Below are 57,671 nucleotides of genomic sequence, written 5' to 3'. Positions count from 1 at the left end.
ATTACGTCGACGGCGTTGAACGACGCGAACTGCGGCTGTTCGGCTTCGAAAAGGCCGACAGGTTCGCCGAGCGTGCAAGCCGCGCCCGCGCCGCCGCGGAAATCTCGCAATGAAGTCGAACACCCGCATCGTGTTGGTGGCACTGGCGGCCGGCGTGATCGGCGCCGGGGTCGGCCTGTGGTTCAACGGCGCCGCACCACTGTTGCGCAGTGAAGTCGGCCAACGCGCGTTGCAGGACGTGCTCTCGGCTACCGCCCCGGCCGCACCCGCCGGGCTGGCGGTCGCCGAGCGCGGCCAGGTGATCCCGACCCTGCAGTTGCCGGACCTGGACGGGCAGCCGCTCGCATTGCCCGCCGCCCACCTCGGCCGCCCGCAACTGATCAACTTCTGGGCCAGCTGGTGCGGCCCCTGCATCGAGGAGATGCCCGAGCTGGACCGTTTTGCCGCCAGCCAGGACGGCAACGGCGTGCAGGTGGTCGGCATCGCGCTGGACGACGCCGACGCGGTGCGCGCCTTCCTGCAGCGGATCCCGGTCGATTACCCGATCCTGATCGACGCCGCCGGCCCGGCCGATTCCGGCGTGCAACTGGGCAACCTGAAAGGCGTGCTGCCTTATACGGTGCTGGTCGATGCGCAGGGGCGGCTGGTCAAACAGAAGATCGGCCCGTTCCAGCACGGCGAGATCGACGCGTGGGCCCGGCCCTGACACCACCCCGCAACTGCTGCCGGAGCGCACCGGGCGAATTTCAAACGGTCGTTTAAAACGCGATAACTTCGGCGAAACGACGCTTAAATTCTGGACAGCGGCGTCCCGCTCCGCCACACTCCCGAGCTTTCCACCGTTCCGGCACCCGCCGACACCCCATGGCAAAGCTGCTGGTCCTGCACGGTCCCAACCTCAATCTGCTGGGCGAACGCGAGCCGTCGATCTACGGCCGCACCACCCTGACCGAGATCGACGCGGCCCTGCGCGCCACCGCCACGGCGGCCGGCCACCAGCTCGACAGCCTGCAGTCCAATGCCGAGCACGAACTGGTCGAGCGGGTGCAGGCCGCCGGCGCCGACGGCACCGCACTGATCCTGCTCAACCCGGCCGCGTTCACCCACACCAGCGTGGCCCTGCGCGATGCGCTCGCGGCGGTCGCGCTACCGTTCTACGAGATCCACCTGTCCAATCCGCACACCCGCGAGCCGTTCCGCCACCACAGCTATTTCAGCGACCTGGCGGTCGGCGTGGTCGCCGGCTTCGGCGCCGACAGCTACCGTTACGCCCTGGATGCCGCCTTGGCACGCCTGGCCGCCACCGCGGCCTGAACCACCCCATCCTGCCGCCCCGTGCGGCTCCCTGGACCAACCGAGAGGCCCACCATGGACCTGCGAAAGATCAAGAAACTGATTGACCTGCTGGAAGAGTCCAACCTGTCCGAGATCGAGATCAAGGAAGGCGAAGAGTCCGTCCGCCTGGCCCGCACGCCGCGTGGCGGTGTCGCCGCGGCGGTCAACTACGCCGCCGCCCCGGCCGTGCCCCTGCAGCCGATGCCGATGGCCTCGCCGGTGGACGCCGCCACCGGCGGCGGCAAGCCGTCCATCGCCGCCGTCGCGGCCGGCAGCGACCTGCCCGATGGCCACGTCGTGCGCGCACCGATGGTCGGCACCTTCTACGCGTCTCCCGCGCCGGACAAGCCGCCCTTCGTCACCGTCGGCCAGACGGTCGCCGCCGGCGAGACCATCGGCATCATCGAGGCGATGAAGATGTTCAACCCGATCGAGGCCGACGCCTCCGGGACCATCCTCAAGGTCGTCGCCGAGAGCGGCCAGCCGGTCGAGTTCGACCAGCCCCTGTTCGTGATCGGCTGAGGCCGGGTCGATGCTGGATAAAGTCGTCATCGCCAACCGGGGCGAAATCGCGCTGCGCATCCTGCGCGCCTGCCACGCGCTGGGCATCCACACGGTCGCGGTGCATTCCACCGTCGACCGCAACCTCAAGCACGTCGCCATGGCCGACGAGTCGGTCTGCATCGGCCCGGCGCCGTCGACCGACAGCTATCTCAATATGGCCTCGCTGATCGCCGCGGCCGAAGTCACCGACGCCCAGGCGATCCATCCCGGCTACGGCTTCCTGGCCGAGAACGCGGACTTCGCCGAACGCGTGGAGGAGTCGGGCTTCATCTTCATCGGCCCCAAGGCCGAGACGATCCGCCTGATGGGCGACAAGGTCGAGGCGATCCGGGCCATGAAAGAAGCCGGCGTGCCCTGCGTGCCCGGCAGCGGCGGCCCGCTGGGGGACGACCCGCAGACCAACATCAAGATCGCCCGCGAGATCGGCTACCCGGTCATCGTGAAGGCCTCCGGCGGCGGCGGCGGACGCGGCATGCGCGTGGTCCACACCGAGGCCGCGCTGGTCACCGCGATCCAGACCACCAAGGCCGAGGCCAAGGCCGCGTTCGGCAACGACATGGTCTACATGGAGAAGTTCCTGGAGAACCCCCGCCACGTGGAGATCCAGGTCCTCGCCGACGGCCAGGGCGGCGCGATCCATCTGGGCGAGCGCGACTGCTCGATGCAGCGCCGCCACCAGAAAGTGGTCGAGGAAGCGCCGGCGCCCGGCATCAGCGACCAGCAGCGCGCCGACATCGGCCAGGTCTGCGTCGATGCCTGCATCCGCATCGGCTACCGCGGCGCGGGCACGTTCGAGTTCCTGTACGAGGACGGCCGGTTCTACTTCATCGAGATGAACACCCGCATCCAGGTCGAGCACCCGGTCACCGAGATGATCACCGGCATCGACCTGATCCGCGAACAGCTGATGATCGCCAGCGGCCAGAAGCTGCGGATCAGGCAGGAAGACATCGTGGTCAACGGCCACTCGATCGAGTGCCGGATCAACGCCGAGGACCCGGAAACCTTCATGCCCAGCCCCGGGCTGATCCAGGAGTTCCACGCCCCGGGCGGCCCGGGCGTGCGCGTGGACAGCCACATCTACGCCGGCTACCGCGTGCCGCCGAACTACGACTCGATGATCGGCAAGCTGATCGTGCACGGCCCCGACCGCGAAACCGCGATCGCCCGCATGCGCGTGGCGCTCAGCGAGATGGTGATCGACGGCATCAAGACCAACATCCCGCTGCACCAGCGCATCCTGGCCGACGTCGGCTTCCAGCAGGGCGGGCAGAACATCCACTACCTGGAAAAGCGGCTGAAGGAGCAGAAGGAGAAGTCGCTCTCGATCACCTGAGCCCGGGCCCCGCTCCCGCCTCCAATCCAGGGGCGGGGAATGCCACGTCCCGGACTTCCTCCATGCACCCACCCCGGACCCCACGATGCGCCTGTTGATCGCCCTGATCCTGCCCTGGCTGACCTTCTTCACCATCGGCCGCCCGATTGCCGGCCTGGTCTGCCTGTTGTTGCAGATCACCGTGCTGGGCTGGCTCCCGGCCACCCTCTGGGCGGTGTATGCGCTGAGCCAGTACACGACCGACCAGAAGATCGCGCGCGCGATGCAGCGCTGACCGCCATGCCCTTCCTCGAACTCACCCTGCCCTGCACCCAGGCCGACCAGCCGCGTTACGAGCGCGCACTGGAAGACGTCGGCGCGCTGGCGGTCACCCTGACCGACGCCCACGCCGATGCCGCCGACGAGCAGGCGATCTTCGAGCCCGGCGTCGGCGCGATGCCGCTGTGGGCCGAACTGACCCTGACGGCGCTGTTCCCCGGCGGCACCCTGCCGGAGTTGCTGCTGCACGCACTGGCGGCGGTCGACGAGGGCGTCGACTGGTCGCATGTGGAGTTCCGCGAGGTCGCCGACCAGGACTGGGAGCGCTCGTGGATGGACCAGTACGAGCCGCTGAAATTCGGCCAGCGCACCTGGATCGTGCCGTGGAACCACGACCTGCCCGAAGGCGCGGATGCACCCGACGCGGCCGTCGTGCGGCTCGACCCCGGCCTCGCGTTCGGCTCGGGCACCCACCAGACCACCGCGCTGTGCCTGCAGTGGCTCGACGGCCTCGCCGGCGAAGGGCTGCTGCGCGGTGCGACCGTGCTGGACTTCGGTTGCGGCTCCGGCATCCTCGCGTTGGCGGCCCTGAAGCTCGGCGCCGCCGGCGCGGTCGGGGTCGACAACGATCCGCAGGCGCTGACCGCCACCGCCGACAACGCCCAGCGCAACGATCTGGCCGCGCGCCTGGCGGTGTACCTGCCCGAAGACGAGCCCGCCGGCATCCGTTACCCGGTGGTGGTCGCCAACATCCTCGCCTCGGCCCTGGTCGCGCTGGCCGACGCGCTTGCCGCACGGGTCGCGCCGGGCGGGAGGATCGCGCTGTCGGGCATCCTCGCCGGGCAGGAGGACGAGGTGCTGGCGCGCTATGACGCCGACTTCGAGCAGTTGCAGGTCGCGCAGCTGGACGACTGGATCCGGATCAGCGGCGTGCGGCGCCGCTGACGGCAGCGTGGAATTGTGACAGGCGTCGCGAAAGCACGGTGCATCCCACCGCGCAGACCAGCGGGCGGCCTCGGCTAGACTGGCCCGATGTTCGTGCCCTGCCCCCACTGCGGTTTCCTGGTCGCCCTGATCATCGCCGCGGACGGCCCGCCGCAGCGCTGCCCGCGTTGCGACAACGAACTGCTGCGGGAGAACGACGGCGACGGCACCGGCGTCGCTCCTGCCGGCGAAACGCCGCTTGAAGCCACCAGCAACGAGCTGCCGTCGGCCGGGCCGGAAGCCTCCTCATCCGATATGCCGCCGGCTGCCCCCGTGGCATCGGTGCGCGACATCACCTCGTCGCAATCACGCCGCGACAAACGCCACGCGCCCAGCTTTGTACGCACCCTCCGGCGCCCCCGCAGCACCGGCCCACGCTGGCCAGGCCTGCTGGCCGTCGGCCTGTTGGCGGTCCTGCTGCTCGGCCAACTGCTGCTGGCACAGCGCAATGAACTCGCCGCCGATGCGCGCTGGCGGCCCACCATCGGCACCGTGTGCAAGGCAATGGCCTGCCGGCTGCCGCCCTGGCACGAGCCGGCCGCGTACACGATGCTCGCGCGCAGCGTGCAACCGGCCAGCGGCAAGCAAGGCGTCCTCAACGTGCAGGCCAGCTTCCGCAACGACGCGCGCTGGCCGCAGGCCTGGCCGGCGCTGCAGCTGAACCTGTCGGACATCAACGGACAAACCGTCGCCCGGCGGGTGTTCACGGCGCAGGACTACCGACCCGCCGATGCGGCCCTGTCGACGGAGCTCGCCCCCGGCCAGAGCGCCAGCGTGAACTTCGAGATCCTGGAACCGGCATCGCCGATCGTCGCCTTCACTTTCGATTTCCGCTGACACCCCGTCGCGGCCCCGCAACCGCACGGAACGAAATCCCGGCGAAACTCCGGCCAAACCGCGGTGGTAGACTTCCAGACCGCCGTCGCCTCGCGCACCACGGCGGGCATCATCAGCACACTCGCTCGACCGTCATCCGATGTCTGGGGGGACAGACTTGAACGCAGCCGCCAACCGCACCGACCCTGCCCGCCCCGGACCGCGCGTACCGCTGCGCGACCATGTCGCCACCTCGATCCGCCGCTACCTCGGCGACCTCGACGGCTCCGACAACGGCGACCTGTACGAGATCGCCCTGCGTGAACTGGAAATCCCGCTGTTCGCCGAAGTACTCGACCACTGCGAAGGCAACCAGAGCCGCGCGGCCACGATGCTGGGCATCCACCGCGCCACGCTGCGCAAGAAGCTGCGCGAGTACGGTCTGGCCTGAAGCACGTCAGGCTTGAAGCACGTCAGGCTTGATGCACGTCAGGCTTGAAGCACGCCAGGCCTGAAGCACGTCACGTTTGAATGGCCTCCGCTCCCGACTGCCCTACCCCGGTGCGCGGGTAGCCCATCACGCGTGACCCACCCGGCCTCGGCCCGGACCACCGCCGGTATAATCGGCGGCTTTCCCGCTCGAAGCTGCCGCCATGACCTCCGCTCCCGCCTCCAGCCCGGTGCACGACCGTCCGGTCAAGATCCGCCGCGCCCTGTTGTCCGTCTCCGACAAGACCGGCCTGATCGAACTGGCCACCGCGCTGGCCGGCCACGGCGTGCAGCTGCTGTCCACCGGCGGCACCGCGAAGGCGATCCGCGAGGCGGGTCTGGCGGTCATCGACGTATCGGAGGCAACAGGCTTTCCGGAAATGATGGACGGCCGGGTCAAGACCCTGCATCCCGTCGTGCACGGCGGTCTGCTCGGCCGCGCCGGCATCGACGAGGTGGTGATGGCGCAGCACGGCATCGACGCGATCGACCTGCTGGTGCTGAACCTGTACCCGTTCGAGAAGGTCTCCGCCGACCCCGACAGCTCGATGGAACAGATCATCGAGAACATCGACATCGGCGGCCCGGCGATGCTGCGCTCGGCGGCGAAGAACTTCGCCCGCGTCGCCGTCGCCACCGACCCGGCCCAGTACCCCGGACTGCTCGACGAACTGGCCGCCCATGACGGCGCGCTGTCGGCGAAGACGCGTTTCGCGCTCTCGGTCGCTGCCTTCAACCGCGTCGCCTTCTACGACGCCTGCATCAGCAATTACCTGTCGGCGATCAACGACGACGGCAGCCGCGCGCTGTTCCCGGCGCAGAACAACAGCAATTTCGTCAAGGTCATGGACCTGCGCTACGGCGAGAACCCGCACCAGGCCGGCGCGTTCTACCGCGACCTGTGGCCGGTGCCCGGCACCCTGGCCACGTTCACCCAATTGCAGGGCAAGGAGCTGAGCTACAACAACCTCGCCGATGCCGACGCCGCGTGGGAATGCGTGCGCCAGTTCGACGCCCCGGCCTGCGTGATCGTCAAGCACGCCAACCCCTGCGGTGTGGCGGTAGCCGCCAACAACAGCGACGCGTACGAGGCAGCCTTCGCCACCGACCCGACCTCGGCCTTCGGCGGCATCCTCGCGTTCAACCACACCCTCGACGAGGCGACCACGAAGTCGATCCTCGACCGCCAGTTCGTCGAAGTGCTGATCGCACCGGACTTCGATCCCGCCGCGCTGGACTACTGCACCAAAAAGGCCAACGTCCGCGTGCTGAAGATTCCGCACGGCGACGGCCGCAACAACTTCGACGTCAAGCGCGTCGGTTCGGGCCTGCTGATGCAGACCAGCGACATCCGCGAGGTGACCCGCGACGAGCTGGAAGTAGTCACCAAGCTGGCACCGACCGAGGCGCAGATGGCCGACCTGATGTTCGCCTGGCGGATCGCGAAGTTCGTGAAGTCCAACGCGATCGTCTACGCGAAAGACCAGCGCAGCATCGGCATCGGTGCCGGCCAGATGAGCCGCGTGGTGTCGGCGAAGATCGCCGGACTGAAGGCCGAGGAAGCCGGGCTCGTGGTGCCCGGTTCGGTGATGGCCAGCGACGCGTTCTTCCCGTTCCGCGACGGCATCGACGCCGCTGCAGCCGCCGGCATCAAGGCAGTGATCCAGCCCGGCGGCTCGATGCGCGACAAGGAAGTGATCGCCGCCGCCGACGAGCACGGCATCGCGATGGTGTTTACCGGGGTGCGGCACTTCCGGCATTGATGGATCGCGGCGGGCCGGCACGGTAGACAACCCCGGCAGCACCGTCCGCAGTCCTTGTGAACCTGCCGGCGATTGAATTCAGATCGCTCGCGGCCGCAGCCGGAGACTGCCGAGGATCCCGTCCCACACCTCAAGCGCCTCCTTGTCATCCACGAACGGCGCTTCCATCGTTTCGCCGTCCGGGCCGCTTTCGTCGGTGGTACTCATTCGCAGCGACAGGAACGGGTGCTCGATGGATGCGCGCTGACCCTGGCTTTCCCACAGGAACTCGTAGCTGCGCGTGCCGTCGCTGTCCCCGCGTACCAGCAACTCCTGCCCGCGGATCGGCCCGATGTGGCGCTCTCCACGCCGCAGCGTTTTCATTGCCGCCACTGCGCCCTCGTAGCCCGGTGGCACGCCGGAAACCCGCTGCAGGAGATCGACGTCCGGCTTGCCCGTCACATAGGCGGTGTAGCTCAGCATCAGCCCCGGCCGACCCGGAACGCGGATCGTCGCGGAGACCTCTTCCTGGTTCAGCGCACTGCGGGCCACCAGAACCGAATCGATGCAAAAACCCGGTACTGAAGGGATTTCAGCGGGGACGCGATCGCGCAGGCTCTGCGCAAGCGATGAAAAATACTGGAGCGTCTTGTCGTGCAGCTTGGCGCTGGATTCCCCCTCCACCACCACCAGAACCTGCGATTCTGGCAGCAGCGCATACAGCTCGGTCAGGTACATCCGGGTGCTGTTTGGACTGAGCCAGGAAGTGATCAACACCCGGTCGTCGGAAAACTCCCGCCGGTCGACAAACCGCTGGCCGGTCGGGGTGTGAGGCTGAGCCATCAGACTCGCTTCGCGGCCAGCGCGCAGATCGCCGAACTCCTCCCGCGATATGCCGCGCCGGGTACTGATTTTCGCCCCGCCCACCTTGAAGGTCGCATCCACTGTCGATCCAGTCGGAAGATCCAGCAGATGTCGTCCGAGGCAATGCATGACCGGTTGCCCGGAGTTTCCATACTTCATGACATCTCCTTCCTTCTGTATGGCCGCAGCAGCCATTGACGAGAGCAGCGCAAACACAAGAGCCACGGTCCAGCGATGAACATGGTTCATGCCCAATCCGCCCCGCGAGACAGCCTCACCACGCTATACAGCGTCGCCCATTGGCTGCGCACGTCGTTGTAGCTGTCCTGATGCTCGTAGCCTTTGTCCTTGCGTTTCCCATTTAACTTCACGTGCTCGCCCTCGCCTTCATCGCCCTGACGGAAACATGCCTGTACGGCAACCAAGCCGGGCGCAGCGCCCGACACAGTGGGAACCGTGCCGTCGCCCGGTTGGGTTGCGCTTCCGAAGCGCAACCGGAAGTCGGCTGAGCCATCGGTGACGCGCAACTTGCCGTTGCCGTCGTCATCTTCCAAGCGGATACGAGCCGGATCGACCACCTCGGGCCCTTGCCAGTGCACGTCGGTCCAGCCTTGCCTACGCGTATCGGCACCGTAATGGACATAAGCCGGCTCCGGGTACTTGCCGCTGATGGAACTGTGGAACGATTTGACGTCATCCACCTTCAGGTCAAAGCGGTCAAAAGGATCCACGCCAATACCTTCGACTCCCTCGATCCCGTTCAACCCGGCCGGATCCAGCATCTCCGCATTCACTTCCGGCACCAGCCCATACCATTCACGGCTCTGGTAAATCTCTACATATGGATCCGCGACCGGTAGCGCGTGGGAAGGCCGGTCCGCTGGGCCGCCCAGCTTCAGCCAGGCCCGGCCCTCGCCATAGTCGGTGCTGGGTAGAAGTTCGAGGGCACCGGGAGCATTGGCGACGATTGCGGTGACTTCCTTGGCATTGCGTCCAAGAATCAGTTGGGAGACGCCTTCGTATCCGCAACGGCAATGGTGATAGGTGGCGGGTGCGCCGGTGGCCGGCATGACACCGTGCACAACACCCAGCAATTTTCCGTAGTCGTGAAGCCTGGCGATAGACCGACCCACCAGACCACCCATCGAGTGGGTCACCAGGATGACCTTCTCGGCCGCTTCGCCCAGCGAGTGATGGTGGGCCAAGACTACGTCCTCGATGTAGTCGATCAGGTCCTGCCCGGAGTCCTCGTTGGACTGCAGCCAGTTGTATCCGCCTCCCCAGACCTCATAGCGGAAGGTCGCAGCATGCTTCAAATCGTCGACATCCAAGGCAGGATTAACTTTTTCGTCACCGTAATCGGCTGGCACTCTTTGCGCCTCCGCGTTCCACCATTCCAGCAGCTCACAGGACTCCATGATGTTGTTGAGCCTGCGTTGCATCTGGCTCATCACGGGGTGGTAGGCCGATCGCATCAACGCCCCCCAGCCACGATCCCTTGCGGCCTGCTTGTCGAGACTTCCTTCCGTGTCGATCGCGCCGCGACCATCCACCTGAACCGTTTCGGGATCGAGCATGCGCTGCCGGGTGGCCGGCCCCCGGAAGATATAGGCAAACATCTGCCCGATGGCACCGAGAACCGGAACGACGCCATCCGTGTTCGGCGGTCGCCACACCTTGGATCCGGTATCCGACATCAGGTTGGTGCCCATGATTCCAGGCAGAAAAACCACTGGTATCACGGCGGTTGGCTGGGCCAGGATGGCGCACTGGCGCACGTCGGCAGCCGGGGTCAATCGGGTCTGTAGGGCTGGACGCCCGCCCCGGTCAATTTGATCGGATGTAATCCGTATTTCATCATTCCTTGGCATCGCTGTTTCATCCCTTTCCGATGAGCTTGATCACCACCTGCTCAGGGCCCATTCCCTTCTGGACTGGCAGCCTCCCTGCCGCGTCGGTCATCAACGACAATCGCGCTCCGTCGGCACGGACTAGCTCCACGCGCATGTTTGCCATCGGCTCACCTGTCGCACGATGGCGGACCACGTACTTCTGATCGAACTTCGTCTCGGGCCAGGCATTCATTTCCCGACTCAACTGCGTCGGTCCCACGAACGACTTCTTCCCCGCATGCACGGTGATGGTGCCCGGACAGACGATGCGGATGTTGCCGCCTTCAATGGTGATGCCTGCTCCGCCGCTGGTGGCGAGGTGGACGGTTTTGCCGGCGGCGAGTTCGACTTCGGCATTGGCGCTGATGACGGCCAGTGGGTCTTTCGACTGCAGCGCGATGTCGCCTTGCTGGGCCTGCAGGTCCAGCTCGCCTTCACCGGCGACCAGCGCCAGCGCGTGTTTGCAGGTGACGTTGCCGTCCCCGGCACCGGCCAGCCAGCCGATCGCCTGGCCGGCGTGGATGCGCAGGTCGCCGGCGATCGCGGCATTGCCGGCCTGGCCGCTGGCAACGGTCAGGGTCTCGCCGACGCTCCAGTGCAGGCTGGTTCCCGCGACAAGACCGATGCCGGCCGGTGCGGTCAGGCCCAGCAGGGCGTCGCCGGTGTGCGGTACCCGGCCTTCGCCGGCGGCACTGCTGCGCTCGGGTACTTCGGAGACGGCATCGGCGTGGTTTTCGCCCGCCACCACGGTGCTGGCACTGGTCAACAACGCCGCCAGCGGTGATTGGTCGGCGATCAGGCGCGACCGGTTCGCCGCCGTCTCGCCCTGATGGGCGGCCAGCCGGACGGTGAGATGGGTACCAGCGGCATCATTGAACACCTCAGCCAGTTGCCCGGCCTGCCGGATCAGGGCGGTGGCGGCGATGTGTTCACCGGCCGGGGCTTCGGCGTCGTTCGCGCTGGCGCTGATCCACAGGCCGCGCTCGCCGCGCACCGCGCCCCACTGGTCGGTGCGCAGCTCGAAGCCCTCGCCACGGAAGCTGCCGCGGTAGTTGTCGGCCTGATGGATCAGGTGACCGAGATTCAATTCACTGGCGGCATGGGTGGTCGCCAGTTGCAGCCGCAGCTGGCCGTCGCTGTCGTCGAACACCAGCCGGTTGTGGCCACTTCCGCCAAATTCCTTCGATTTGACCCCGCTCAGCGCCGCCGCGTTGCGGTGGCCGTCGGCGTCGCCGCTCATGCCGTGCCACGGCGGGGCGTTGCCGCCGGCCCGGTTGCCTTGCGCGCTGGGGCGATGGTCGCCGGCCTGGGCGAACAGGTCGGCTGTATTGGCGGCGGCATCGGCGCCGCCCGGGGTGGGCGCGATGCCGCCCTCGCCGTGGCCGTTGTACAGCGCACCGACCACCAACGGCCGATCGATATCGCCATCGAGAAAGCCGACCAGCACTTCCTGCCCGATCCGCGGCAGGAACTGGCTGCCCACGCCGGAGCCGGCATAGCGCTGGCTGACGCGCAACCAGCAGCTGTCGTTGGCCGCGGCATCGCCTTGCTCCGCCGACTGGAAGTGAAAGCGCACGCGAACCCGGCCCAGCGCGTCGCTGTGCAGTTCCCGGCGGTTTGAGGGCTGCGTCGCGCCGTCGTCGCCAACCACAATGGCGCTTTGGTAGCCGTATGCGGTCGGCCGCGGGTTGAGCAGCGCGCCAGTGCCGTCATGGAGAACCCGCCGCCATGGCAGTTCGCGCGGGACGGCGGTAAAGGCGTTGGCGTAGCCGACCCGTTCAGCGGACGCCAGCACTTCGGCCCAACTGCTGTCCGACACGCCTTCAAGCGGCGTGAGCGACCCGGTTTGCAGGACGACGCCATCGTCCTGCCACAAGGCCAGTTGCTCCCGCACGACGTCGGGCAGGTTGTTGACGCCCGCATGCTGCACGCCAGTCAGCAACAGTCCGATCGGGACGCCAACCGCCGACGGCGCACCGGTGACCTCGAACCAGTGCCCTTCGCGGAAACTTCGCACCGTGGAGCGGCCCAGCCAGCACCGGCCTGCGGCGTCACGCGCCTGTGCCAGCAGCCGGGCGTAGCGGCCGGCCTCGTCCTGACCGGCGAACGCATACGCGCCCGACGGGTCGTAGACCTCCAATGACGCAGCGCCGTTACCGGCATCGGCCAGCGACACCTGCGCCGCAACCACACCGCCCTTGTAGTCGTGGCTGAGCAGGCTCAGCGCGGTCGATCCGATCGCCTGCATCGTGCCCAGCGCCTGCACGGTATCGCTGGACTCGGTTCCGTCGGCACGGTGGAAGCGGATGCCGCCGCCGGCCTCGGCGCTGGCATCCTGCGGACCGTCACCGCTGCCGGCGAAAATCACCATCCGGTGTCCGCCGGGTGCATCGGTCGCCTCTTCCAACCGCCAGCCCAGGCCCTCCTCGGCCAACAGGCGGCTTACGAACGCAAAATCGGTTTCGCGGTATTGCACGCAGTAGCTGCGCGGGCGGGCCTCGGACAGGAACGGGCCGACCTCATCGCCCAATTGCCAGCTCGCCAGCGGCGCGTAGTCGGTGAATACCGTCTCGACGATCCCGAGGACGCTCCGGTCCTGGAATACCCGGCTGTGTCGGCCCTGGGTCAGCAGCCACGTCCACGGCACCAGGTGCAGCCGGTAGCGCGCCAGCCCGCCGTCGGAGCCGACGCACTCGGCTTCGCGTACCAGACCGGACCGCGGGATCGACTCGCCACGGGCGCCGCGGGTGGTCAGCGTGGCGCACTGGCCGAGCCAGGCGTCCAGCGACAGGTGGGCGTCGGTCGACAGTGCGTCGACCCGCCATTCGTACCCGGACGACAACGATTCCCGGCCCTGCCAGCGCTCCACCACCAGATCGGCGGCGAACCCGTCGACCTTCAGCGCATACAGCCGATCGGCGTCCCGGTACCGCGACAGCGCGGCCAGCAGCCCGCGCGCAACAGAAGCTCCGCTGTTCATTCGTCTCTCCATAGACTGCGCGAATCCTAGCGCATGGGCGAACGCCGGGCACCTCGGCGCTTTCGCTATCGCGGCACGCCTGGCGCGTCCTGCTTCGCCAGCGGCTCGCGCCAGATCCCGTGATCCACGCCGTCGCCCAACTCGGGGTAATCGGCGATGTGGAACACCGGCGACTTGCCCGCGTCCAGCTGGCGGTCGTAATCGCGGGTCAGCTTGATCACCACGCCCGACAGCATCACGATCGCGACCAGGTTGATCGACGCCATCAGCGCCATCGCCGCATCGGCCGCATCCCACACCAGCTGCACCTTCGAGTACACGCCCCAGACGATCACGCCCAGCGCCGACACCCGCAATGCGAACAGCCCGACCCGCCCGCCGCCCAGGTACAGCAGGTTGTTCTCGGCATACGTGTAGTTGCCCAGGATCGTGGTGAAGGCGAAGAAGAACAGCGCGATCGCGACGAAGTAGGTCCCCGCGCCGCCGAAGAACACCGTCATCGCCTGCTGGGTGACCAGCACGCCGTCGCTGCCGTCCGCGCCCAGCACGCCCGACAGCAGGATCACGAAACCGGTCGCGCTGCAGATCAGCAAGGTATCGATGAACACACCCAGCGCCTGCACCAGTCCCTGGCTGGCCGGGTGATGCGGCACCGGCGTCGCCGCCGCGGCGATGTTGGGTGCGCTGCCCATGCCCGCCTCGTTGGAATACAGGCCGCGCTTGACGCCGTTGAGCAACGCCGCGGCAATGCCGCCGAACACGCCGCCGGTCGCCGCATCCAGACCGAACGCGCCGCGCAGCACCAGCGACAGCACCGCCGGCACCTCGGCGATATGGGTGAGCACCACCCAGCCGGCCAGCCCCAGATACCCCAGCGCCATGAACGGCACCGCCCACTCGGCAAACCGCGCGACGCTGCGCAGGCCGCCGAAGATGATCGCCGCGGTCAGCACCACCAGACCGGTCGCAATCTGTGCACGGCTGAAGCCGAACGCATCGCCCAGCGCCTGCGCCATCGCATTGGCATGCACGCCACTGAAGATCAGCCCGTAGGTCAGCAGCAGGCACAGCGCGAACGCCACGCCCATCCACGGCTTCTTCAGCCCGAGCGTCATGTAGAACGCCGGCCCGCCGCGGTACTGGCCGTTCTCGTCGCGCACCTTGTACAGCTGCGCGAGCGCGCTTTCCGCATAGGCGGTCGCCATGCCGAGCACCGCCGTGCACCACATCCAGAACAGCGCCCCCGGGCCACCGACGCCCAGCGCAATCGCCACGCCCACCAGATTGCCGGTGCCGACCCGCGCCGCCAGGCTCGTGCATAGCGCCTGGAACGGCGAGATGCCGGCATCGTCGCCCGCGGTGCCGCGGCCGATCACGTGCAGCATGTGGGGGAAGCGGCGCAGCTGCAGGAACCGCAGGCGCACGGTGAAGAACACCCCGACCGCGAGCAGGCCGTACACCAGCACGTAGTTCCACAGCACCTGGTTGATCAGGCCGATCACCGGCGCCAGCAACGCCTCGATGCCGCCGAGCAGGAATTCCATCGGATCGTCGTTCCAGTTCGAAACGACCGATCCTAGCAGCCGGTTTTGGCGATCCCTCCCGCCGGCCAATGCCGGCAGCCGGCCGCGACCTCCCGGGCTCCGGTAAAATCGAGCGGACCGTCCCGTTTGCAGGAGCGGCTTCAGCCGCGATCGGAAGGTGGCTTGTCCGCACCGATCCCAGACCGCGGCTGAAGCCGCCCCTACAGACCGCAGGACATCCCGTCGGACTACTGCACCGCCGGCGGACCAGACCCACCCATCAAGGACCACCACGCAATGAAAATCCTCGTCATCGGCTCCGGCGGCCGCGAGCACGCACTGGCCTGGAAACTCGCGCAATCGCCGCGCGTGGACGAGGTGCTGGTCGCCCCCGGCAACGCCGGCACCGCGACCGAGGGCAGGTGCCGCAACGTGGACATCGCCGCGACCGACATCGACGCCCTGCTCGCACTGGTCGAGCGCGAGGGCGTTGCAGTGACCATCGTCGGCCCCGAGGCGCCACTGGTGGCCGGCGTGGTCGATCGCTTCCGCGCCGCCGGCCACCGCATCTTCGGCCCCACCGCCGCCGCCGCGCAGCTGGAAGGCAGCAAGGCGTTCGCCAAGGACTTCCTCGCCCGCCACGGCATCCCGACCGCCTACTACGCGGTGCATACCGAGGTCGATGCCGCATTGGCCTACGTCCGCGCCAAATCCATTGAGAGCGGGGGCGCACCGATCGTGATCAAGGCCGATGGCCTGGCCGCCGGCAAGGGTGTGATCGTGGCCATGACTTTGGCCGAGGCCGAGGCCGCGATCATCGACATGCTCGACGGCAATGCGTTCGGCACGGCCGGCGCGCGGGTGGTGATCGAGGAATTCCTCGACGGCGAGGAGGCCAGCTTCATCTCGATGGTCGACGGCACCACCGCCCTGCCGATGGCCACCAGCCAGGACCACAAGCGGGTGTTCGACGGCGATACCGGCCCCAACACCGGCGGCATGGGCGCGTACTCGCCCGCGCCGGTGGTCACCGACGCCGTGCACGCGCGGGTGATGCGCGAGGTGGTCGAGCCGACCGTGGCCGGCATGATCAAGGACGGCATCCCGTTCACCGGCTTCCTGTACGCCGGACTGATGATCGATGCCGAGGGCGCGCCCAAGGTGATCGAGTTCAACGTGCGCTTCGGCGACCCGGAAACCCAGCCGATCCTGATGCGCCTGCAGTCCGACCTGCTCGAGCTGGTCGAGGCCGCGATCGACGCGCGTCTGCACGAGGTCACCGCGCACTGGGACCCGCGCCCGTCGCTGGGCGTGGTGATGGCCGCCGAGCATTACCCCGACACCCCGCGCACCGGCGATGTGATCCACCTGCCCGCGACGGATGCGGCACACGGGCCGGCAAGCGCCAAGGTCTTCCACGCCGGCACCCGGCTCGTCGATGGCCAGATCGTCACCGCCGGCGGCCGCGTGCTGTGCGTGTGCGCGCTGGGCGATACCGTCGCGGACGCGCAACGACGCGCCTACGAAACGGTGGCCGAGATCTCCTGGCAAGGCGAGTTCCACCGCCACGATATCGGCTGGCGTGCGATCGAGCGGGAAGTCGCCAGGGGCTGAATCGGTCCACTGCATTGGCTGCAAGCCGTCTCTGCACGCGAAAGCCCACCTGTAGGAGCGACGTCAGTCGCGACCTGTACATGGAGTCCGAGCAACCGATCGCTCACCTGTGTCGTGCCACGGGATCTGCCTTCCCGCGTGCACGAACGATGGCGAGCCCGTCGCCCTCGCCAACGCCGCGCGTTCGCGGCTGACGTCGCTCCTGCAGGTGTGGCTGGCCGCCGACGCCGCGGTTGATGGGATGCGTGTTCGCGGCTGACGTCGCTCCTGCAAAGGCGCTCCCGTGAAGCGTCTGGTTGGCCGTTGCCGCCACACTCGCGTCTGCTAGGCTCGCGCCGGGCTTCCGGGGTCTCGCATGTCGCACAACCAGTACGCGTTGCTTGGGCAACGCCGCTTTCTGCCGTTCTTCCTGACCCAGTCGCTGGGGGCGTTCAACGACAACGTCTACCGCCAGGCGATCATCGGGATGCTGTTCTGGCTGGGGGTCAGCAGCGCCGACAAGACGCTGTACACCAACCTCGCGCCGGCGCTGTTCATCCTGCCGTACTTCCTGTTCTCGGCGCTGGCCGGGCAGATCGCGGAGAAGGTGGAAAAGTCGACCCTGATCCGGATCACCACGGCGATGGAGATCGCGATCATGTCGCTGGCGGCGGTCGGCTTCGTGACCCAGAACCTGATCGTGCTGCTGGCGGCGCTGTTCTGCACCGGGTTGCAGTCGACGTTGTTCGGGCCGGTGAAGTATTCGATCCTGCCGGCGGTGCTGCACCCGCGCGAGCTGACCGGCGGCAACGGGCTGGTCGAGATGGGCACGTCGATCTCGATCCTCGCCGGGATGATCATCGGCGGCATGGTGTTCAGCACCGCCGGCGACAGCGGGCCGTGGGTGGCGGGGTTGCTGGTGGTCACGCTGGCGGTCACCGGGCACCTGGTGAGCCGCGCCATTCCGAAGGCCGGTGCCGGTGCGCCGGAGCTGACGGTCCGCTGGAACCCGATCCCCGAATCGTTCGCGGTCCTGCGGCTGGCTAAGAAGCAGCTGGCGGTGCGCAACGCGGTGCTCGGGGTGTCGTGGTTCTGGTTCGTCGGCACCGTGCTGACCTCGCAGTTGCCGACCTACGCCGAGGTCAACCTGGGCGGCTCGGCGACGCTGTACATCTTCGCGCTGGCGTTGTTCTCGGTCGGCACCGGGGTCGGCTCGATGCTGTGCGAAAAGCTGTCGGCACGGACGGTCGAGATCGGCCTGGTGCCGCTGGGTGCGTTCGGCATGACCGCCTTCATGCTCGACCTGGCGCTGACCCGCACCGGCGCGGCGACGCTGACGGGCCTGGACGTTGCCGGCTTCCTGCAGCAGCCCGGCGGGTGGCGCACGGTGGTCGACCTGCTCGGCATCGGCCTGTTCACCGGCTTCTTCGTGGTGCCGCTGTTCGCGCTGATCCAGAGCCGCACGCCCAAATCCGAAATGTCGCGCGTGTTCGCCGGGCTCAACATCCAGAACTCCGGCTTCATCGTGCTGGCGGCGGTGCTCGGGCTGGCATTGCAATTGCCCTCGTTCGAGCTGGGCGGGGTGCGCGTGCCGATGCCGGAGCTGGACATCCCGCAGGTGTTCCTGGCGCTGGCGATCGCAAACGCTGCGGTGGCGATCTGGATCTTCACGATCGTGCCGGAGTTCCTGATGCGCTTCCTCAGCTGGGTGCTGGTGCGCACGCTGTACCGGCTGCGCCCGGGCGGCATCCACCACATTCCCGACGAGGGCGCGGCGCTGGTGGTGTGCAACCACGTCAGCTACATGGACGCGCTGATCCTGGCCGCCTGCATCCCGCGGCCGGTGCGGTTCGTCATGTATTACCGGATCTTCAACGTGCCGGTGATGCGCTGGATCTTCCGCACCGCCAAGGCGATCCCGATCGCCGGTGCGCGCGAGGACCCGGCGCTGATGCAGCGCGCGTTCGACGAGATCGATGCCGCACTGGCCGAAGGCGAGATCGTGTGCATCTTCCCGGAGGGCGCGCTGACCCGGGACGGGGAGATCTCGGCGTTCAAGTCCGGCGTCGAGAAGATCCTGGAACGGCGACCGGTACCGGTGATCCCGATGGCATTGCGCGGGATGTGGACCAGCATGTGGAGCCGACGCGATGGCCGGCTGGCCCGGATGCGTGTGCCGCGCCGCTTCCGTGCTCAGGTCGGGGTCGTTGCCGATGCGCCATTGGATGGCATGCAGGTGGACGCCGCGATGCTGGAAGCCAGGGTGCGTGCGCTGCGTGGCGACGCGGCCTGATCGGCTCGGCTCAGCTCACAAAGCCGGCGATCACGAACAGCGCCAGCACCGCCAGCCACGCCAGCAGGCTGCGCCAGACCAGGCTCATCGCGTCGCGCAGTTCGGGCAGGTCGGCCAGTCCCAGTCCGGCTGACGCCGTACCCGACCCGCTTCCGCTGAAGCTGTCATCGTCGATGCCGCCATCGCCGACGGCGTAGTCGCTTCCCTCATCGGCCATGCCCTCATCGGTCCTCCCGTCATCGGCCATCTCGCGGCGAACGCTGGCGCGCGCCGCGGCACCGAGGAAGCGGTTGTCCACCCCGAACGATGCCCCGCCGGCCGAACGCCACGCGCCCAGCACGGCGTCGAAATTGCCCACCAGCGCGAGCGCGAGGGTCATCAGCTGGGCGACCGGCCATTCCAGCACCGCCAGCCAGGTGCGCGCGCCCTGCCGGGTGGTGGCCGGCACCCGGGAGGCGATGTCGCCCACCGCGGCCAGCGCGCTCAGGCGATACAACACCGCGCCCACCGGGCCGAGCACCAGGAACCAGAACAGCACGCCGAACCAGCGCCGCAGGGCATTGCGGAACACGGCTTCGACCAGGTCGGAGCGTCCGCCCGATCCGTCCGCGCTGTCCGTCAAACGCACCATCCGCTCGCGCCGGCTGGCCGCATCGGGGGCGTCGAGGATCGCATCGACATCGCGGTCGAGGTCGCGCGGGCCCCACACGAAAAACAATACCGCGATGCCGAATACCAGTTGGGCGATGCCCAGCAAGCGCCCGTCCAGGGCCAGTTGGAAGAAGCCGACCACCAGCACCGGCGGCAGCAATGCCAGCACGATGCCCCAGCGCCCGCGCCAGAAACTGCCTTCGCCAAAGCGGTCGTTGAGCCAGCCGACCAGGTCCGCGTACCAGCCGAACTGGCGCACCGCGACGGCGAGCGACGGCGCCAAGTGGCCGAGCACGAGCGCCACGATGGTGGCGATCAGGGTGATGGACATGCTGGTTTCCCTCCCGGGATCGCGATGCGCGCGGTCGAACACGCAGATGACCCGATTCTAACGGCTGGAAGTGTCCTGCAACGCCCCTCGACGAGGCGGGGATTCCACCGATGGCGCCCGGCCTCAGCGGGACCTGGACGCCATCGCCGCCAGCCAGCAATCGGTCAGCCAGCGAGAGATCGAGATCGTCGGCGACAGCCGCAGGCCCACGCCGTCGTCACTGTCCGCGGCGCTGGCCGCGCGCACCTCATCGGCAGTGAACCAGCGCGCGTCTTCGAGCTCGTCGTCCACCTGCGGCGGGTCGGGATGGGCCAGCGCGATGAAGCCGAGCATCAACTGACCCGGGAACGGCCACGGCTGCGAGGCCAGGTAGCGGCACGCGCGCACGCGCACGCGCGACTCCTCCAGCACTTCGCGCGCGACGGTCTGCTCCAGCGTTTCACCCGGCTCGACAAAACCTGCCAGCACTGAATACCGCCGTGGCGCCCAGCCCGGCTGGCGCCCCAGCAGCAGGCGCTCGCCATCGGTCACCGCCACGATCACCGCCGGATCGGTGCGCGGATAGTGCTCCTGGCCGCACTGGCCACAACGGCCGAGCCAGCCACCGCGCTCGAACCCGATCTCGCCCGCGCACACGTTGCAGTACCGGTAGCGGCTGCGCCAGTGCTGCAGCGCACGCGCCTGCGCGTACACGCTGGCGTGGAAGGCCGACCAGTGCGCGGCGGCGGTGCGCAGGTCGACCCGGCCGGGCGCCTCGACCGCGGTCAGGCGGGCGTCCAGCGCGAACCAGCCGCGCCGCTCGCCATCCAGCCCCAGGAAGATCGCCGCGCCGGTGCCGCCCGGCCCCTGGCTGATCTGCTCGCCCAACGGCGCGAACACCGCGCCGGCCTCATCGGCAAGCGCGAAACCGGCCTCGTCAAGCAGCAGCACCCGCGATTGCGCCCACAGCGCCGACAGCGCCTGCGGATCAGCGCGCAACAGGTCGGCGCGATCGAGCGCGCCGTGGCAGGACGGATCGTCTCGGGCGGGAATCAGCGCCGACCAATCACCGGAAAAACGCGCATCGACGTCGGTGAACGCGCCGGCTTCGACGAACGCGAAGGGCGCACCGTCCGCTGTCACGCAGCGAACGACGAACCGCAGCCGCAGGTGGTCTTCGCGTTCGGATTGCGGATCACGAACTGCGCGCCGTGCAGGCTTTCGGTGTAATCGACCACCGCGCCCATCAGGTACTGCAGGCTCAGCGGATCGACCAGCAGGGTGACGCCGTCGGTCTTCACCGCAAGGTCGTCCTCGGCCTGTTCCTCGTCGAACTCGAAGCCGTACTGGAAGCCGGAACAGCCTCCACCCTGGATATAGACCCGCAACTTGAGCGCCGGATTGCCCTCTTCCACCACCAGCTCGGCGGCCTTGGCGGCAGCGGCGGAGGTGAACTGCAGGGGGCTGTCGAGCGATTGGTAATCCGGCGCACTGTCGAGGCCGGGCAACGGGATGATCTGGCTTTCCATCTGCTCAGGATGGGGGGTTCGCGCCGGGCATTCAAGCGCTTGGCGGGCGACGATTCATTCCATCGCCGTCGTTGCGGCGGGCGGATTCGCCGCGGTCACCTCGGCCCAGGAGAAGGATTGGGTGATCGCAGCGCCCGAGCGCGGCTGCAGGCTCACTGTCACCCGCACCGGGCTGAAACCTTCCGGCAGGAACACATCGCCCTTCACCTGCTGGAAATACTTGAACGAGAACGGCACCCGCTCGGCCTTGTCGTGCTGCCGCAGACCGTCCCAGTCCAGCGTCTGCAGCTTGCCGTTGCTGGAGCCTTCGATCGACAGGCTCAGCTGGCCGCTGCTTACCGCACCGCGGTTGAGGTTCTGGGTCAGGGTCGCCTGGAACTGCCACGCGCTGTCATTCTGCGGTTCCATCTTCAGCGCATGCACGGTCAGGCCGCGGCGCTGCGAGGTCGCACCGACCAGGCGCTCGTAGAACGCGACATCCGCGCGCAGGCCGGCGATTTCCTCGTCGCGCTCGGACAGGGTTCCCTGCAGGTCGCGGTTGGCGTCGCGGCTGATCTGGTCGGAGCGGCCGAGGGTCGCTACCTGCTGTTTCAGATCATCGAAACGGGCCTGCAACTGCCCGTGCGCGTCTTCGCTGGCAGCCAGCCGGGCCCGCACATCGGTCGAGGCCGGTGACACGGTCCGCCACAGCCCCCAGCCGCCGAACACCAGCGCGAGCACGAAGACTCCCAGCAGCACAGCCGGCCCACGGGCAAACCAGCCGGCTAGCGGTGGATGGACCGCGGGCTTTTTGGCGGCACCGGGCGGCTTGCCGCCTGGCGGACTGGAAGCAGGCTGGCTGTCGTCGCCGGATTTTTCGGAGGCCGATGCAGGTTCGGTGGGGATCATGACGGCTGCGGTAAGCGCGCGACGTGGTGCGCGGCGACCAGCCTACAACGCCACCAATACCCCGGTCAGCCGGCGGCGACGGCGAACCCGGCGATCCCTTCAGCTTCGGACAGCTCGGCGATGCGTGCTTCGGCGGCTTCCACGTGCAGCAGGCGACCGGTGAGAACCGAGCCGGCCGTCATCTGGACCACCTTGTAGTAGACGTTGCCTTCCACCCTCGCCTTTGCACCCAGCTCGATCCGCTCGCTGGAATGGATGTCGCCATCGACCCGGCCATTGATGACCATCACCGGCGCGCGCACCTCCCCTTCGATACTGCCGTTGTCGGCCAGGGTGAGCATCGCCTTCTGGCCTTCCTCGGCGATCAGTTTGCCGATCACCCGGCCTTCGACATACAGCCCGCCGCTGAAGTGGAAATCACCGCGGATCACCACTTGCGGCCCGATCAGCGTATCGATCTGGCTCGCCGGCAGGCTGGTCTTTTTCTTGGACAACATCAGGTGTCTCCTGTTTGCGAAGGTTGGGTCCACGCCAGCGCCTGGTCGACGGAGGGGGAGGAACCCTCGCCCCGCAACGACACCCGCACCCGCTGTGGCGTAAAGCCTGGCGGCAACATCACGCTGCCCTTGAGCTGTTGGAAATAGCGGAACGAATACGCCTGCGACGGCGCACCCGCACGCTGGTGCAGGTCCTCCCAGGGGATGCTGGCGAGCTTGCCGTTGCGCACGCCTTCAACCGCGAAGCGCAGCTTGCCGGCGCTGATCGCCCCGCGCTGGAGGGTCTGGGTCAGCACGATCTGATAACGCCAGGTGCCGCCTTCCTCGGCGCTGAATTCCGCCGAATGCACGTTCAGGCCCTTCGGCTGTCCCGTCGCCCCGGCCAGGCGCTCATAGAACGCCAGATTGGCGCGCAGATCGCCGATCTCCTCATCGCGCTCGGCCAGCGTCTGCTGGACCTCGAGGTTGGCCGCCCGGCTGATCTGATCCGAGCGCTCCAGGATGGCCTGCCGCTGGCTCAACGCCTGCAACTGGCTGCGGGCCTGCTTCAGCTCGCTGCGGGCGGATTCCAGCGACGAGCTCAGGCCCGGCAACTGCGGCGCGGCGTACCAACTGGCGGCCAGCCAGGCAGCCGCGAGCGTCAGCAGCCATGCCAGCACCAGCACCGCCAGCAACAGCGGACGCCGGCCGGGCCGATGCGGCACGATCACATAACGCGGATGGTCTGTTTTCCCCATGGTGCAATGGCGATGCCGCCGCCGAAGCTCCCTATACTCGTAAGCGCCCCCGAGTCTACCGAGGTTGCCCGATGACGGATGCGCACCTGTTCGCAATTGGCGTGGTTCTCGCGTGGCTGGCGGGCATCCGGGTCTACATGACCGTATTCGGCATCGGCCTGGCCGGCTTTTTCGGCTGGCTGGACCTGCCGCAGGCGCTGGAGGTCACCGCCTCGCCCTGGGTCATGGGCGTGTCGGGCGTGCTGGCCGCCACCGAATTCTTCGCCGACAAGATCCCCGGCGTCGACTCCCTCTGGGATCTGTTGCAAACGCTGGCCCGGGTGCCCGCCGGCGCGTTTCTCGCCGCTGCCACCCTGTCGCCCGACGGCAGTCTCGGGGCCGGTGCACTGGCGACCGGTGCCGGCGTGGCATTGACCAGCCACCTGTTGAAATCCGGCTCCCGTGCCTTGCTCAACACCTCGCCGGAGCCCGTCACCAACTGGACCGCGAGCCTCACCGAAGACGTCGCCACCGTTGGCGGGCTGGCACTGGTCTTCAGCTATCCGTGGGTCGCGTTGGCGATCGCGGTACTGATCAGCGCGACCATGGCGGCGGGCCTGTGGTGGTTGTGGCGCAAGCTGTTCCGCCGCCGGCCCAAACCCACCCATCCCTGACCACACCAAGGCTTGAACCGCATCGCGATGACAACGCAGGCGCCGGCCTGACGACCCGGCCGCAGGCGCGGATCATCTGGTGGAACGGGAAATCCGATCAGCTCCCGGTGCGGGTCAGCAGGTAGTTCTGGTCGCCCAGGCGATCCATCAGGCTGAGCTGCGTCTCGATCCAGTCGATGTGCTCTTCCTCGGACTCCAGGATGTCGACGAACAACTCGCGGCTGACGTAGTCGCTGACGCTCTCGCAATGCGCGATCGCCTCGCGCAGCAGCGGCAACCCGTCCAGCTCCAGGGCGAGATCGCAGTTGAGCACCTCACGCGGGTTCTCACCGATGCGCAGCTTGCCCAGCGCCTGGAAGTTCGGCAGGCCGTCGAGGAACAGGATCCGCTCCGACAGCTTGTCGGCGTGTTTCATCTCGTCGATCGATTCCTCGTACTCGTGCTCGGCGAGCTCCTTCAGGCCCCAGTTCTTCAGCATCTTGGCGTGCAGGAAGTACTGGTTGATCGCGGTCAGCTCGTTGTAGAGCGCCTTGTTGAGAAATTCGATGACCTTCGCGTCGCCCTTCATGGTCATGCTCCATCAGCTGGGGATGACCCACTCTAGACGGTTCCGGCCACGTCGGCTAAACGCGTATCAGATGCGACCGCAAGCGCGAACCATTGGCGTTTGCAGGGGCGCACCCACCGCCGGAAGACCTCGAGCTGATCAGGCGGCCTGGCGCAAGACCGGTAACGGCAGACTGCGGGTGACGCAGGCCTCTTCCAGCAAGGCGGTCGCCATGTCCACGCAACTGCCGCAACAGGAGCCGGCGCCGGTGCGCATGGTCAGTTCGGCCATGGACTTGCAACCGGCTTCCGCCGCCTGGCGGATGTCATGGTCGGTTACCCCGTTGCAGATGCAGACGTACACGTTGACTGGACCGGACAAGCAGCCGGATCGGCTGCAGGCGCCATTCAACTACGAATGAGAATGATTGTCAATTAGAATTGTCGCCTTTGCCGCCGCCCCGCAACGGCGCCCGGAATGGCCGTCCTGTGCCCATGGTGCGTGGGCGTTGCCGGTTCCAGCCCGTCAAGGTCGGCCCCGGCAGCGGCACCGCCTGGTCGCCGGCCACGTGCTGGGCAAACGGCGCCAGATGCTGCAGGGCACTCGCGTAGACATCGCGCTTGAACAACACCACATGCTCCAGCGGGTACCAGAAATCGACCCAGCGCCAATGGTCGAACTCGGGCTTGTCGGTCACGTCCAACTGCAGATCGGTCTCCTGACCGGTCAGGCGCAACAGGAACCAGACCTGCTTCTGGCCGATGCAGACCAGCCGGTCATTGCGGCGGATGGAGCGCTGCGGCAGCCGATAGCGCAGCCAGCCCGGCGTCGCGCCCAGCACTTCGACGTGCTCGGGACGCAGCCCGGTTTCCTCGCGCAGCTCGCGGTACATCGCCTCCACCGGCGTCTCGTCGGTGTTCATCCCGCCCTGCGGGAACTGCCAGCCGTCGCGATGCACCCGCCGCGCCCAGAACAGGCGACCATCGGAATGCATCAGCACGATGCCTACATTGGGTCGATAACCGTCCGGATCGATCACGATGCGGACTCCGAATTGACTGCCTCCGACTCTGCCACGCGCTTCCGGCCACGACAAGCCGACGGCCGATCCGGCGGGACGTTTGACAACGCCGGCCGGCCCAAGCAAAATTTGCGGCTCGCCGCGGTTCCGTGGCGGCAGATCGTCGGCTATGTAGCTCAGCCGGTTAGAGCACAGCACTCATAATGCTGGGGTCGGTGGTTCGAGTCCACCCATAGCCACCATGCGGCGATCACTCCGGAGCGAGACCGGAAACACAGCCAACCCCGCGTAACTGCGGGGTTTTTTGTGCGCGCTGGATCTCCGGCTTTCCTCGCCAGCCTCCACTTCGCCGCATCTCGATCGGTGATGAAATCGCTCTTGCGCCCTCTGCGCCCGATTCCATGCCCAACTCTGACGGGGAAAGCCGGACAAAGGCCATGGAAATGACCAGATCCGACCGGAGCTGGCACTCCACTTCTCGTCGTAGCAACCGGTTTGGCTAGCAGTAACCGTTGCGTCCATGCGCTTTGGGCAGACGGACGTCTTTCGGTTTGTGCCGGCCCCTGCTCGCACCGGTTTGTTACTACAATTAGCACCATGAACCTGACCGATACCCAGCGCCGCCTGCTCGCGTTCCTGCGCGAACACATCGCCCGACACGGCTATCCGCCCTCGCAGATGGAGATCGCGGGGGCGTTCGGATTCCGCCAGAACCGCTCGGCGCGCTACCACCTGGAAGCCTTGGCCCAGGCCGGGTTGATCGAGCTGTCGACCGGGCGTGCGCGCGGCATCCGGCTGACCTTCTCCGACTCCGAAGCGGCTGCGTCAGCCATGCCTGACGGGCTCCTGCAGGTGCCGCTGCTGGGCCGGGTCGCGGCGGGCTCGCCGATCGGCTCGGATCCGGAGGTGCGGCGGGAGCTCACCCTGGATCCGTCGCTGTTCCGCCTGCGCCCGGATTACCTGCTGGAGGTCGAGGGCGAATCGATGCTGCTCGATGCGATCCTGCCGGGCGACCTGATCGGTGTGCATCGCACGCCGCAGGCGCGCAACGGCCAGACCGTGGTCGCGCGCATCGAGGGCGAGTTGACGGTCAAGCGTCTCGACAGCGGCCCCCGCCACCTGCGCCTGCTGCCGCGCAATCCGGCGTATGCGGCCATCGAGATCGACCGGACCGTGGTCGATTTCGCGATTGAAGGCCTGTTTGCCGGACTGGTCCGGCCCGGCTGATGGGCAATGTGTTGGCCTTGGATGCGTTGCTGGAATCGCGCCAGGTCTGGCGCGGCCAGCCGGCACCGCGTGCGCCGTCAAAACAACCCACCGGCTTTGCCGCACTGGACGACGCCCTGCCCGGTGGCGGCTGGCCCGACAACGCGCTGACCGAGCTGCTGCTGGCCGCCGATGGCGTGGGCGAGTTGCGCCTGCTGTGGCCGACCCTGGCGCGGCTGTCGCGCGCTGACGGCATGGTGGTGCTGATCGCTCCGCCCTACCTGCCGTTCGCGGTCGCGTGGGCGCAGACGGGGGTGCAGTTGAGTCGCTTGCAGGTGATCCGTGCCGATGCACGCAATGCGTTGTGGGCGACCGAGCAATGCCTGCGCTCGGCGGCCTGCTCCGCCGTGCTGTGCTGGCCGCAGCAGGCCGACGATCGCGCCCTGCGCCGGTTGCAGGTCGCCGCGGAGGCCGGCCAATGCCTGGGTTTTGCGATGCGGCCGATGAAGGCGGCGGCGAACCCGTCGCCGGCGGCGCTGCGGATCGCGGTCGAAGCCGAGCCGTCGCAGCTACGCGTGCTCAAGTGCCGCGGCGGCAATCCACCGACCCGGCCGATTGCGTTTCCGCCAGCCGGGCGTGGATCGACGCGGTCGCCAATGACCATCGGCCAGCCCCTGCGCGACCCCGCCACAGCCGGAAGCCCCCTGTTCCGCCCCCACCTCCTGCCGATCCGGACGCAGTGAGGCCCGACGATGCTCTGGGCCTGCATCCTGTTGCCGCAACTGGCGCTCGACGGCGTCCTGCGGCGCCATCCTGATCCCGCCTCGCCGCTGGCGCTGGTGACCGGGCCGGCGCAGCGGCGTGTGCTGCGCGCGGTCAATAACGCAGCGAAAGCCGCCGGCCTGCGTGCCGGACAATCGCTCGGGGCCGCCCAGGCCCTGTGCAGCCGGTTCGACGCGGTCGCGCACGATCCCGCCGAGGACGAGCGCTGGCACGATTTCCTCGCCGCCTGGGCGTACCGCTACAGTTCGCTGGTCAACCGCACGATGCCCTCGGCGCTGCTGCTGGAGGTCGAGGCCAGCTTCAAGCTGTTCGGTCCGTGGCCCCGGTTCGAGGCGCAACTGCGCGCCGAGCTGGGCGAGCTGGGCTTCCGCCACCGCATCACCCTCGCGCCCAATCCGTATGCCGCCCGCGCATTGGCGAACGTGCATGACGGCCTGGCGATAACCCATGACACGCCGCTGCACAACGCGCTGGGGCAGTTGCCCGTCGAGCGCAGCGGGCTGGCGACGGACGTGTCCACCAGCTTGCGCCGGATGGGCCTGCGCAGACTCGGTCAGGTGTTGGCGCTGCCGCGTGCGGCACTGGGCAAACGGGTCGGCAAGGACGCGCTGGCCCACCTGGACCGGCTGACCGGCGCACTGCCGACACCGCTGCGCTATTACCAGCCGCCGGATGCGTTCACGTCGCGGATCGAGCTCAATTACGACGTCGAATCCAGCCAGGCGCTGCTGTTCCCGCTGCGGCGGCTGACGGGCGACCTGGCCGCCTACCTCGCCGGCCGCGACGGCGGGGTGCAACGTTTCAGTCTGGTGCTGGAGCACGAACGCTGCGCCGACACCGAGGTGGTGGTCGGTCTGCTGGCACCGGAGCGGCAACCCGCGATGCTGTTCGAGCTCGCCCGCAGCCGGCTGGAGCAGGCGCGGGTACCGGCACCGGTGCGCGGCGTGCAACTGGTCGCCCGCGAGCTGCCGCCGTTCGTGCCGGCCGGGCGCGATCTGTTCGACGCGCGTCCGCAGCAGGCGGTGCCCTGGGAGCAGTTGCGCGAACGCCTGCGTGCGCGCCTCGGCGACGACGCGGTGCACGGCCTGGCGGTGCGCGCCGACCATCGCCCCGAACGCGCGTGGCAGGTCGAACCGGGCCGTGTGGTCCAGACGGCACCCGACGTACCGCGACCGGGCTGGCTGCTGCCGCGGCCCGTGCCGTTGCGCGACCACCATCTGCGCGTCCTCGCCGGCCCCGAGCGCATCGAGACCGGCTGGTGGGACGGCGACGTGCGCCGCGACTACTACCTGGTCCAGACCAGCCTCGGCCAGCGGGCCTGGGCATTCCGGCCGGCGGGTGACCCGGTCGACGAACGCGGCGGCTTCATGCTGCATGGCTGGTTCGGATGAACCGATACCCCCTCGGTCACCCGTGCGAAGGCGGAGATCCAGTGCCTCTGCTGCCGGCAGCGCCAATGACGCTGGACTCCCGCCCCCGCGGAAACGACGGGTGAGAGCACGCACATGACCACCCTCCCCGCCTATGCCGAGCTGCACTGCCTGTCGGCCTTCAGTTTCCAGCGCGGCGCCTCGGTCGCGGCGGAGCTGTTCGAACGCGCGAAGCAACTGGGCTACACCGCGCTGGCGATCACCGACGAAGGCTCGCTGGCCGGAATCGTGCGCGCGCTGGAGGCCTCGGAAAGACTCGACCTCAAGCTGATCGTCGGCAGCGAGGTGCGGATCGAGGACGGCCCCAGACTGGTACTGCTGGTCGAGGACCAACAGGGTTACACCGCGCTGTGCCAGTTGCTGACCCGCGCCCGCCGGCGCGCGCCCAAGGGCGAGTACCGGCTGCTGCGCGAGGACTTCGCGGCCACCGCCGGCCTGCTCGCCCTGTGGGTGCCGGACGCGAACATCGACGAGGGACACGCCCACTGGCTCCGCGCCACGTTCCCCGACCGCAGCTGGCTCGCGGTCGAGCTGCACCGCGGCCCCGACGACGAGGCCCGCCTGGCCGAGCTGCGCGCCGCAGGCCGCCGCCTTGGCCTGCCGCTGGTCGCCGCGGGCGATGTCCACATGCACGCGCGCGGCCGCCGCGCGCTGCAGGACACCCTCACCGCGATCCGCCACCGCACCACCGTCGCCGAGGCCGGCCACCTATTGTTTCCCAATGGCGAGCGCCACCTGCGCAGCCGTCGCGCGCTGGCGGCGATCTATCCCGACGACCTGCTCGCCGAGAGCGTCCGCATCGCCGCACGCTGCCACTTCAGCCTGCGCGACCTGCGCTACGAGTACCCGCACGAGCTGGTCCCGGCCGGGCACGACGCCACCAGCTGGCTGCGGCATCTGGTCGAGCAGGGCGCCCGCTGGCGCTGGCCGGACGGCATCACCGCCGAGGCCCGCCGGCTGATCGAGCACGAACTGGAACTGATCACCTTCAAACGCTACGAGTCGTACTTCCTGACCGTGCACGACATCGTCCGTTTCGCGCGTTCGCAGCACATCCTCTGCCAGGGCCGCGGCTCGGCCGCCAACTCGGTGATCTGCTACGTGCTGGGCGTGACCGAGATCGACCCGGTGCTGATGGGCATGCTGTTCGAGCGCTTCATCTCGAAGGAGCGCGACGAGCCGCCGGATATCGACATCGATTTCGAGCACGAGCGCCGCGAGGAGGTGCTGCAGTACGTGTTCAACCGCTACGGCCGCGAGCGCGCCGCCTTGACCGCCGTGGCCACGCAATACCGCGGCCGTGGCGCGGTGCGCGATGTCGGCCGCGCACTCGGCCTGCCGCAGGACATGGTCGGGGAGCTCGCCGGCACGATGGACCGCTGGAGCGGCGAGGCACCCATCGCCGAGCACCTGCGCGAGCGCGGTTTCGATCCCGACTCGCCGGTGCTGCGCCAGGTGATCGCGCTGACCACCGAGCTGATCGGCTTCCCGCGCCACCTGTCGCAGCATCCCGGCGGCTTCGTCATCTCCGAGCACCCGCTGCACACCCTGGTACCGGTGGAGAATGCGGCGATGGACGACCGCACGGTGATCCAGTGGGACAAGGACGACCTGGATGCGATCGGCCTGATGAAGGTCGACTGCCTGGCACTGGGCATGCTGACCGCAGTGCGCAAGACCCTGGACCTGCTGCGTTCCAGCGGCCGGCGCGACCTGACCGTGGCCGACATCCCGATCGAGGACAAAAAGACCTACGACATGATCAGCCGGGCCGACACCATCGGCGTGTTCCAGATCGAATCGCGCGCGCAGATGGCGATGCTGCCACGACTGAAGCCCAGCACTTTCTATGATCTGGTGATCCAGATCGCGATCGTCCGCCCGGGTCCGATCCAGGGCGACATGGTCAACCCGTACCTGCGGCGACGCACTGGCGAGGAGGCGGTCGAATACCCCTCCGCGGCGCTCAAGGAAGTCCTCAAGCGCACGCTGGGCGTGCCACTGTTCCAGGAGCAGGTGATGCAGATCGCGATGGTCGCCGCCGGCTATTCGGGCGGTGAAGCCGATGAACTGCGGCGCTCGATGGCGGCCTGGAAGCGCCGCGGGGGACTGGAGCCGCACCGCGAGCGGCTGACCACCGGCATGCTCCGCAATGGCTACAGCATCGACTACGCCGAACGCATGTTCGAGCAGATCAAGGGCTTCGGCGATTACGGCTTTCCCGAATCGCACGCCGCCAGCTTCGCCCTGATCGCCTACACCAGCTCGTGGCTGAAATGCCACGAACCGGCCGCGTTCGCCTGCGCGCTGATCAACTCCTGGCCGATGGGTTTCTATTCGCCCGACCAGTTGCTGCAGGACGCACGCCGGCACGGCATCCGCACGCTGCCGGTGGACGTGCGCTACAGCGATGGGGACTGCGGACTGGAGACGGCCTCGCCGTCCCCGCCTCCACCGTCGCTCCCACGAAGGCAGGAAGCCATCGACGTGCGGCGGCAGACTCCCGATACGGGGCAAACGTCCATGGATCCCCGCCTTCGCGGGGATGACGAAAGCCGGTCACCCGCCATTCCCCCGCAACCCGCCATCCGCCTCGGCCTGCGGATGATCCGCGGCCTCCCGCCGGAGGCGGCCGAACGCATCCGCCGTGCCCGCGCGCAACGGCCGTTTGCGGACATTCCCGACCTGTGCGCCCGCGCCCGCCTCGACCGCCGCGAGCAATCCCTGCTGGCCGACGCCGGCGCCTTGCGCGGCCTCGCCGGCCACCGCCATCGCGCTCGCTGGGCGATCGCCGGGGTCGAACCACAACTGCCGTTGTTCGCGGATCCGTCGACGCAGGCCGAACCCGAACGCATCGTGCTGCCGTTGCCCACCCCCGCCGAGGACCTGCGTGCCGACTACGCGCTGACCGGCACCACCCTGGGCCGGCATCCGCTGGCGATGCTGCGCAAGACGCTCAATGCACGGCGCTGGCGCAGCTCGGGCGAGATCGCGACCCTCGCGCACGGCCGCAACGTCCGCGTCGCCGGCCTGGTCACCCTGCGCCAACGGCCGCAGACCGCCAGCGGCGTGGTCTTCCTGACCCTGGAAGACGAACACGGCATGACCAACGTGGTGGTGTGGCGCGACCTCGCCGACCGCCAGCGGCGAGAATTGCTGGACTCGCAACTGCTCGCCGTCGAGGGCCGGCTGGAATGCAAGGACGGCGTGCGGCACCTGGTCGCCAGGCGACTGGAGAACCTCACCCCGCTGCTCGGCGCGCTCGACACCCGCTCGCGGGATTTCCATTGATCTTCAACTGGCCCTCGCCGTGAAGTCCAAAATCAGCTGAAAAGCCGGGGGTCAAAACCTCCCCTCGATCCGAAAACGCACGGGTCACAAGCAAGCCCAATCAATCACGCTGCTCCACCAGATACTCCGCCACCGCCGCAAACGCCGGCAGCGTGGTCGGGTCGTTGATGGCGTTGCCGGCAACCGGGTGCGAGCTGAAGCGGGCGATGACCACGTCGGCCGTGGGGTCAATGTAGAGGGCCTGCCCGTGCACACCGCGGGCCATGAACGCACCGTGCCGGTTGTGGGTGACCCACCACATGTTGCGGTAGCTCCAGCCCTTGAGCAGCGGGTAACCGGCCTTCGTGAAGGCGGCCTTGTCGCCGCCACTGCGGATGTCGTCAATGGCGGCTTTGGGCAGCAGGCGCTGGCCGTTGACCACGCCGTCGTCGAGCAGCAACTGGCCGAGGCGGGCCATGTCGCGCAGACCGGCGTTGAAGCCGCCACCGGCGAAGGGCGTGCCGATGGAGTCCACGGTGTAGTACCCGTCCTGCTCGGCGCCCATCCGGCTCCAGATACGCTCGGACAGCAGTTGCGCGACGGACTTGCCGCTGACCCGCGCGATGATCCAGCCGAGCGCATCGCTGTTGATCGTCTTGTAGCCGAAGGCCACGCCGTGCCGGCCTTGCTTGCGCACGGTTTCGAGGTACTCGTAGTAGGTACGCGGGCCGGTGTAATCGGCAGGTTTGGGCAGCGGGTTGCCGGCGGCCGCGTAGCGCCAGACTTCCGACTCCGGATCGGCGTAGTTCTCGTCGTAATGCAGCCCGGTGGCCATGTCGAGCACCTGCCGGACGGTGGCATCGCCGAACGCGCTGCGGGCCAGTTCGGGCACGATCGTGTCGACCTTCGCGGTGGCATCGAGCGTGCCCTCGGCCACCAGCATTTCCCCGAGCAGTCCGGTCAGCGATTTGGTCACCGACATCGCGCCGTGCTGGCCGGCTTCGTCGAGACAGCCGTTGTAGCGTTCATAGACCACCACGCCGTGGTGGAGGACGACGATGCCGTCGGTGTAGTTGGCCGCCAGCGATTGCTCCCAGGTCATCGGCGTGTCACCGCCCAGCGGGGTGAAGGTGACGGCGTCGATCGCGTCGTCGATGCTGCGTTTGAGCGGCACCGGTGCGCCCAGTCCCCGGCTGACGTTCACCGTCGGCATAAGTTGGCGGAAGTGGCAGACGGTCCAGCGCAGCTTGGGAAAGCTGAAATAGTCCGGGTCGGAAAAGCGGATGATTTTGTCCGCCGGTGGCGGCGAGCCCACCATCCAGCCGAGCTTCGCCGGGTTGGAGTCGGCAGCGGACAGCGGCGCCGCCGGCTGGGCCTGCGCGATGAGCGGTATCAGTGTCACGCCGACGATGGCGGCGTAGAGCAACGAAAGCACTGATGTGCGGGGCCTTGCATGTCTGGCGATGGACCGAGGATCGAACGCTGGATACGGCATTGACGGAACCTCCTGTCCGGATCGACGCGAGGGGCCTGTCCGAACTGGTCCAGGCCGGGAGCCGACCCGTCGATTGGTACCGACAGGCGCGTAGCGCAGCGTGAACGGTTCACGCCTGCCCGGCGATGGAGGCCGATGTCGACCACTTGAAGCAGGTCACGAGCATGACCGCCCATAACCTTGTCGTTCCCTCCAGCTTACGACCGGTGCCGGTGTCCACGAATGGAACCACCGGCACCCTCGCCAGATACAACTCCGCGGCTAGATCTTGAAGTCGTCGTAGGCAATCTGCTCCTCGGCAATGCCGAGACGGTTCAGCAGGTTGCGGGTCGCGGCAAGCATCGCCGGGGGACCGCAAAGGTAGAACTCGCAGGACTTCAGATCGGGATGCGTCTGCAGCAAGCCTTCATCGGTGGCTTCGTGCACCAGTCCCCGGATCAGGCCCGCGCCATGTTCCGCGGCCTCGGACAGCACCAGGTGCCAGGTGAAGTTCGCATGCTTCGCGGCCAGCGCCTCCATCTCCTCGACATACGGCGCCTCCCGCAGGTTGCGCGCGCCGTACCAGAAGTGGATGCGCTCCTGCGCGCCGGATTCGAGCAGGGAATGCACCATCGCCCGCAGCGGCGCCATGCCGGCCCCACCGCCGATGAACACCTTCTCCCTCGCGCCGGGCTTTATCGCAAAATCGCCAAACGGTCCGCTGAAACAGACGCGATCGCCCGGCTTCAATGAGTAGAGGTAGGTCGATCCCTTGCCGGCGGGCTGTTGCTTCCTGTCCTGCCGACCGGGGCTGAACCGCGCAAGCAGGGTGACATTCCCGCCGGCCTGCTCCACCGGAAGCGACAACGAATAGGAGCGGCGGACCGGCTCCTTGCAGACCAGGTTGTCGGGCAGGCTCAGACCGAACCAGTCCTGCCGGTGGTGCTCCGGATGATCCAGATCCTCGCGCTGCAGGCGGTAACCGGGGACATGCACCTGCAGATAAGCACCGGGCTGGAATTCCGGTCCCAGCGGCTGCTCCGGCGCCAGCACGAACTCGCGCAGGAACGGCGTCACCGCCGTGGCGCTGACCACTGTGGCGACACGTTCCGTCCACAGCGCCGCGCCTCCGGCCACCTCGATCTGGCCATCCGACGTCACCGGCAGGTTGCAGGCCAGCCGATAGCCCGACCGGAGGCGGGTCGCGTCGATATGCGCCCGGTCGGCGCTGGTCGGCGGCGGTGCATGGCCCCGAACGCGCACCACGCACAGTCCGCAACTCTGGCCCCCGCCGCAGTTGGACGGCAGTTGCAACCCGTTGCGTCCCAGCGCGAGGTACACCGTGTCGCCGGTGTGTGACTCCACCGAGCGCAACTTGCTCCCGTCGGCGCCATACACCGCCAATTCGCGGCGTGGCCGCCAGCGGGCCGGAACGAATTCGCCGAGGCGGAAACTGGCGAAGAACAGCCAGATGCCGGACAGCGCGAGCCACAGCCCACCCGCACCGGCCATCACGATCAGCGGATTGTTGAAATCCTGCTGCCTCGTGTAATCCATGAAGTGCAGCATCATGGCGAAGTCGAACAATCGCCACGTGTCATTGCGCCGCTCCAGGATGGCGCCGTCCTGCCCGGACACGTACAGCGTGGTCGCATCGTCGTCGGAGAACGCAACGCGCCATATCGGCCCGTCGCGCTTGCGCGTTTCCCATGTGGGTTCGCGCATCAGCTCCGGCACTCCGGCGCGTCCATCGCCGACGTAATCCCGGGTGGCGATGGCGGCGACGTCGGCCGCGGTCACGGGCACCGGGCTGCCATCCCGGATATCAGCCAGCCAGCTGACCGTGCCGTCGCTCAGGCGATAGACCGGCCGCTCGGCCAGCCAGCGGGTCTCGACGGTCTGGATCGCGCGACTCTCCCGGTCGACGATGGCGGCGGGCGAGATCGTCGCCGCCGGCCATGGCCGCGCCTCGGCCACGGGCGCCAGGTGGTGCAGGTTGTTCACGGTCGCCGTGTCCAGCAGGCTCATGACCAGACCGCTGGCCGTCCAGATCACGAACTGCAGTCCGATGATCAGGCCGACCCATTTATGCAGTGTCCGCATCCAGGGAGTCATGCCGCCGACCTCCTGCGGAAGCTGTAGAACAGCAACCACACGCCGCTGAGCATGAACAGCAGGCCGACGGTGGACGCAACGCGCAGCAAGGTGTTGTTGACGTTCGAGCGCTGCTCGTAATCCATGATGTGGAGCATCCAGAGGAAGTCGAACACCCGCCAATAGGTATGCCGGGTCGCCAGCAGGTTTCCGGTCTGTGGCGAGAAATACAGCGCGGTATTGCCGCTGTCATCGAACTTCGCCTGCCACATCGGCACCGGCCGGGTGCCCACTTCCTGCGGCGCCTTGTCGAGCAACTGCAACGATTCCAGCGGTCCGTTGCCCTGATAGGCCGACAGCGCCAGTTGGCTGGCCTTTTCCTCGTCGACCGGACCGGCTGGCCGACCGGTGACCGCATCGACCAGGTCGACGCCACCGGCGTGATGGACCTCGTAGACCGGTTCACCGAGCAGCCGCTTGAGGCGGAAGCCGGTCATGGCCGGATAGCGCGCGGCAACCACGGCGGGATCGACCAGGTCGGCCTGTTGCGGGAGCGGTTCGGCCGCCACGTGATTGAGGTGGTCGCCATGGATGAAGTCGATCGACATGGCGGTCATGTACAGGCCGCCGATCGACCACAGCAGCGCCTGCACGCCGATGACCAGGGCGATCCACTTGTGGGCCCGACGGGCCCAGAATGCGGGTTTCATAAAAAGGGGTTCCTGCCGGTATGGGCAAAGGGAAACCTGTTTCTCCCCGGCAGGCGTGTGCCGGGGAGAAACAAGCCGGTTACCAGCTGTAGGAGAAGCGAAGGTTCCAGCGACGTCCGAGCAGGTCGTAGGTCATCGTGTCCGTGTTGGCATCGGTGTAGCTCTGGATGAAAGGCGCGGACTTGTCGAACAGGTTGTCAATGCCGGCCGAGACCTTGATCGCTTTGGTGAGCGAGTAGTCGGCCTGGAGGTTGTGGTAGAAAATATTCCCCACGGATGCGCCGATATCCCCCTTGCTGGCATTGATGTCCTCGGCTTTGCCGATGAACTGGACGGTGTAGTTGCCCGACCAGCGGTCGCCCGTCAGGCCGAAGGTGCCCAGGCCACGCCAATGCGCGTAACTTCCTCTCCCGCCGGTGATCTTCCCGGCATATTCGATCAGGTTCGCGTTCGCATACGGACGGACGCTGTATTCCTTGAGGTAGGACATATCCAGATCGACAAGGGCCTGCAGGCCGCCGATGGGGAATTGCCACACCAATCCCAGATCGACGCCAGAAGCCGTTTCATCTGCAGCGTTCACTGGCCGGCTCGACAGATAGTCGATCTCGCCGGTCACCGGGTTGCGGGTGAAGTTGCTGTCCGAACAGAACGGATGGGCCATTCCTGGCGTGTTGTAGCAGATCGCCAGCTTGGTTGACCCCGCCACACTGGCGACGGCGTTGCTGATATCGATCTTGTAGTAATCCAGGGTCAGGGTCAGGCCGTCGGTGAAGGTGGGCGTCCAGGCCATGCCGACAGTGAGCGTCTTGGCGTCCTCCGGCTTCAGGTCGATGTTGCCACCGCCATAGGTCAGGACCATATTGCCCAGCTGCGTATAGCCTGGCGGCACTCCGTCGGCCTTGCAGTTCTGCGCCACGACCGAAGAAGACGGCATCGAGGACCAGCCGCTGCAGGGATCGGTGGTGGTGAGGTTGCCGGTGGTCACGCCACCGAACAGCTGTGGAATGCTGGGAACGCGGAATGCGGTGGACGTGGTCCCCCTGATCTTGAAGCTGTCGGTCATCTGCCAGTCCAGACCGAGCTTGTAGTTCGTGTCATCGCCGAACAGCTCGTAATCGGAATAGCGAACCGCCGCACTCAGGTCCAGGCGCTGGACCAGCGGCATGTCGGCGAGCAGGGGAACCAGCCATTCGACAAACGCCTCCTTGGCCTTGTATTCGCCGGCAATGATGTCGGCCCGGTTGGTATTGGCGATTCCCTGCTGGGTCAGGATGTCGGGATTGCGCCAGCCCCGTTCCGTGCGCACCTCCACACCTGCTGCCATGCCGACTGTGCCTGCCGGCAGCTCGAACAATTGGCCCGAGACCTTGCCCTGGAAGGCCATCATCGAGTTGCCACCGTTGTTGATTGACTTGTACGTGATGTAGTCGATGGCCTCCTGGGTGAGATCGCCATATCCAAGATAGTCGGCGCACGGGATCGCGGCGCCCGGCGTGGTGCTGCAGCGGCTGCGATCCAGCGTGGCATCGAACCGGTCCAGGTTGACCACGTTGGTGAAGCCGTCCTCTGCGGTGTTGCGTCCGTAGTTCATCGACGCATCCCAGGACCATGTTTCGCCAAAGGCGCCTTCCAGCCCGAGCACTCCACGGAACGTATCCACGTCCTGGAATGCGATGCGCGGACCGGCCTCCTTCAGGTTGCGGCGGATCAGGGTCAGGTCCTGCCCGGTGGGGTTGGTCGGGTGATTCGCGCCGATGCGGATGGTGCGGAAAGTGCCGACCGTGCCCGGTGCCGTCGACTGGTGGGAACTGCGGTTGGTGTAGAGAAATTCGCCATACAGCCGCGTATCTTCGGTGAGGTCGTACTCACCCAGAGCGGTGACGCCATAGCGCTTCACCGGATTGACCGCATTGAGGTAGCCATTGTTGTTGACGTTGTGCTTGCTGCCGTCATACCGCTCATAGGCGTCTCCGTTGCCGCCCGGTGTCTGGTTGAAATTGACCATCGTGCCGTCGGCAAGGACGGCCCGGCCTCCTGTGGTGGCTGAGCTGCCCACGCACACCAGCTCACCCCCTCGCTCGGCCAGGTTGCATGGCGCACGACTGGCCATCGGAACCGCCTTGCTTTCGTTGTAGGTGACGCCCAGCAGGATTGAACCGCGCTCACCGTTCGTCCCGAAGGTCAAATCAGCACTGGTCTCCTCGCCGTCGCCCTGGGCGGTCTGCCCGTACATGACGGCCAGCTTGGCCCCGTCGAACTTTCGCTTGGTGATGATGTTGACGACGCCGGCGACCGCATCGGCGCCGTAGATCGCAGATGCGCCGTCCTTCAAGACCTCGATCCGCTCGATCATGGAAAGCGGGATCGTGTTGAGGTCCACGGCGCTGTTGGCGCCAGTGCCGCCGTTGACCATGCGCCGGCCATTGATCAGGACCAGGGTCCTGGACGCACCGAGACCACGCAGATTCACCTGCGCAGTGCCCCAGCCATCGCCCGTCCAGTACGCACTGGTCTGGCTACCGGCGGACCCCGCTGATGCGGGGATACGCTGCAACAGGGTTTCCACCGAGATCGCACCGGAGCGCTCGATCGCTTCGGCATCGATGATAGAAACCGGACCCACACCTGAAATGGCTGCGCCCTTGATGTTGCTACCGGTCACGGTGACTGAATCCAGCGTGGCCGCCACAGACTTTTCAGCGGCATCAGCGGACTGGGCAGAAGCAGGGGTCGCGATACCGGCGGACAGCAACACGCCGATTACCAGCGCGAGATGGTTGCGCTTACAGAACATGGTGAACTCCCCAAACGGTGATTGTCAGAACTTGTCGGCATGGCTCGGGCCGGCTTTTTGCAGCCGCACCCGCAACTGAAGAAGGCCACCACCCGGGCAGCCTGACAAGATCAACCGATGGGAGGTCGAAAGAGCGAGGACGGTACGCCTCTGCCGGCAGTAGTCAGATCACCGGAGATCGGCACAAAACCGATCCAGGGCGCATCGACAAGCGGAAGACCTCTGGCCAGCGCCAAGGTAACGAAGCCGCATGCACAGTCGCATCCGGTTTCCGTGCAATCGCAATTTTCATGGATGACACCCCGAGAACCAGCCTCGGCATGCTCCGAACCATCCGCCAGAACCGCGACCGGATCCGGCTCGTGACCGGTCGTTCTATGGCCGTCACTGGTGACGTGGGTGTCGTGCCCATGATGCACGGCTCCCGCCGCCATGGCGCTCTTCTGCCACGCCATGGCGCTGCCGTCGAGGCAGAACGCCAGGACGATCAGGCAACGGAGCAGTAGCGGGAGATGGCGCATCGGGAAAGGCGGGATTTCCAGTTGTCTATACCACCAAGTACCACGCCCGTAGCGAAGGTGTCAATCAGATTCCCGATGAACTTTTCCAGACCCCTGCGAATGGTTCCGGCAGGACCTTCCACAGGATGTATAGACATGCCATGCTGAGCTCATGGAAAAGCCACAGCCCGAATACGCAAAGCTGAAACAGTACATCCTCGGGCAGATCACGAGCGGCGTCTGGCCGCCGCACAGCCGGATCCCGAGCGAGAACGATCTGGTCGTCCAGTTCGGTGTTTCGCGCATGACCGTGAACCGTGCGATCCGCGAGCTCAGCGACTCCGACGTGGTCATCCGGGTGCAGGGCGTCGGCACCTTTGTCGCCGTGCCGAAAGTCGAGTCGCCGATGTTCGAGGTCCGCTCGATCCGCGACGATATCCGCGCGCGTGGGCAGCTCCATGTCGTCAACGTCCTGGTACGCGAAACGATCGAGGCGCGGGCGCCGTTGGCACGGGAATTTTCCCTGGCGGCGGGCAGCGAGCTGTTCCATTCACGGCTGCTCCACCTCGCGGACGGCAAGCCCCTCCAGCTGGAGGACCGCTTCGTCAATCCTGCCAGTGCACCGGAGTATCTCGAGGTGGATTTCACCATCGAGACCCCGCACGAATACCTGACCCGCACGGCGCCGCTGGAGCGGACCGAACACACGATCGAAGCCGAGCTGGCCAACAAGGGCACCGCAAAACTGCTGCAGATCAGTCCGGGCGATCCGCTGCTGTCACTGACCCGGCGGACCTGGTCGCGCGGGCGGGTGGCCAGCTTTGTACGTCTTGCACACCCCGCTGCCAGCTACCGCTTCGTTGGCACTTTCCACGTGGGCAACACGCCCCATTCGTAATGGAGTTATCGATGGACACTGGCCTCACTCCGGCCGTTCCGGGCCCGCGCACCGTGCGCAGTCCACGGGGCGCCGCGTTGTCATGCAAGTCATGGCTGACCGAAGCGGCCTACCGGATGCTGCAGAACAACCTGGACCCCGAAGTCGCCGAGCGTCCCGAAGAGCTGGTGGTCTACGGCGGCATCGGCAAGGCGGCGCGCGACTGGGCCAGCTTCGACCGCATCCTGTCTTCCCTGCGGGCACTGGAAGGCGACCAGACCCTGCTGGTCCAGTCGGGCAAGCCGGTGGGCGTATTCCGCACCCATGCCGACGCGCCGCGCGTGCTGATCGCCAACTCCAACCTGGTGCCGCACTGGGCGAACTGGGACCACTTCAATGAGCTCGATCGCAAGGGTCTGATGATGTACGGCCAGATGACGGCCGGCTCGTGGATCTACATCGGCTCGCAGGGAATCGTGCAGGGCACCTATGAGACGTTCGTCGAACTGGGACGCCAGCATTACCAGGGAGACTGGTCGGGCAAGTGGATCCTGACCGCCGGTCTGGGCGGCATGGGCGGTGCGCAGCCGCTGGCCGCGACCTTGGCCGGTGCGAGCAGCATCGTCATCGAGTGCGAGGAGTCGCGGATCGATTTCCGGATGCGCACCCGTTACCTGGACCACAAGGCGCACTCCATCGAGGAAGCGCTGGCGATCGTCGAGAACGCCACCTCGCCGGTGTCGGTCGGCCTGCTCGGCAACGCCGCGGAACTGCTGCCCCGCTTTGTCGAGCTGGCCCGGCAAGGGCGGGCCACGCCAGCGGCGGTCACCGACCAGACCTCGGCGCACGATCTGGTCAACGGCTACCTTCCCGCCGGCTGGTCGACGGCGCAGTGGCAGGCTGCACGCAGCAATGCTTCCGCGCACAAGGCATTGCAGTCGGCTGCCGCCGCGTCGTGCGCCGAACACGTGCGCGCGATGCTCGATTTCCACCGCATGGGCGTGCCGACGATCGACTACGGCAACAACATCCGCCAGGTTGCGCTGGAGCAGGGCGTCGCGGACGCGTTTGACTTCCCCGGCTTCGTCCCGGCCTGCATCCGGCCGCTGTTCTGCCAGGGCAAGGGGCCGTTCCGCTGGGTGGCGTTGTCGGGCGACCCCGAGGACATCTACCGCACCGACGCCAAGGTCAAGGAGTTGTTTCCCGACGATGCCCACCTGCATCACTGGCTCGATCAGGCGCGCGAGCGCATTGCCTTCCAGGGCCTGCCGGCGCGCATCTGCTGGCTCGGTCTGGGCCAGCGCCACCTCGCCGCGCTGGCGTTCAACGAGATGGTCCGCACCGGGGAGCTGAAAGCACCCGTGGTGATCGGCCGCGACCACCTCGACTGCGGCTCGGTGGCCAGCCCGAACCGGGAAACCGAGGCGATGCGCGACGGCTCCGACGCAGTGTCCGACTGGCCGTTGCTCAACGCGATGCTGGCGGTGTCGGGCGGCGCGACGTGGGTGAGCCTGCACCACGGCGGCGGCGTCGGCATGGGATTCTCCCAGCACTCCGGCGTGGTGATCGTCTGCGACGGGACCGAGGAGGCCGACAAGCGCCTGGCTCGTGTGTTGTGGAACGACCCTGCCACCGGCGTCATGCGCCATGCCGATGCCGGCTACGACGAGGCGCTGGCCTGCGCCCGGGACAACCACCTCAACCTGCCCTCGATCAACGGATAGCCGACCCATGCCCATGCTGACCCCCGGACGGATTCCACTGTCCCAGTTGCGCTCCATTGCCAGGCAGTTCGATCCGGTTTCCCTACCGCCGACGGCGAAGAGCCGGGTGGACGAGGCGGCTTGCACGGTCGCGGCCATCGTCGCCACCGGCGCGCCGGCCTACGGGATCAATACCGGATTCGGCCTGTTGGCCAGCATCCACATTCCCTCCGACCAGTTGGAACAGCTGCAGACCAACCTCGTGCGCTCGCATGCCGTCGGCGTCGGGTCCTTGCTGGACGACGACACCGTCCGCCTGATCCTCGCGCTGAAAATCGCCTCGCTCGCGCGCGGGCATTCCGGCGTGCGCTGGGAACTGCTGGAAAGCATGGTCGGGCTGTACAACGCGCAGGTCTGGCCGTGTATCCCGGCCCAAGGCTCGGTCGGCGCATCCGGGGATCTGGCCCCACTGGCCCATCTGACCCTCGCGCTGATGGGCGAGGGTTCGGTCCGCGTCGACGGCGAGGTCATGCCCGCCGACGAAGGCCTGCGCCGTGCCGGCCTCACGCCGATCCAGCTGGGCGCCAAAGAGGGTCTGGCGCTGCTCAACGGCACCCAGGTTTCCACCGCCATCGCACTGGTCGCGCTGTTCCGGGCGGAGCAGGCGTTCGCCGCCGCGGTGCTGGCCGGCGCCTTGACGGTCGATGCCGCCCGCGGCTCGGACACGCCTTTCGACGCACGCATCCACGCATTGCGCGGACAGCCCGGCCAGATCCACGTCGCCGGCCTGTACCGCGACTTGCTCACCGACAGCGCGATCCGTGAGTCCCACCGGACCGGCGACTCCCGCGTGCAGGACCCGTACAGCCTGCGCTGCCAGCCGCAGGTGATGGGCGCGTGCTGGGACCTGCTGGGGCAATCGGCCAACACCCTGTGGATCGAAGCCAATGCGGTGTCCGACAATCCGCTGCTGTTTCCGGACACCGGCGAAGTCCTGTCCGGCGGGAATTTCCACGCCGAGCCGGTCGCCTTCGCGGCCGACCAGATCGCCATCGCGACCTCCGAGGTCGGCGCGCTCTCCGAGCGCCGCATCGCACTGCTCGTCGACGCCCATCTGTCGGGGCTGCCGGCGTTCCTGGTCGCCAACCCGGGCATCAACTCCGGCTTCATGATCGCCCACGTGACCGCGGCGGCACTGGCCAGCGAGAACAAGACCCTGGCGCATCCGGCCAGCATCGACTCGATGCCGACCTCGGCCAACCAGGAGGACCACGTCAGCATGGCCACGTTCGCAGCCCGCAAGGCAGGCGATGTGGCGATCAACGTGCGTCGCATCGTCGCCATCGAATTGCTGGCAGCCTGCCAGGGCATCGATTTCCTGCGTCCGCTGCGCTCCTCCGCCCGGCTCGAACAGGCCTTCGACCTGGTGCGATCCGTCGTCCCCCGATATGACGAGGACCGCTATTTCGCGCCGGAAATCGCCGCCGCCGATACCCTGATCGCCAACGGCCGGCTCGCCGAACTGGTACGCACCGAATTTCCGGATGAGGGGAACTGATTGATGGACAAGTGGACCGGTCGAGTCGACGACGAAGCGGATCCGGAAACCTTCCGCTGGCACCAGATCGTGCGTCCCGTGGAGCGCCACGCCGAGCCGGGCATCGCCCTGCTGGGATTCGCCAGCGACGAAGGCGTGCGCCGGAACCAGGGCCGGACCGGCGCGGCGCAGGGGCCGGCGGCGCTGCGGCAGGCGCTGGCCAGCCTGCCGGTCGCCCATTCGCGCCCGTTGTATGACACGGGCGACATCGCCTGCACCGACGGCGACCTCGAAGGTGCGCAACAGCGCTACGCGGACCGCATGACGGAGCTGCTGGCGGACGGCCACTTCCCGGTCGGCATGGGCGGCGGACATGAAATCGCGTTTGCCAGTTACCTGGGACTGGCAAACAGCTCAGGTGCCGGACGCATCGCCATCGTCAACCTGGACGCGCACTTCGACCTGCGCGACAGCTCCGTCGCCACCTCCGGCACCCCGTTCCGGCAGGCCCTCCGCCACGCCGCGGAACACGGCATCGCGCTGGATTATTTCTGCCTCGGGGTCAGCAAAGCCTCCAACACGCGCCGCCTGTTCCACACCGCCGCCGAGACCGGCACACGGTTCCTGATGGATGTGGACATGACACCGGCCAACGCCGCCGCGCAGGTCGAGCAACTCCTGCAGTGGCTGCAGCCGGCCGACTCGATCTACCTGACCGTCTGCCTGGACGTCCTGCCACATGCGGTGGCGCCGGGTGTCAGCGCCGCGAATCCGCGAGGCGTCACGCTGGAGACGCTGGAACCATTCATCGCCGCCGTCGCGGGAACGGGCCGCTTGAAGCTCTGCGACATCGCGGAACTGTGTCCACCGCTGGACCGGGACAACGTCACGGCCAAGGTCGCAGCGCGGCTGATCCACGGGCTGGCGCAGTGAATCCCCGTTCACCGGTATCCGCACGCTCCCGGTTAGAGTAGCCGGTCATGTCCGCCCGCCTGCTCCTGCGTGTCCTGCTCTGCATCGCCCTGATCCTCAACGGATCGGGACTCGCGGTGGCGGCCACGCAGATGCAGGTGCAGCATGCCGCGATGGCCGCTGCGACATCGGACCCGCTGCCCGCCCCGACCGATCACGCGACCTGCATGGAGCATTCGAGCGCGGCAACGCCCGCGACCGGAGCGCCGTTGTCCGACAACCATTCCGCCACAGCCGATTGCTGCACAGGCACGTCCTGTGATGTCGCCTGCCCGGCCGGGTTGCTGGCGACGCTGACGGCACCGGCCCAGGGATGGCGGATCGCTCCACAGATCCTGGCGGTGCGCCCGACCCTGGCCGACCATCCGGCCCCCGCGCTCCACGACCGCTACCGACCTCCGATCCGCTGAGTCCGGGTGCCGTTGTCCGGCGCCCGCTACCGCCTGCCTGACGACGCGCCCTTGCCGGTGCCGACGCGGCAGAAGGCGACAGGTTCCGTCCTTCCGGCGGAGCCCGACTTTCCCGAATTCACGGAGTGTTTCCATGTCCACCGATTCTTCCGGCCTCCCCCCGGCAGCGCCCTCCCGCCGTCGTTTTGTCACCGGCCTGGCCGTCGGCGGCCTCGCTGCCGGCATGGGGCTCTGGCGCTTGCCGGCGCTGGCCGCCAGCGGCACTCCCCGGCCGTTGCAGACCCTGAGCGGCACCGACTTCGACCTGTCCATCGGCGGCTCGATGGTCGACTTCACCGGTCGCGCGCGTCCCGCCGTCACCGTCAATGGCACGCTGCCGGCCCCGCTGCTGCGCTGGCGCGAGGGCGACACCGTGACCGTGCGCGTGGCCAACCGCCTGCGCAATGCATATTCGTCGATCCATTGGCACGGCATCCTGCTGCCGGCCAACATGGACGGCGTGCCCGGCCTGAGCTTCGACGGCATCGCGCCCGGCGAGACCTTCACCTACAAATTCCAGCTGCAGCAGTCCGGCACCTACTGGTACCACAGCCATTCGATGTTCCAGGAGCAGGCCGGTCTGTACGGCCCGATCATCGTCGAGCCGCGCGCACCGGCGCCTTACCACTACGACCGCGAGCACGTGGTGCTGCTGTCGGACTGGACCGACATGGACCCGGGCGCGCTGTTCCGGCGCATGAAGAAGAACGCCAGCTACGACAACTACTACCAGCGCACCGTCGGCGACTTCGTGCGTGACGCACGCCGCGATGGCCTGTCGGCCACGGTGCAGGACCGCAGGATGTGGGGCCAGATGCGGATGACGCCGTCCGACATCTCCGACATCAACGGCCACACCTATACGTTCCTGATGAACGGCACCGCGCCGGCCGGCAACTGGACCGGCCTGTTCAAGCCCGGCGAGAAGATCCTGCTGCGCTTCATCAACGGCTCGGCGATGACCTATTTCGACGTGCGCATCCCCGGCCTGAAGATGACCGTGGTCGCCGCCGACGGGCAGTACATCCACCCCGTCACCGTCGACGAGTTCCGCATCGCGGTGGCCGAAACCTTCGACGTGCTGGTCGAGCCGGCCGGCGCGGACGCGTTTGCGATCTTTGCCCAGGACATGGGCCGGACCGGCTACGCCCGCGGCACCCTCGCGGTGCGCCAGGGCCTGCAACCACCCGTACCACCACTGGACCCGCGCCCGCTGCTGACCATGGACGACATGGGGCATGGCGGCATGGGGCATGGCGGCATGGATCACGGTGGTATGAATCATGGCGCGATGGACCACAGCAGCATGGGGCATGGAAGCACCAGCCAAGCCGGCACGGACCATGCGGCCATGGGGCACGCCGGCCACGACATGCAGGCCATGGACCACTCGGCCGGCGGCATGCAGCAACACCCCGCCAGTGAGACCGGCAACCCGCTGGTCGACATGCAGGCGATGTCACTGGCGCCGAAGCTGGACGACCCCGGCATGGGACTGCGCGACAACGGCCGCACGGTGCTGACCTACGGCGCGATGAAGAGCCTGTTCGACGATCCGGACGGCCGCGAACCCGGCCGCGAGGTGGAGCTGCACCTGACCGGCCACATGGAGAAGTTCGCCTGGTCGTTCGACGGCCAGAAGTTCGCCGATGTCGAACCGCTGCGGCTCAACTACGGCGAGCGCATGCGGATCGTGCTGGTCAACGACACGATGATGGGCCACCCGATCCACCTGCATGGCATGTGGAGCGACCTGGAGGACGAGAACGGCAATTTCCACCTGCGCAAGCACACCGTCGATATCCCGCCGGGCACCAAACGCAGCTACCGCGTCCGCGCCGACGCCCTGGGCCGCTGGGCCTTCCACTGCCACCTGCTGTACCACATGGAAGCCGGAATGATGCGCGAAGTGAGGGTCGAGGAATGAGCCGTTTTCTTTCTCCCGCCAGCACCGTACTGGCAGCCGCACTGAGCCTGGCCCTGCATGGCGCCGCCATCGCCCAGGATCATCACGGCCATGCCGCGCCCACGCCGGTTGACCACTCGGCAATGAACCACGGCGACGACACCAGCCGGAAGGACACCGACCACACGGGCATGGACCACGCCGTGCATCACCCGGCTCCGGTTCCACCTGCCAAGGCCTCCAGCCACTCGGGCATGGATCACGGCGCGATGGATCACGCCGCAATGGAGCACGGCGGCTCCGATCACGCCGCGCATCAGGCGGTGCCGGCATCGCCTGCCAAGGCTTCCGATCACTCGGGCAAGGATCACGGCACGGTGGATCACGCCGCCATGGGACACGGCAGCACCGACCACGCCGCGCACCAGCCCGCTCCGGCATCGCCGGCCAAGGCTTCCGATCACTCGGGCATGGACCACGGCGCGATGGATCATGCCGCCATGGGACACGGCAGCACCGACCACGCTGCGCACCAGTCCGCTCCAGCATCGCCGGCCAAGGCTTCCGATCACTCGGGCATGGACCACGGCGCGATGGATCACGCCGCAATGGGGCACGGCGCGCCACCACGCACGGAACCGATCACGCCGATTCCGGTGGTGACCGATGCCGACCGCGCGGCCGCCTTCCCGGTACTGAAGCTGCCGATGGCGCACGCGCCCGAGATCAACCACTACGTCGCGTTCAACCGACTGGAAGCGTGGGATGCCGAGCCCGGTTCGGGCGAGCTGTGGGAAGGCCAGGCCTGGGTGGGCAGCGATCTCAACCGGTTGTGGCTGCGCACCGAAGGCGAACGCACCGGCGGCAAGACCGAGTCGGCCCAGCTCGAAGCGTTCTACGGGCGCAGCGTGTCGACCTGGTGGGATGTGCTGGCCGGCATCAAGCACGACTTCAGTCCGGGTGGCTCGCAGACCTGGGCCGCGTTCGGCGTGCAGGGCCTGGCGCCCTACAAGTTCGAGATGAAGGCCACCGCCTACGTCGGCGAATCCGGCCAGACCGCGGCCAACATGGAGGTCGAATACGAGCTGCTGCTGACCAACCGGCTGATCCTGCAGCCGCTGGTCGAGGTCACTGCCTTTGGCAAGGATGACCCGGCGCGCGGCATCGGTTCCGGCCTGAGTTCGGTAGAGGCCGGCGTCCGGCTGCGCTACGAGATCGACCGGAAGTTCGCCCCGTACATCGGCGTCGTCCACGAACGCGCGTTCGGCAACACTGCGGACTTCCGCCATGCCGAGGGCGAGGACACCCGCGATACCCGCGTCGTGGCGGGCGTGCGGATCTGGTTCTGAGGGAAACGACCATGAAGCCTGGAACACGCAAAGCAGTACTTGCCGGCTCGATTTTCCCAGCTGCAGCGATCATTGCCGGCGGAGCGATCTGGTCGGGGGCCTACAACGTGGCCGCCGACGCGCCTCATATCCGCCCCGTCCATGCCCTGCTGGATATTGCAAGGGAGCGATCCATCCGCACACGGGCCAACAGACTTACGGTTCCGATGGGCTTGGGCACGGAAGCCCAGATCCGCGAGGGCGCAGGCAACTACGATGCGATGTGCGTCGCCTGCCATCTGGCTCCCGGGGTATCCCGGACCGAGCTAAGCCGCGGGCTTTACCCCGCCCCGCCCGACCTCACTGCAAACACGGTCGACCAGGCCGAGGCGTTCTGGGTGATCAAGCACGGGATCAAGGCGTCTGGCATGCCCGCCTGGGGCTTGAGCATGGGCGACGAGTACATCTGGAACATGGCTGCGTTCCTGCAGGAGCTTCCGGGTCTCGATGCGAAGGCTTACCACGATCTGGTGGCCAGCAGTGGGGGTCATTCACACGGTGGCGGCGAGACCAACCTGCATGGTGAAGCGGGCGGTGCTGATCACCACGCCGGCGACGCACACGGCGACGGAAATGAAGCCGGCGGGCATCACGACATGGAGAACATCCACCATGGCGCTGCCCAACCCGATCCCCACGACGGCCGGGGGCCAGAGCATCGACAGCCACCCACTGCCAAGAAGGTCCCGAACGACGCAACTGCGCCCGAAGCGCCCGGCCCCGACGACCATGCCGATCATGATCACCAGCACTGAGTGAAGCACGGCCTTCCACAAGGCCCCCATCGTTCGCCCAGCGGCCGTCGTGTCAAGCCAATCACCGAGTACTACCCATGAAACGCAATCAACCCATCTTCGTCATCCTCGCGCTGGCCTCTGCATATGCACTTACGGCATGTGCCGGTGCACCTGATGGCGGTGTCGCCAGCAGGTCGTCTTCGACACCTGCACTCGCAACCCACTCCGCCTTGGACGCCCCCGGACAAAGTCCGGTACCCGCCCAGCCAGCCCTGCCTTTGATGGTCGTCAGCAAGAGCCCCAACTGCGGCTGTTGCCAGTTGTGGGTGGAGCACATGGAACACGCCGGTTTCACGATCCAGGTCGTGAATACCGACAACGTGAATGCGATCAAGGAGCGGGTGGGCATTCCGTATGGCAAGGGCTCCTGCCACACCGCGGAAGTGGATGGCTATTTCGTCGAGGGGCATGTTCCGGCGGATGACATCAAACGCCTGCTGACCGAGCGGCCCGAGGGCAAGGGGCTGGTCTTGCCGGGCATGCCGGCCGGCTCACCGGGAATGGAACTGCCCGATGGCCGCGTCCAGCCCTATGTCGTCGAGCTCGTCGCCCGCGACGGCGCCACGTCCGCGTTCGCTCACCACGCGGATTGACGCACTGCTCCAGCGCCAGCCATTGCCATCGTCACGGGAGGATGCATGAACACCAACCATCACCATACGGACGCCAACAACGGCGGGAATCACACTCACGCCACTGAAGGAACCACCGTGGCCGATCCGGTTTGCGGCATGCAGGTCGACCCTGTCCAGACCGCCCATCACGCCGTGCATGACGGGGTAACGCACCACTTCTGCTCGGCGCGTTGCCTGGAACACTTCGAGGCGGATCCGGCCAGGTATCTGGCCCCGCGATCCGACGACGCTCCCGTGCAGGCACCGGCGGGGACGATCTACACCTGCCCGATGCACCCTCAGATCCGCCAGCAAGGCCCCGGCATCTGCCCGATCTGCGGCATGGCGCTGGAACCGGAAATGCCGGGGCTGGACGACGGGGACAATCCCGAGCTGCGGGATTTCAGCCGCCGCTTCTGGTGGACTTTGCCAGCCACCGTAGTGGTAACGGTGCTGGCGATGTTTGGTCACTATTTTCCGCAGTTGCCGGTGGTCACGCGGACCTGGATCGAACTGGTACTGGCCCTCCCGGTGGTGCTGTGGGCAGCCGCACCGTTCTTCGTCCGCTGCGTGCAGTCGGTCCGCAACCTCAGTCCCAACATGTGGACCCTGATCGGCATCGGCGTCGGTGCGGCGTTCGGCTACAGCGTCGTCGCCACCGTCGCACCGGAGCTGTTCCCGGCGTCATTCCACCAGCACGGCCGCGTCGGCGTCTACTTCGAGGCCGCCGTGGTGATCGTTTCGCTGACCCTGCTTGGCCAGATGCTGGAGCTGCGTGCCCGCTCGAAGACCTCGACCGCGCTGAAAGCCCTGCTGGGGCTCGCACCCAAGACTGCGCGCCGCCTGCGCGACGACGGCAGCGAGGAGGATGTCGAGCTCGGCCACGTCCATGTCGGTGACCGCCTGCGGGTGCGTCCCGGTGAAAAGGTGCCGGTGGACGGCGAAGTGATCGAAGGCCGCTCCCATGTCGACGAGTCGATGCTGACCGGCGAGCCGATCCCGGTCGAGAAAACCATCGGTTCCAGCGTGATCGGCGCAACCCTCAACGGCACCGGCAGCCTGGTGATCCGGGCGGAAAAAGTCGGTTCGGCAACGGTGCTGTCGCAGATCGTGCAACTGGTCGCGCAGGCGCAACGCTCGCGCGCACCGATGCAGCGCATGGCCGACAAGGTGGCTTTCTGGTTCGTACTGGCGGTGCTCGCGATCGCCGTCACGACCTTCTTCGTGTGGGGATTGTTCGGCCCGGAACCGTCATGGACGTTCGCTGTTCTCAACGCGATCTCGGTGCTGATCATCGCCTGCCCCTGCGCGCTGGGACTGGCCACGCCGATGTCGATCATGGTGGCGACCGGCCGGGCCGCCGGCGAGGGCGTGCTGTTCCGCGATGCCGAGGCGATCGAGAACCTGCGCAAAATCGACACCCTGATCGTGGACAAGACCGGCACGTTGACCGAGGGCCGCCCAACGTTCCACACCGTGTTGCCGGCCGAGGGTTTCAGTGCGGAAGAAGTGCTGCGCCTGGCGGCCAGCCTCGACCAGGGCAGCGAGCATCCGCTGGCCGACGCGATCGTCGCGGAAGCCCGCCGTCGTGATCTGACGCTGGAAACGCCGGAAAGCTTCGAATCGGCCACCGGCATTGGCGTACGCGGCAAGGTCGGAGGCGCCACCCTGGCGATCGGCAATACCGCGCTGATGGACGAGGTCGAGGTAGACGCCTCGGTGCTTTCCATCCCGGCCGAGGAGCTGCGACGGGCCGGCGCCAGCGTGATGTATCTGTCGGTGGACGGCCTCCTGGCCGGCCTGCTTGCGGTGTCCGACCCGATCAAGGCGACCACCGCAGACGCCATCGCATCGCTGCACGCTGCGGGCCTGAACATCGTGATGGCCACCGGCGACGGCGTCACCACGGCGCATGCGGTCGCCCGCACGCTGGGCATCGACGAAGTCCATGGCGAGGTCCGCCCGCAGGACAAGATCGACCTGGTGCGGGAGCTGCAGGCCAAGGGCCACCGGGTCGCGATGGCGGGCGACGGGATCAACGACGCCCCCGCGCTTGCCGGCGCGGATGTCGGCATCGCGATGGGCACCGGCACCGACGTGGCGATGTCGAGCGCGCAGGTGACGCTGGTGAAGGGCGACCTGCGCGGCATCGTGCGGGCCCGGTCGATCTCCAGCGATACCGTCGCCAACATGAAGCAGAACCTGGGCTTTGCGTTCCTCTACAACGCACTGGGCGTGCCAGTCGCAGCCGGTGTGCTGTACCCGCTGACCGGCCTGTTGCTGAGCCCGATGATCGCCGCCCTGGCGATGAGCCTGAGCTCGGTGTCGGTGGTCGCCAATGCGTTGCGGTTGGGCCGGAAGCGGCGGGGTTGACGGTGCAGCGGATGGGACATGCCGCCACCTGCGGAAAGCACTCCATGAATTGACCTGGATCAAGGCGCAGCCAGCGCGTCGCACCTACCTTCGGATAGTCCATGAAACCCTCCCGCCACCAGCGTCTGCGCCAACGGATCACGATCTTCACGATCCTGGCGCTGCTGTGGTCGCAGTTCGCGCTGGCGGGGCATCCGGCCGCCTCGATGGCATTCGCGGCACTGGATGCCGGCCCACCCGCCGGACTGGAGCATGGCTGCCAGCACCCCACACCGTCCGACGACACGCCGTCCGACGACACGCCGTCCGACAACGCAACAGTCTGCGAGCCCCACTGCAGCCAGGGCGACCAGAGCCGGGATATCACCCGCATCCCGCCCGTTCCTGCTTCCCTGCCGGCTCCGGTCTATGCGATCGCCTTGATCGCGGCGCCGGTAGACCACACCGCGATCTACCACGCCACGCCGCTGGTGGTGTCGTGGAACCGGCCTACGCTGCACCCCGCCAGCATCCTGTTGATCTGATACCGACCGAGGTCCGTCGGGCGCTTCGCTGCGCCTGACACCACTTCCGTCGGCGCTGCCGTTTCCGTACGGCAAGTCGCTTCCGCAAGCCCTGCCGCCTTCCGTCGACGGCGGCCCTGGCAAGGCAGAGACATGACTTCTCCAGATCCGAATCCGCACGGCGTCCGCTCCCGGGCGTCAGTGCGACCGCGCAGCCCGGCACCCGGCACGCGCTCCCGACAATCACATCCGCTCAAGACGCTGGCGCTGGGCATGGCCCTGGCGCTGCCATTCGCCGGCTACACCGCCAACACCTTCGCGGCGGAGCCGGAAGCCCCCGGCGGCGACATCGCCTCGATCCGCCACTGGCTGGTCGACCACAACCCGCAACTGCGCGCCCTGCAGGCCGAGGCCGAGGCGGCCGAAGCGCTGATCCTGCCCGCCGCCGCCCTGCCCGACCCGATGGCGACGGTGGAATGGCAGGGCATCGACCCCGCCAACCCCAACGTGCTGCCCGCCAACGTGGGGGCCACCAGCTACATGCTGGAGCAGACCTTCCCGCTGTGGGGCAAGCGTGGTCTGTCGCGCGACATCGCCCGTGAGCAGGCCCGAGCGGCCGGTCACGGGCACGACGCCGCCGCGCTGGAACTGCTGGCGGACGCCGAGGATGCCTACGTCCGCTACTGGCATGCGCGCGAAGCCACCGTGGTCATCGACCGGCTGATCGGATTGCTGGAACAGGTGGAGGAAATCGCCGGGGTCCGCTACGCGTTGGGCCTGGCCGCCCAGCAGGATGCGATCCGCGCCCAGGTCGAACGCACCGCGATGCAGCGGCAACGGTTGGAGCGCCAGGCATTGCGGCGCGAAGCCGCATCGACATTGAATGCCCTGCTCGGCCGCCGCGCCGATGCACCGCTGGCCGAGCCGGTTTCCGCTCCCGCCCTGGCCATTGGGGAAGGCGCGTTCGACACCGCCCGCGAGCGGATTGCCTCGGGCAGCCATCCCGCCCTGCAGGCCGGCACCGCGCTGGCCGCCGCGGCCAACCGCAACGCCGAACTGGAGCGGCGCAAGCGGTTGCCGGACATCACCCTCGGCGTCGGGGTCATGCAGGCCGGCCATCGCGTCGACAGCTACGCGCTGTTGCTGCAGGTGGAGATCCCGTTTCAGCAGCAGGCACGGCGCGGGCGTGAAAACGCATCGCGGCTGCTGGAATCTGCCGCGCTGGCACGCACCGAAGCCGCACAGACCGAGCTGGAGGGCCGCCTCGGCAGCGCCCGGGGACGCTGGCTGGGTGCGCGCGAGCAGCGCGAACTGATCGAACAGACCCTGCTGCCGCAGTCGGACGCGAACTTCCAGTCGGCGCTGGCGAGCTATCAGGTCGGCGAAGTCGATTTCGCAACCCTGCTGGAAGCCCTGCGCGAATGGCAGGGCGCCGACCTGGCCCGGGTGGATGCCACCCGTGACGAACTTCTGGGCGCCGCCGCCGTGCGCGCCATCAGCGGAGATACCCCATGAAAACCTCCCATTGGCTCACCGGCCTCGCCGTGGTCCTGCTCGCCCTTGCTGCCGGCTGGTGGGGCGGCCGCCACTTCCGTTCCGATGCACCCTTGCCGTCAGCGGCCGATGGTGCCGAGCAGCCCCGCAGGATCCTCTACTACCGCAACCCGATGGGCCTGGCCGACACCTCGCCGGTGCCCAAGAAGGACTCGATGGGCATGGACTACCTGCCCGTCTACGAAGGCGGGGAAGCGCCCGCCGCGCCGGGCACCGTGGTGCTGTCGCCGGAGAAGGTGCAGAAGCTGGGTGTGCGCACCGAAGCCGTCCGCGCGCAGGCCCTGTCGCCGAGCATCCGCGCCAGCGCCACCGTGCAGGTCGATGAGACCCGCCAGTACGCGATCGCACCGAAGTTCGAAGGCTGGGTCGAGCAGTTGCATGCCAACCAGACCGGCATGGCGGTGCGGCGGGGCCAGCCGCTGCTGTCGGTGTACAGCCCCGAACTGCTCGCCGCACAAAACGAATACCGGGTCGCCGACGACGCCGCCAGAAAGCTGGCCGCGGGCGATGCCGCCAGCGCCGCCACGATGACCCGCCTGCGTGATGCCGCCCGTCAACGCCTGAAGAACTGGGGTATCGACACCACCCAGTCAGCAAACGGCGCACACGGGGATGCGGGCAGTCTGGTGATCCGTTCGCCCGCCGACGCTGTGCTGATCGAAAAACCGATCGTGCAGGGTGACCGCTTTGCCGCCGGCGACACCATCCTTCGCCTGGCCGACCTGTCGACGGTGTGGCTGATCGCCAACGTACCGGCCACCAGCGCCGGGCTGGTATCGGTCGGCCAGCAGGCCCGCTTCCAGTCGCCGTCTTTGCCGGGTCGCAGCTTCGAGGGCGAAGTCGCCTTCATCCAGCCGGTCATCGACCCGCAGACGCGCACCCTGGCGGTGCGGGTGGCGTTGCCGAACCCCGACGGCAGCCTGCGTCCCGGCCTGTTCGGCGATGTCGTGCTGAGCCGGGACAGCGCCGGCGAAGCGCTGACCGTTGCACGTTCCGCGGTGCTCGACAGCGGTGTGCGGCAGGTGGTGCTGGTGCAGGTCGGCGAGGGCCGCTTCGAGCCACGGGACGTGGTTCTGGGCGAGCGCTCGGGCGACCGGGTCGAGGTGCGCGAAGGCCTGCACGAAGGTGAGCGCGTGGTGGTGTCGGCCAATTTCCTGATCGACGCCGAGAGCAACCTGCAGGCCGCGCTGGAGGCACTGACGGCCTCGCAGGCGCATGACGCAGGCGATACCGGCTCGGGCTCGCCCATGCCGGCGGAAATCGCCGCTCAGGACGCTCACCAGCACGAAACGCCACCGGCCTCCGAGCCCGCAGCCGACGCGGACGCCTCCCACGACTCGCACGCGATGGAGCACTGACATGCTGGCGCGTCTTATCGAATGGTCCGTCCGCAACGTCTTCCTGGTGCTGGTGATGGCCATCGCCGTGACCGGCGGCGGCATCTACGCACTGCTCAACACACCGCTGGATGCCCAGCCGGACCTGTCCGATGTGCAGGTCATCGTCTACGCCGACATGCCGGGGCAGGCCCCGCAGGTGGTCGAAGACCAGGTGACCTACCCGCTGTCGACCGCGATGCTCGCCGTCCCCCACGCCAAGGTGGTCCGCGGCATCTCGATGTTCGGCGCCTCCTACGTCTACGTGATCTTCGAGGACGGCACCGACATCTACTGGGCCCGCGCGCGCGTGCTGGAATACCTCAACACCGCGTCCAAACAGATGCCCGCCGGGGTGACGCCGACGCTCGGGCCGGATGCGACCGGCGTGGGCTGGGTGTACCAGTACGTCCTGCAGGGCAAGCAGAAGTCCCTCGACGAACTGCGCGCCATCCAGGACTGGTATGTCCGCTACCAGTTGACCAAGGCACCCGGCGTGGCCGAGGTCGCCAGTGTCGGCGGCTTCGTCCGCGAGTACTCGATCACCGTCGACCCGGGCAAGCTGCGCCAGTACGGCGTGCCGCTGTCGCGGGTCTCCGAGGTGGTCGCGCAGAGCAACCGCGACGTCGGCGGCCGGGTCATCGAGATGACCGAAACCGAGTACATGATCCGCAGCCGCGGCTATCTGCGCGGGATCGATGACATCGAGAACCTCGTGCTCAAGAGCGACGCCGGCACGCCGGTGCTGGTCGCCGATATCGCCCACGTCGAGCTGGTCCCGGCGGAGCGGCGCGGTATCGCCGAACTCGATGGCGAAGGTGAGGTGGTCGCCGGCATCGCCATCGCCCGCTACGGCGAGAACGCGCTTGCCGTCATCGAGGGCCTGAAGGAGAAGATGGCCGAGATCCAGTCGGGCCTGCCGGAAGGCGTCAGCCTGCAGACCGTGTACGACCGCTCCGAGCTGATCCAGGAGGCGATCGCCACGCTGCGCACCACGCTGATCGAGGAAAGCCTGATCGTCGCGCTGGTGTGCATCCTGTTCCTGTTCCACGTCCGCAGCGCGCTGGTCGCGATCGTGATGCTGCCGGTCGGCGTGCTCATCGCGTTCATCGCCATGCGCGCGCTGGGCATGAACTCCAACATCATGAGCCTGGGCGGCATCGCCATTGCGATCGGGGCGATGGTCGACGCGGCGATCGTGATGATCGAGAACGCGCACAAGCACATCGAACACAGCGACGGCAGCCGCTCGCACCGGCAGCTGATCATCGACGCCTGCCGCGAAGTCGGGCCGCCGCTGTTCTTCAGCCTGCTGATCATCACCGTGGCGTTCCTGCCGGTGTTCGCGCTGGAAGACCAGGAGGGCCGGCTGTTCAAGCCGCTGGCATTCACCAAGACCTTCGTCATGGCCGCCGGCGCGCTGCTCTCGGTCACGCTGGTGCCGGTGCTGATGCTGCTGTTCGTGCGTGGCAAGATCCTGCCGGAGAAGAAGAACCCGGTGAACCGGTTCCTGATCGCGATGTACCGGCCGGTCATTGCGGTCGTGCTGCGGCACAAGACCGCGACCCTGGGCATCGCCGCGCTGGCACTGGTGCTGACCCTGTGGCCGGCGTCCCGGCTCGGCAGCGAGTTCATGCCGACCCTCAACGAAGGCACCCTGCTGTACATGCCCGCGTCGCTGCCCGGAATGTCGGTGACCAAGGCCGCCGAACTGCTGCAGCAGCAGGACCGGATCATCAAGACGTTTCCCGAGGTGGAATCGGTGTTCGGCAAGGCCGGCCGTGCGCTGACCGCGACCGATCCGGCACCGCTGGAGATGTTCGAGACCGTCATCAACCTCAAGCCGGAAAAGGCAT

Annotated in this window: 48 protein-coding genes, 1 tRNA gene and 1 pseudogene (1 of these 50 running past the window's edge); 32 read left to right on the top strand and 18 right to left on the bottom strand. The window is 67.5% G+C overall.

From position 1 onward, the window contains the following. The 10 genes from N792_RS12215 to purH form a co-directional block, all read left to right on the top strand. A protein-coding gene (locus N792_RS12215; protein WP_036195664.1) for a protein-disulfide reductase DsbD crosses the window boundary here: on the top strand, positions 1-113 show its final stretch. 2,485 nt of this gene lie to the left of the window's left edge; the window shows 113 of its 2,598 coding nt (coding positions 2,486-2,598); its start codon lies beyond the left edge, outside the window; it ends in the stop codon at positions 111-113. Continuing rightward, positions 110-706 (top strand): TlpA family protein disulfide reductase, encoded by a 597-nt coding sequence (locus N792_RS12210; RefSeq protein ID WP_052104077.1) that lies wholly within the window; start codon positions 110-112, stop codon positions 704-706. The genes N792_RS12215 and N792_RS12210 overlap by 4 nt, the downstream gene beginning before the upstream one ends. A gap of 158 nt (positions 707-864) precedes the next feature. Then, on the top strand, positions 865-1,314 hold the full coding sequence (gene aroQ, locus N792_RS12205) for a type II 3-dehydroquinate dehydratase (RefSeq protein WP_036195661.1): 450 nt from the start codon (positions 865-867) through the stop codon (positions 1,312-1,314). A 54-nt stretch (positions 1,315-1,368) separates the two neighbouring features. Beyond that, positions 1,369-1,857, top strand: coding sequence for an acetyl-CoA carboxylase biotin carboxyl carrier protein (gene accB, locus N792_RS12200; protein ID WP_036195659.1), 489 nt, complete (start codon positions 1,369-1,371; stop codon positions 1,855-1,857). 10 nt (positions 1,858-1,867) lie between these two features. Then, on the top strand, positions 1,868-3,235 hold the full coding sequence (accC, locus tag N792_RS12195) for an acetyl-CoA carboxylase biotin carboxylase subunit (RefSeq protein ID WP_036195657.1): 1,368 nt from the start codon (positions 1,868-1,870) through the stop codon (positions 3,233-3,235). Between the two features lie 85 nt (positions 3,236-3,320). Then, positions 3,321-3,509, top strand: a complete 189-nt coding sequence (locus tag N792_RS12190) for a YqaE/Pmp3 family membrane protein (RefSeq protein ID WP_036195654.1) — start codon at positions 3,321-3,323, stop codon at positions 3,507-3,509. 5 nt (positions 3,510-3,514) lie between these two features. Beyond that, a complete protein-coding gene (gene prmA, locus N792_RS12185) occupies positions 3,515-4,438 on the top strand; it encodes a 50S ribosomal protein L11 methyltransferase (RefSeq protein ID WP_036195652.1) in 924 nt (307 codons plus the stop codon). 87 nt (positions 4,439-4,525) lie between these two features. Continuing rightward, positions 4,526-5,314: a DUF3426 domain-containing protein gene (locus N792_RS13550; RefSeq protein WP_052104075.1), complete on the top strand. Its 789-nt coding sequence runs from the start codon at positions 4,526-4,528 to the stop codon at positions 5,312-5,314. 157 nt (positions 5,315-5,471) lie between these two features. After that, on the top strand, positions 5,472-5,744 hold the full coding sequence (fis, locus tag N792_RS12175; RefSeq protein ID WP_036195649.1) for a DNA-binding transcriptional regulator Fis: 273 nt from the start codon (positions 5,472-5,474) through the stop codon (positions 5,742-5,744). Positions 5,745-5,946: 202 nt separating this feature from the next. Next, positions 5,947-7,545: a bifunctional phosphoribosylaminoimidazolecarboxamide formyltransferase/IMP cyclohydrolase gene (gene purH / locus N792_RS12170; protein WP_052104074.1), complete on the top strand. Its 1,599-nt coding sequence runs from the start codon at positions 5,947-5,949 to the stop codon at positions 7,543-7,545. 78 nt (positions 7,546-7,623) lie between these two features. Here purH and N792_RS12165 read toward each other — a convergent pair whose 3' ends face one another. The 4 genes from N792_RS12165 to N792_RS12150 all read right to left on the bottom strand — a co-directional run bounded on the left by N792_RS12165 (position 7,624) and on the right by N792_RS12150 (position 14,804). Continuing rightward, positions 7,624-8,637: a T6SS immunity protein Tli4 family protein gene (locus N792_RS12165; protein ID WP_156969412.1), complete on the bottom strand. Its 1,014-nt coding sequence runs from the start codon at positions 8,635-8,637 to the stop codon at positions 7,624-7,626. After that, complete coding sequence (locus tag N792_RS12160) at positions 8,634-10,100, bottom strand: esterase/lipase family protein (RefSeq protein ID WP_156969411.1); 1,467 nt, start codon at positions 10,098-10,100, stop codon at positions 8,634-8,636. Before N792_RS12160 ends, N792_RS12165 begins: the two co-directional genes overlap by 4 nt. 166 nt (positions 10,101-10,266) lie before the next feature. After that, the gene (locus tag N792_RS12155) at positions 10,267-13,260 is read right to left on the bottom strand and encodes a type VI secretion system Vgr family protein (protein WP_156969410.1); all 2,994 of its coding nucleotides are present in this window, start codon (positions 13,258-13,260) and stop codon (positions 10,267-10,269) included. A gap of 65 nt (positions 13,261-13,325) precedes the next feature. Next, a complete protein-coding gene (locus tag N792_RS12150; RefSeq protein ID WP_052104070.1) occupies positions 13,326-14,804 on the bottom strand; it encodes an alanine/glycine:cation symporter family protein in 1,479 nt (492 codons plus the stop codon). Between the two features lie 276 nt (positions 14,805-15,080). Here N792_RS12150 and purD point away from each other — a divergent pair, with 276 nt between their 5' ends. Both purD and N792_RS12140 read left to right on the top strand, forming a co-directional pair. Further along, positions 15,081-16,397 carry a phosphoribosylamine--glycine ligase gene (purD, locus tag N792_RS12145; RefSeq protein ID WP_036195642.1) on the top strand — a complete coding sequence of 439 codons (1,317 nt, stop codon included), beginning with the start codon at positions 15,081-15,083 and terminating at the stop codon, positions 16,395-16,397. A 355-nt stretch (positions 16,398-16,752) separates the two neighbouring features. Further along, a complete protein-coding gene (locus N792_RS12140; RefSeq protein WP_036195640.1) occupies positions 16,753-18,669 on the top strand; it encodes an MFS transporter in 1,917 nt (638 codons plus the stop codon). Between the two features lie 10 nt (positions 18,670-18,679). Here the strand turns inward: N792_RS12140 and ampE are convergent, their stop codons facing one another. From ampE to N792_RS12110, 6 genes are all read right to left on the bottom strand, one after another. Continuing rightward, complete coding sequence (ampE, locus tag N792_RS12135; RefSeq protein WP_036195636.1) at positions 18,680-19,651, bottom strand: regulatory signaling modulator protein AmpE; 972 nt, start codon at positions 19,649-19,651, stop codon at positions 18,680-18,682. 123 nt (positions 19,652-19,774) lie between these two features. Further along, positions 19,775-20,686, bottom strand: a complete 912-nt coding sequence (gene nudC, locus N792_RS12130; RefSeq protein WP_052104095.1) for an NAD(+) diphosphatase — start codon at positions 20,684-20,686, stop codon at positions 19,775-19,777. A gap of 83 nt (positions 20,687-20,769) precedes the next feature. Further along, on the bottom strand, positions 20,770-21,159 hold the full coding sequence (erpA, locus tag N792_RS12125) for an iron-sulfur cluster insertion protein ErpA (protein ID WP_036195634.1): 390 nt from the start codon (positions 21,157-21,159) through the stop codon (positions 20,770-20,772). A 54-nt stretch (positions 21,160-21,213) separates the two neighbouring features. After that, a complete protein-coding gene (locus tag N792_RS12120) occupies positions 21,214-22,047 on the bottom strand; it encodes a DUF6776 family protein (RefSeq protein ID WP_224743871.1) in 834 nt (277 codons plus the stop codon). Positions 22,048-22,112: 65 nt separating this feature from the next. Then, on the bottom strand, positions 22,113-22,544 hold the full coding sequence (locus N792_RS12115; RefSeq protein ID WP_036195632.1) for a bactofilin family protein: 432 nt from the start codon (positions 22,542-22,544) through the stop codon (positions 22,113-22,115). Further along, positions 22,544-23,281: a DUF6776 family protein gene (locus tag N792_RS12110; protein ID WP_036195629.1), complete on the bottom strand. Its 738-nt coding sequence runs from the start codon at positions 23,279-23,281 to the stop codon at positions 22,544-22,546. Before N792_RS12110 ends, N792_RS12115 begins: the two co-directional genes overlap by 1 nt. A gap of 71 nt (positions 23,282-23,352) precedes the next feature. Here N792_RS12110 and N792_RS12105 point away from each other — a divergent pair, with 71 nt between their 5' ends. Beyond that, the gene (locus tag N792_RS12105; protein WP_036195627.1) at positions 23,353-23,934 is read left to right on the top strand and encodes a DUF4126 domain-containing protein; all 582 of its coding nucleotides are present in this window, start codon (positions 23,353-23,355) and stop codon (positions 23,932-23,934) included. Between the two features lie 97 nt (positions 23,935-24,031). Here the strand turns inward: N792_RS12105 and bfr are convergent, their stop codons facing one another. From bfr to N792_RS12090, 3 genes are all read right to left on the bottom strand, one after another. After that, the gene (gene bfr / locus N792_RS12100) at positions 24,032-24,502 is read right to left on the bottom strand and encodes a bacterioferritin (RefSeq protein ID WP_036195776.1); all 471 of its coding nucleotides are present in this window, start codon (positions 24,500-24,502) and stop codon (positions 24,032-24,034) included. Positions 24,503-24,640: 138 nt separating this feature from the next. Further along, a complete protein-coding gene (locus N792_RS13875) occupies positions 24,641-24,844 on the bottom strand; it encodes a bacterioferritin-associated ferredoxin (RefSeq protein ID WP_084105801.1) in 204 nt (67 codons plus the stop codon). A gap of 67 nt (positions 24,845-24,911) precedes the next feature. Continuing rightward, positions 24,912-25,520 (bottom strand): RNA pyrophosphohydrolase, encoded by a 609-nt coding sequence (locus tag N792_RS12090; RefSeq protein ID WP_084105799.1) that lies wholly within the window; start codon positions 25,518-25,520, stop codon positions 24,912-24,914. 147 nt (positions 25,521-25,667) lie between these two features. Here N792_RS12090 and N792_RS12085 point away from each other — a divergent pair. From N792_RS12085 to N792_RS12065, 5 genes and pseudogenes are all read left to right on the top strand, one after another. Beyond that, positions 25,668-25,744, top strand: a tRNA-Met gene (locus N792_RS12085). Between the two features lie 355 nt (positions 25,745-26,099). Next, complete coding sequence (gene lexA / locus N792_RS12080) at positions 26,100-26,729, top strand: transcriptional repressor LexA (protein WP_036195623.1); 630 nt, start codon at positions 26,100-26,102, stop codon at positions 26,727-26,729. Then, positions 26,729-27,325, top strand: a pseudogene (imuA, locus tag N792_RS12075) (translesion DNA synthesis-associated protein ImuA); the annotation flags it as partial. The gene lexA and the pseudogene imuA, both read left to right, overlap by 1 nt. Before the next feature lie 135 nt (positions 27,326-27,460). Beyond that, on the top strand, positions 27,461-28,882 hold the full coding sequence (locus N792_RS12070) for a Y-family DNA polymerase (protein WP_036195621.1): 1,422 nt from the start codon (positions 27,461-27,463) through the stop codon (positions 28,880-28,882). A 114-nt stretch (positions 28,883-28,996) separates the two neighbouring features. Further along, positions 28,997-32,212 (top strand): error-prone DNA polymerase, encoded by a 3,216-nt coding sequence (locus N792_RS12065; RefSeq protein ID WP_036195619.1) that lies wholly within the window; start codon positions 28,997-28,999, stop codon positions 32,210-32,212. 100 nt (positions 32,213-32,312) lie between these two features. On the opposite strand, the gene N792_RS12060 is transcribed toward N792_RS12065, so the two are convergent. The 5 genes from N792_RS12060 to N792_RS14055 form a co-directional block, all read right to left on the bottom strand. Continuing rightward, on the bottom strand, positions 32,313-33,593 hold the full coding sequence (locus tag N792_RS12060; protein WP_224743872.1) for a serine hydrolase domain-containing protein: 1,281 nt from the start codon (positions 33,591-33,593) through the stop codon (positions 32,313-32,315). A 354-nt stretch (positions 33,594-33,947) separates the two neighbouring features. Beyond that, positions 33,948-35,780: a 2Fe-2S iron-sulfur cluster-binding protein gene (locus tag N792_RS12055; RefSeq protein WP_084105795.1), complete on the bottom strand. Its 1,833-nt coding sequence runs from the start codon at positions 35,778-35,780 to the stop codon at positions 33,948-33,950. Next, complete coding sequence (locus N792_RS12050; protein WP_036195614.1) at positions 35,777-36,469, bottom strand: PepSY domain-containing protein; 693 nt, start codon at positions 36,467-36,469, stop codon at positions 35,777-35,779. The genes N792_RS12055 and N792_RS12050 overlap by 4 nt, the downstream gene beginning before the upstream one ends. A gap of 79 nt (positions 36,470-36,548) precedes the next feature. Next, positions 36,549-39,266, bottom strand: a complete 2,718-nt coding sequence (locus tag N792_RS12045) for a TonB-dependent receptor (RefSeq protein WP_036195612.1) — start codon at positions 39,264-39,266, stop codon at positions 36,549-36,551. Between the two features lie 110 nt (positions 39,267-39,376). Beyond that, positions 39,377-39,787 carry a CopL family metal-binding regulatory protein gene (locus tag N792_RS14055; RefSeq protein ID WP_156969408.1) on the bottom strand — a complete coding sequence of 137 codons (411 nt, stop codon included), beginning with the start codon at positions 39,785-39,787 and terminating at the stop codon, positions 39,377-39,379. A gap of 151 nt (positions 39,788-39,938) precedes the next feature. Between N792_RS14055 and hutC the strand changes: the two genes are divergently transcribed. From hutC to N792_RS11970, 14 genes are all read left to right on the top strand, one after another. Beyond that, positions 39,939-40,664, top strand: coding sequence for a histidine utilization transcriptional repressor HutC (gene hutC, locus N792_RS12035; RefSeq protein ID WP_036195608.1), 726 nt, complete (start codon positions 39,939-39,941; stop codon positions 40,662-40,664). Positions 40,665-40,675: 11 nt separating this feature from the next. Next, positions 40,676-42,367, top strand: a complete 1,692-nt coding sequence (gene hutU, locus N792_RS12030) for a urocanate hydratase (protein ID WP_036195768.1) — start codon at positions 40,676-40,678, stop codon at positions 42,365-42,367. Positions 42,368-42,374: 7 nt separating this feature from the next. Next, complete coding sequence (hutH, locus tag N792_RS12025; RefSeq protein ID WP_036195606.1) at positions 42,375-43,904, top strand: histidine ammonia-lyase; 1,530 nt, start codon at positions 42,375-42,377, stop codon at positions 43,902-43,904. A gap of 3 nt (positions 43,905-43,907) precedes the next feature. Then, on the top strand, positions 43,908-44,816 hold the full coding sequence (gene hutG, locus N792_RS12020; protein WP_036195602.1) for a formimidoylglutamase: 909 nt from the start codon (positions 43,908-43,910) through the stop codon (positions 44,814-44,816). A 47-nt stretch (positions 44,817-44,863) separates the two neighbouring features. Continuing rightward, the gene (locus N792_RS12015) at positions 44,864-45,265 is read left to right on the top strand and encodes a CopL family metal-binding regulatory protein (protein WP_036195600.1); all 402 of its coding nucleotides are present in this window, start codon (positions 44,864-44,866) and stop codon (positions 45,263-45,265) included. Positions 45,266-45,398: 133 nt separating this feature from the next. Then, the gene (locus N792_RS12010; protein ID WP_036195599.1) at positions 45,399-47,231 is read left to right on the top strand and encodes a copper resistance system multicopper oxidase; all 1,833 of its coding nucleotides are present in this window, start codon (positions 45,399-45,401) and stop codon (positions 47,229-47,231) included. Positions 47,232-47,479: 248 nt separating this feature from the next. Beyond that, positions 47,480-48,559: a copper resistance protein B gene (locus tag N792_RS12005; RefSeq protein WP_198025598.1), complete on the top strand. Its 1,080-nt coding sequence runs from the start codon at positions 47,480-47,482 to the stop codon at positions 48,557-48,559. Between the two features lie 11 nt (positions 48,560-48,570). Continuing rightward, entirely contained in the window at positions 48,571-49,353 is a 783-nt protein-coding gene (locus tag N792_RS13870) for a c-type cytochrome (RefSeq protein ID WP_084105793.1), read from the top strand. A 263-nt stretch (positions 49,354-49,616) separates the two neighbouring features. Then, entirely contained in the window at positions 49,617-49,988 is a 372-nt protein-coding gene (locus N792_RS11995) for a DUF411 domain-containing protein (protein ID WP_036195597.1), read from the top strand. A 45-nt stretch (positions 49,989-50,033) separates the two neighbouring features. Continuing rightward, positions 50,034-52,382, top strand: a complete 2,349-nt coding sequence (locus tag N792_RS11990) for a heavy metal translocating P-type ATPase (protein ID WP_084105791.1) — start codon at positions 50,034-50,036, stop codon at positions 52,380-52,382. A 101-nt stretch (positions 52,383-52,483) separates the two neighbouring features. Beyond that, positions 52,484-52,906 carry a hypothetical protein gene (locus N792_RS11985; protein ID WP_036195595.1) on the top strand — a complete coding sequence of 141 codons (423 nt, stop codon included), beginning with the start codon at positions 52,484-52,486 and terminating at the stop codon, positions 52,904-52,906. 252 nt (positions 52,907-53,158) lie between these two features. Beyond that, the gene (locus N792_RS11980; RefSeq protein WP_036195590.1) at positions 53,159-54,400 is read left to right on the top strand and encodes a TolC family protein; all 1,242 of its coding nucleotides are present in this window, start codon (positions 53,159-53,161) and stop codon (positions 54,398-54,400) included. Beyond that, complete coding sequence (locus N792_RS11975) at positions 54,397-55,797, top strand: efflux RND transporter periplasmic adaptor subunit (protein ID WP_052104067.1); 1,401 nt, start codon at positions 54,397-54,399, stop codon at positions 55,795-55,797. Before N792_RS11980 ends, N792_RS11975 begins: the two co-directional genes overlap by 4 nt. A 1-nt stretch (position 55,798) precedes the next feature. Next, a partial coding sequence (locus tag N792_RS11970; RefSeq protein ID WP_036195588.1) for an efflux RND transporter permease subunit occupies positions 55,799-57,671 on the top strand: 1,873 nt, incomplete at its 3' end.

This window comes from Lysobacter concretionis Ko07 = DSM 16239 (genome assembly GCF_000768345.1).
In the GTDB taxonomy this organism is placed as follows: Bacteria; Pseudomonadota; Gammaproteobacteria; order Xanthomonadales; family Xanthomonadaceae; genus Novilysobacter; species Novilysobacter concretionis.
Note: the sequence above shows the minus strand (reverse complement) of the source record. Positions and strands in the feature narration are given on the sequence as shown.

Excerpts from the sequence above, each read along its gene's own strand:
- N792_RS11990 (WP_084105791.1), top strand. The coding sequence starts at position 50,034 with ATGAACACCAACCATCACCATACGGACGCCAACAACGGCGGGAATCAC.
- purH (WP_052104074.1), top strand. The coding sequence starts at position 5,947 with ATGACCTCCGCTCCCGCCTCCAGCCCGGTGCACGACCGTCCGGTCAAG.
- purD (WP_036195642.1), top strand. The coding sequence starts at position 15,081 with ATGAAAATCCTCGTCATCGGCTCCGGCGGCCGCGAGCACGCACTGGCC.
- N792_RS12160 (WP_156969411.1), bottom strand. The coding sequence starts at position 10,100 with ATGGGCACCAACCTGATGTCGGATACCGGATCCAAGGTGTGGCGACCG.
- erpA (WP_036195634.1), bottom strand. The coding sequence starts at position 21,159 with ATGGAAAGCCAGATCATCCCGTTGCCCGGCCTCGACAGTGCGCCGGAT.
- N792_RS13870 (WP_084105793.1), top strand. The coding sequence starts at position 48,571 with ATGAAGCCTGGAACACGCAAAGCAGTACTTGCCGGCTCGATTTTCCCA.
- N792_RS12110 (WP_036195629.1), bottom strand. The coding sequence starts at position 23,281 with ATGGGGAAAACAGACCATCCGCGTTATGTGATCGTGCCGCATCGGCCC.
- N792_RS12005 (WP_198025598.1), top strand. The coding sequence starts at position 47,480 with ATGGATCACGCCGCAATGGAGCACGGCGGCTCCGATCACGCCGCGCAT.
- N792_RS11985 (WP_036195595.1), top strand. The coding sequence starts at position 52,484 with ATGAAACCCTCCCGCCACCAGCGTCTGCGCCAACGGATCACGATCTTC.
- N792_RS11980 (WP_036195590.1), top strand. The coding sequence starts at position 53,159 with ATGGCCCTGGCGCTGCCATTCGCCGGCTACACCGCCAACACCTTCGCG.
- bfr (WP_036195776.1), bottom strand. The coding sequence starts at position 24,502 with ATGAAGGGCGACGCGAAGGTCATCGAATTTCTCAACAAGGCGCTCTAC.
- N792_RS12155 (WP_156969410.1), bottom strand. The coding sequence starts at position 13,260 with ATGAACAGCGGAGCTTCTGTTGCGCGCGGGCTGCTGGCCGCGCTGTCG.
- N792_RS12055 (WP_084105795.1), bottom strand. The coding sequence starts at position 35,780 with ATGACTCCCTGGATGCGGACACTGCATAAATGGGTCGGCCTGATCATC.
- N792_RS12190 (WP_036195654.1), top strand. The coding sequence starts at position 3,321 with ATGCGCCTGTTGATCGCCCTGATCCTGCCCTGGCTGACCTTCTTCACC.
- N792_RS12165 (WP_156969412.1), bottom strand. The coding sequence starts at position 8,637 with ATGAACCATGTTCATCGCTGGACCGTGGCTCTTGTGTTTGCGCTGCTC.
- N792_RS12010 (WP_036195599.1), top strand. The coding sequence starts at position 45,399 with ATGTCCACCGATTCTTCCGGCCTCCCCCCGGCAGCGCCCTCCCGCCGT.
- accC (WP_036195657.1), top strand. The coding sequence starts at position 1,868 with ATGCTGGATAAAGTCGTCATCGCCAACCGGGGCGAAATCGCGCTGCGC.
- accB (WP_036195659.1), top strand. The coding sequence starts at position 1,369 with ATGGACCTGCGAAAGATCAAGAAACTGATTGACCTGCTGGAAGAGTCC.
- aroQ (WP_036195661.1), top strand. The coding sequence starts at position 865 with ATGGCAAAGCTGCTGGTCCTGCACGGTCCCAACCTCAATCTGCTGGGC.
- N792_RS12065 (WP_036195619.1), top strand. The coding sequence starts at position 28,997 with ATGACCACCCTCCCCGCCTATGCCGAGCTGCACTGCCTGTCGGCCTTC.
- N792_RS12015 (WP_036195600.1), top strand. The coding sequence starts at position 44,864 with ATGTCCGCCCGCCTGCTCCTGCGTGTCCTGCTCTGCATCGCCCTGATC.
- ampE (WP_036195636.1), bottom strand. The coding sequence starts at position 19,651 with ATGTCCATCACCCTGATCGCCACCATCGTGGCGCTCGTGCTCGGCCAC.
- N792_RS12105 (WP_036195627.1), top strand. The coding sequence starts at position 23,353 with ATGACGGATGCGCACCTGTTCGCAATTGGCGTGGTTCTCGCGTGGCTG.
- hutU (WP_036195768.1), top strand. The coding sequence starts at position 40,676 with ATGGACACTGGCCTCACTCCGGCCGTTCCGGGCCCGCGCACCGTGCGC.
- N792_RS11995 (WP_036195597.1), top strand. The coding sequence starts at position 49,617 with ATGGTCGTCAGCAAGAGCCCCAACTGCGGCTGTTGCCAGTTGTGGGTG.
- N792_RS14055 (WP_156969408.1), bottom strand. The coding sequence starts at position 39,787 with ATGCGCCATCTCCCGCTACTGCTCCGTTGCCTGATCGTCCTGGCGTTC.
- lexA (WP_036195623.1), top strand. The coding sequence starts at position 26,100 with ATGAACCTGACCGATACCCAGCGCCGCCTGCTCGCGTTCCTGCGCGAA.
- N792_RS13550 (WP_052104075.1), top strand. The coding sequence starts at position 4,526 with ATGTTCGTGCCCTGCCCCCACTGCGGTTTCCTGGTCGCCCTGATCATC.
- N792_RS12150 (WP_052104070.1), bottom strand. The coding sequence starts at position 14,804 with ATGGAATTCCTGCTCGGCGGCATCGAGGCGTTGCTGGCGCCGGTGATC.
- N792_RS12050 (WP_036195614.1), bottom strand. The coding sequence starts at position 36,469 with ATGAAACCCGCATTCTGGGCCCGTCGGGCCCACAAGTGGATCGCCCTG.
- hutG (WP_036195602.1), top strand. The coding sequence starts at position 43,908 with ATGGACAAGTGGACCGGTCGAGTCGACGACGAAGCGGATCCGGAAACC.
- prmA (WP_036195652.1), top strand. The coding sequence starts at position 3,515 with ATGCCCTTCCTCGAACTCACCCTGCCCTGCACCCAGGCCGACCAGCCG.
- N792_RS11975 (WP_052104067.1), top strand. The coding sequence starts at position 54,397 with ATGAAAACCTCCCATTGGCTCACCGGCCTCGCCGTGGTCCTGCTCGCC.
- N792_RS12120 (WP_224743871.1), bottom strand. The coding sequence starts at position 22,047 with ATGATCCCCACCGAACCTGCATCGGCCTCCGAAAAATCCGGCGACGAC.
- N792_RS12070 (WP_036195621.1), top strand. The coding sequence starts at position 27,461 with ATGCTCTGGGCCTGCATCCTGTTGCCGCAACTGGCGCTCGACGGCGTC.
- N792_RS12210 (WP_052104077.1), top strand. The coding sequence starts at position 110 with ATGAAGTCGAACACCCGCATCGTGTTGGTGGCACTGGCGGCCGGCGTG.
- hutH (WP_036195606.1), top strand. The coding sequence starts at position 42,375 with ATGCCCATGCTGACCCCCGGACGGATTCCACTGTCCCAGTTGCGCTCC.
- N792_RS12115 (WP_036195632.1), bottom strand. The coding sequence starts at position 22,544 with ATGTTGTCCAAGAAAAAGACCAGCCTGCCGGCGAGCCAGATCGATACG.
- N792_RS12140 (WP_036195640.1), top strand. The coding sequence starts at position 16,753 with ATGTCGCACAACCAGTACGCGTTGCTTGGGCAACGCCGCTTTCTGCCG.
- hutC (WP_036195608.1), top strand. The coding sequence starts at position 39,939 with ATGGAAAAGCCACAGCCCGAATACGCAAAGCTGAAACAGTACATCCTC.
- N792_RS12045 (WP_036195612.1), bottom strand. The coding sequence starts at position 39,266 with ATGTTCTGTAAGCGCAACCATCTCGCGCTGGTAATCGGCGTGTTGCTG.